Annotated in this window: 36 protein-coding genes (1 of these 36 cut by a window edge); 22 read left to right on the plus strand and 14 right to left on the minus strand. The window is 72.6% G+C overall.

The annotated features are described in order from the left end of the window. From FIP57_RS18935 to FIP57_RS18945, 3 genes are all read right to left on the minus strand, one after another. Positions 1 to 607, minus strand: the 5' portion of a protein-coding gene (locus FIP57_RS18935; protein ID WP_148575107.1) for an amino acid ABC transporter permease. 44 nt of this gene lie to the left of the window's left edge; 607 of the gene's 651 nt are visible here — the first part of the coding sequence; it begins with the start codon at positions 605 to 607; its stop codon lies off the left edge, out of view. Between the two features lie 65 nt (positions 608 to 672). After that, positions 673 to 1,557, minus strand: coding sequence for a glutamate ABC transporter substrate-binding protein (locus FIP57_RS18940; RefSeq protein WP_148575108.1), 885 nt, complete (start codon positions 1,555 to 1,557; stop codon positions 673 to 675). Positions 1,558 to 1,607: 50 nt separating this feature from the next. Then, a complete protein-coding gene (locus FIP57_RS18945; RefSeq protein ID WP_148575109.1) occupies positions 1,608 to 2,378 on the minus strand; it encodes an amino acid ABC transporter ATP-binding protein in 771 nt (256 codons plus the stop codon). Positions 2,379 to 2,496: 118 nt separating this feature from the next. On the opposite strand from FIP57_RS18945, the gene FIP57_RS18950 reads away from it, so the two are divergent. The 3 genes from FIP57_RS18950 (at position 2,497) to miaB (ending at position 5,677) form a co-directional block, all read left to right on the plus strand. After that, a complete protein-coding gene (locus FIP57_RS18950; RefSeq protein WP_148575110.1) occupies positions 2,497 to 3,273 on the plus strand; it encodes an SDR family NAD(P)-dependent oxidoreductase in 777 nt (258 codons plus the stop codon). Between the two features lie 67 nt (positions 3,274 to 3,340). Next, positions 3,341 to 4,132, plus strand: a complete 792-nt coding sequence (locus tag FIP57_RS23380) for a hypothetical protein (protein ID WP_162529862.1) — start codon at positions 3,341 to 3,343, stop codon at positions 4,130 to 4,132. Positions 4,133 to 4,204: 72 nt separating this feature from the next. Continuing rightward, complete coding sequence (gene miaB / locus FIP57_RS18960) at positions 4,205 to 5,677, plus strand: tRNA (N6-isopentenyl adenosine(37)-C2)-methylthiotransferase MiaB (protein WP_148575111.1); 1,473 nt, start codon at positions 4,205 to 4,207, stop codon at positions 5,675 to 5,677. A gap of 117 nt (positions 5,678 to 5,794) precedes the next feature. Here the strand turns inward: miaB and FIP57_RS18965 are convergent, their stop codons facing one another. Further along, positions 5,795 to 6,310: a hypothetical protein gene (locus FIP57_RS18965; protein WP_148575112.1), complete on the minus strand. Its 516-nt coding sequence runs from the start codon at positions 6,308 to 6,310 to the stop codon at positions 5,795 to 5,797. A 133-nt stretch (positions 6,311 to 6,443) separates the two neighbouring features. Continuing rightward, complete coding sequence (locus tag FIP57_RS18970; RefSeq protein ID WP_148575113.1) at positions 6,444 to 6,929, minus strand: NUDIX domain-containing protein; 486 nt, start codon at positions 6,927 to 6,929, stop codon at positions 6,444 to 6,446. A gap of 251 nt (positions 6,930 to 7,180) precedes the next feature. Here FIP57_RS18970 and miaA point away from each other — a divergent pair, with 251 nt between their 5' ends. Continuing rightward, the gene (miaA, locus tag FIP57_RS18975) at positions 7,181 to 8,101 is read left to right on the plus strand and encodes a tRNA (adenosine(37)-N6)-dimethylallyltransferase MiaA (RefSeq protein ID WP_148575114.1); all 921 of its coding nucleotides are present in this window, start codon (positions 7,181 to 7,183) and stop codon (positions 8,099 to 8,101) included. A 3-nt stretch (positions 8,102 to 8,104) separates the two neighbouring features. Here the strand turns inward: miaA and FIP57_RS23385 are convergent, their stop codons facing one another. Next, entirely contained in the window at positions 8,105 to 8,281 is a 177-nt protein-coding gene (locus FIP57_RS23385) for a hypothetical protein (RefSeq protein ID WP_162529870.1), read from the minus strand. Positions 8,282 to 8,421: 140 nt separating this feature from the next. On the opposite strand from FIP57_RS23385, the gene ggt reads away from it, so the two are divergent. Genes ggt through hflX form a run of 4 tightly spaced genes read left to right on the plus strand, consistent with a single transcriptional unit; the run spans position 8,422 to position 13,149 of the window. Then, positions 8,422 to 10,266, plus strand: a complete 1,845-nt coding sequence (gene ggt, locus FIP57_RS18980) for a gamma-glutamyltransferase (protein ID WP_148575115.1) — start codon at positions 8,422 to 8,424, stop codon at positions 10,264 to 10,266. A gap of 20 nt (positions 10,267 to 10,286) precedes the next feature. Next, the gene (locus FIP57_RS18985) at positions 10,287 to 10,754 is read left to right on the plus strand and encodes an SRPBCC family protein (protein ID WP_148575116.1); all 468 of its coding nucleotides are present in this window, start codon (positions 10,287 to 10,289) and stop codon (positions 10,752 to 10,754) included. Further along, on the plus strand, positions 10,751 to 11,581 hold the full coding sequence (gene dapF / locus FIP57_RS18990; RefSeq protein WP_148575117.1) for a diaminopimelate epimerase: 831 nt from the start codon (positions 10,751 to 10,753) through the stop codon (positions 11,579 to 11,581). The genes FIP57_RS18985 and dapF overlap by 4 nt, the downstream gene beginning before the upstream one ends. Positions 11,582 to 11,604: 23 nt before the next feature. Then, positions 11,605 to 13,149 (plus strand): GTPase HflX, encoded by a 1,545-nt coding sequence (hflX, locus tag FIP57_RS18995; protein ID WP_148575118.1) that lies wholly within the window; start codon positions 11,605 to 11,607, stop codon positions 13,147 to 13,149. Between the two features lie 3 nt (positions 13,150 to 13,152). On the opposite strand, the gene FIP57_RS19000 is transcribed toward hflX, so the two are convergent. Beyond that, on the minus strand, positions 13,153 to 13,830 hold the full coding sequence (locus FIP57_RS19000) for a hypothetical protein (RefSeq protein WP_148575119.1): 678 nt from the start codon (positions 13,828 to 13,830) through the stop codon (positions 13,153 to 13,155). Positions 13,831 to 13,965: 135 nt separating this feature from the next. Between FIP57_RS19000 and FIP57_RS19005 the strand changes: the two genes are divergently transcribed. After that, on the plus strand, positions 13,966 to 15,117 hold the full coding sequence (locus tag FIP57_RS19005) for a sensor histidine kinase (RefSeq protein ID WP_148575120.1): 1,152 nt from the start codon (positions 13,966 to 13,968) through the stop codon (positions 15,115 to 15,117). Next, entirely contained in the window at positions 15,114 to 15,809 is a 696-nt protein-coding gene (locus FIP57_RS19010) for a response regulator (RefSeq protein WP_148575121.1), read from the plus strand. The genes FIP57_RS19005 and FIP57_RS19010 overlap by 4 nt, the downstream gene beginning before the upstream one ends. Here FIP57_RS19010 and FIP57_RS19015 read toward each other — a convergent pair. After that, on the minus strand, positions 15,796 to 16,467 hold the full coding sequence (locus tag FIP57_RS19015) for a hypothetical protein (RefSeq protein ID WP_148575122.1): 672 nt from the start codon (positions 16,465 to 16,467) through the stop codon (positions 15,796 to 15,798). The two genes, FIP57_RS19010 and FIP57_RS19015, sit on opposite strands and share 14 nt — an antisense overlap. A 127-nt stretch (positions 16,468 to 16,594) precedes the next feature. On the opposite strand from FIP57_RS19015, the gene FIP57_RS19020 reads away from it, so the two are divergent. Both FIP57_RS19020 and FIP57_RS19025 read left to right on the plus strand, forming a co-directional pair. Next, a complete protein-coding gene (locus FIP57_RS19020) occupies positions 16,595 to 17,155 on the plus strand; it encodes a LemA family protein (protein WP_148575123.1) in 561 nt (186 codons plus the stop codon). 70 nt (positions 17,156 to 17,225) lie between these two features. Further along, on the plus strand, positions 17,226 to 19,277 hold the full coding sequence (locus FIP57_RS19025; RefSeq protein WP_275266178.1) for an ATP-dependent DNA helicase: 2,052 nt from the start codon (positions 17,226 to 17,228) through the stop codon (positions 19,275 to 19,277). Here FIP57_RS19025 and FIP57_RS19030 read toward each other — a convergent pair. Further along, complete coding sequence (locus tag FIP57_RS19030) at positions 19,255 to 20,808, minus strand: MXAN_6640 family putative metalloprotease (RefSeq protein ID WP_148575124.1); 1,554 nt, start codon at positions 20,806 to 20,808, stop codon at positions 19,255 to 19,257. The two genes, FIP57_RS19025 and FIP57_RS19030, sit on opposite strands and share 23 nt — an antisense overlap. Before the next feature lie 199 nt (positions 20,809 to 21,007). Then, positions 21,008 to 21,724 carry a transcriptional repressor LexA gene (gene lexA, locus FIP57_RS19035; RefSeq protein WP_148575125.1) on the minus strand — a complete coding sequence of 239 codons (717 nt, stop codon included), beginning with the start codon at positions 21,722 to 21,724 and terminating at the stop codon, positions 21,008 to 21,010. A 294-nt stretch (positions 21,725 to 22,018) separates the two neighbouring features. On the opposite strand from lexA, the gene FIP57_RS19040 reads away from it, so the two are divergent. Then, complete coding sequence (locus tag FIP57_RS19040; RefSeq protein WP_162529871.1) at positions 22,019 to 22,444, plus strand: LysM peptidoglycan-binding domain-containing protein; 426 nt, start codon at positions 22,019 to 22,021, stop codon at positions 22,442 to 22,444. On the opposite strand, the gene FIP57_RS19045 is transcribed toward FIP57_RS19040, so the two are convergent. The 3 genes from FIP57_RS19045 to FIP57_RS19055 all read right to left on the minus strand — a co-directional run bounded on the left by FIP57_RS19045 (position 22,417) and on the right by FIP57_RS19055 (position 27,427). Then, on the minus strand, positions 22,417 to 24,042 hold the full coding sequence (locus FIP57_RS19045; protein ID WP_148575127.1) for a phytoene desaturase family protein: 1,626 nt from the start codon (positions 24,040 to 24,042) through the stop codon (positions 22,417 to 22,419). The two genes, FIP57_RS19040 and FIP57_RS19045, sit on opposite strands and share 28 nt — an antisense overlap. Continuing rightward, positions 24,039 to 25,244, minus strand: a complete 1,206-nt coding sequence (locus FIP57_RS19050; RefSeq protein WP_162529872.1) for an aminomethyl transferase family protein — start codon at positions 25,242 to 25,244, stop codon at positions 24,039 to 24,041. Before FIP57_RS19050 ends, FIP57_RS19045 begins: the two co-directional genes overlap by 4 nt. Positions 25,245 to 25,315: 71 nt before the next feature. Beyond that, positions 25,316 to 27,427 carry a prolyl oligopeptidase family serine peptidase gene (locus FIP57_RS19055; RefSeq protein WP_238993595.1) on the minus strand — a complete coding sequence of 704 codons (2,112 nt, stop codon included), beginning with the start codon at positions 27,425 to 27,427 and terminating at the stop codon, positions 25,316 to 25,318. Between FIP57_RS19055 and FIP57_RS19060 the strand changes: the two genes are divergently transcribed. Genes FIP57_RS19060 through solA form a run of 7 tightly spaced genes read left to right on the plus strand, consistent with a single transcriptional unit; the run spans position 27,323 to position 35,698 of the window. Then, positions 27,323 to 29,356, plus strand: a complete 2,034-nt coding sequence (locus tag FIP57_RS19060; protein ID WP_238993596.1) for an ABC transporter substrate-binding protein — start codon at positions 27,323 to 27,325, stop codon at positions 29,354 to 29,356. The genes FIP57_RS19055 and FIP57_RS19060 overlap by 105 nt on opposite strands. 8 nt (positions 29,357 to 29,364) lie before the next feature. Continuing rightward, positions 29,365 to 30,396, plus strand: a complete 1,032-nt coding sequence (locus FIP57_RS19065; protein ID WP_203231345.1) for an ABC transporter permease — start codon at positions 29,365 to 29,367, stop codon at positions 30,394 to 30,396. Then, complete coding sequence (locus FIP57_RS19070) at positions 30,393 to 31,295, plus strand: ABC transporter permease (protein ID WP_148575131.1); 903 nt, start codon at positions 30,393 to 30,395, stop codon at positions 31,293 to 31,295. The genes FIP57_RS19065 and FIP57_RS19070 overlap by 4 nt, the downstream gene beginning before the upstream one ends. After that, positions 31,295 to 32,275, plus strand: a complete 981-nt coding sequence (locus tag FIP57_RS19075) for an ABC transporter ATP-binding protein (RefSeq protein WP_148575132.1) — start codon at positions 31,295 to 31,297, stop codon at positions 32,273 to 32,275. The genes FIP57_RS19070 and FIP57_RS19075 overlap by 1 nt, the downstream gene beginning before the upstream one ends. After that, positions 32,272 to 33,351: an ABC transporter ATP-binding protein gene (locus tag FIP57_RS19080; RefSeq protein WP_148575133.1), complete on the plus strand. Its 1,080-nt coding sequence runs from the start codon at positions 32,272 to 32,274 to the stop codon at positions 33,349 to 33,351. The genes FIP57_RS19075 and FIP57_RS19080 overlap by 4 nt, the downstream gene beginning before the upstream one ends. Before the next feature lie 35 nt (positions 33,352 to 33,386). Further along, positions 33,387 to 34,541: an aromatic ring-hydroxylating oxygenase subunit alpha gene (locus FIP57_RS19085; protein ID WP_203231346.1), complete on the plus strand. Its 1,155-nt coding sequence runs from the start codon at positions 33,387 to 33,389 to the stop codon at positions 34,539 to 34,541. Then, on the plus strand, positions 34,538 to 35,698 hold the full coding sequence (solA, locus tag FIP57_RS19090; protein ID WP_148575134.1) for an N-methyl-L-tryptophan oxidase: 1,161 nt from the start codon (positions 34,538 to 34,540) through the stop codon (positions 35,696 to 35,698). The genes FIP57_RS19085 and solA overlap by 4 nt, the downstream gene beginning before the upstream one ends. 7 nt (positions 35,699 to 35,705) lie before the next feature. On the opposite strand, the gene FIP57_RS19095 is transcribed toward solA, so the two are convergent. Continuing rightward, positions 35,706 to 36,311 (minus strand): TetR/AcrR family transcriptional regulator, encoded by a 606-nt coding sequence (locus FIP57_RS19095; protein WP_203231347.1) that lies wholly within the window; start codon positions 36,309 to 36,311, stop codon positions 35,706 to 35,708. A gap of 80 nt (positions 36,312 to 36,391) precedes the next feature. On the opposite strand from FIP57_RS19095, the gene FIP57_RS19100 reads away from it, so the two are divergent. Both FIP57_RS19100 and FIP57_RS19105 read left to right on the plus strand, forming a co-directional pair. Next, complete coding sequence (locus FIP57_RS19100) at positions 36,392 to 37,618, plus strand: aromatic ring-hydroxylating oxygenase subunit alpha (protein WP_148575135.1); 1,227 nt, start codon at positions 36,392 to 36,394, stop codon at positions 37,616 to 37,618. Between the two features lie 150 nt (positions 37,619 to 37,768). Beyond that, the coding region (locus FIP57_RS19105; RefSeq protein WP_148575136.1) for a fibrinogen-like YCDxxxxGGGW domain-containing protein at positions 37,769 to 41,877 on the plus strand (4,109 nt) is incomplete at its 3' end.

The raw sequence follows: 41,877 nt of genomic DNA on the forward strand, positions 1-41,877 counted from the left end.
CCCCGGCAGGCAGCGTGATCAGCAGGTAGAAGACGGCCACCCCGGTGAGCACCGGCAGCGCGTCGTATCCCTGGGCGTTGGCGAGCCCCTTGCCGACGCTGAACAGGTCCTGGCCGACACCGAACGCGCCGACCACGGCGGCGTTCTTGAACATCGCGATCAGCACGCTGCCCAGCGGCGGGATCGAGGTGCGGAACGCCTGCGGGAGCACCACCTGGCCCAGCGACTGGGTGAAGGTGAGCCCGATCGCCCGGGCCGCCTCCGCCTGGCCGGCGGACACGGCATTGATGCCGGAGCGGAGCGCCTCGCAGACGAACGGCGAGGTGTAGACGATCAGGGCGGAGACGCCGAAGACGTAGTAGCTGCGGTTGATGCCGAGCTCGGGGAAGCCGAAGGCGAAGAAGAACAGCACCACCGTGAGCGGGCAGTTGCGGATCACCGTCACCCACGCGGTGCCGAACCACCGCAGCGACGGGATCGGCGAGACCCGGAACGCCGCGATGAGCGTGCCGAGGGCGAGCGAGCCGACCAGCCCCCACAGGCAGATGCCGAGGGAGCGGAGGAACCCGGACCAGTACAGGTCCAGGTTGTCGAGCACCGGGTCCACGCCACTCCCTTCGTCAGGTGGTGCGGCCGGCCCGCCGTGGCTGCGGGCCGGCCGTCACGGAACGGTCAGGTGCAGGGGTCGGGCTCGGGGAGCTCCGGCCGCTCGGTGCCCTCGATCTGGCCCGCGGTGCTGTCCCACGCCTCGAGGTAGGCGTCCTCGTTCTCCTGCAGCGTCTGGTTGATGAACTCGCAGAACTCGACGTCACCCTTCTTGATGCCGATGCCGTAGGGCTCCTCAGTGAACTGCTCGCCCACGAGCTTGAACTCGCCGTCGGACTCGGAGACGAAGCCGGCCAGGATCACGTTGTCCGTCGTCACGACCTGCACCTGGTTGTCCTCCATCGCGTCCGCGCACTTGTCGTAGACGTCGAAGAGGACGAGCTGGTCGGCGTTGGCGAGGTACTGCTTGATGTTCTCCGCCGGCGTCGACCCGGTGACGGAGCAGACCTTCTGGTCAGGGTTGGCCTTGAGGTCGTCCGGCCCGGTGATGGTGTCGTTGTCGGACTGGACCATCAGCATCTGGCCGGCGTTGTAGTAGGGCCCGGCGAAGCTGATCCGCTGCTTCCGCTCGTCGTTGATCGTGTAGGTCGCGACGACGAAGTCGACGGTGCCGTCCTCGATCAGCTGCTCGCGGAGCTCGGAGGGGCTCTCCTCCCAGTCGATGTCGTCCTCGGCGATGCCGAGCGCGCCGGCGATGATCTTGGCGACCTCGACGTCGAACCCTTCCGGCTCGTCACCGAGCCCCAGCAGCCCGAAGCCGGGCTGGTCGAACTTCGTACCGATGGTCACGGTGCCGGCCTCGGCCAGCTCCGCCATCGTGGTGCCCGACTCGAACTCAGGGTTCTCCTCGACGGTGGCCGGAGAGTCACCGCCGTCGTCGTCGCCGCACGCTGCCAGCGAGAGCGCCAGCGTCGCCCCTGCGAGGGCGGCCATCGTTCTCTTCATCCGCATGACTTCTCCTTTGGTTCTCTCACCGTCCCGAGCGGGTCTCGAGAAGGGCGTCAGTGCTTGAGGATCTTGCCGAGGAAGTCCTTGGCCCGGTCCGACTGCGGCCGGGTGAAGAAGGTCTCGGGGTCGTTCTCCTCGACCACCTGGCCGTCGGCCATGAAGACCACCCGGTTGGCGGCCTCGCGCGCGAACCCCATCTCGTGGGTGACGACGATCATCGTCATGCCGCCCTCGGCGAGCTCGACCATCACGTCGAGCACCTCGGCGATCATCTCCGGGTCGAGCGCGGAGGTCGGCTCGTCGAAGAGCATCACCTTCGGCTCCATCGCCAGCGCCCTCGCGATCGCCACGCGCTGCTGCTGGCCGCCGGAGAGCTGGGCGGGGTACTTCGCCGCCTGGTGCGCGACGCCGACCCGGTCGAGGAGCTCCTTGGCGCGCCGCTCGGCGTCGGCCTGCTTCTGCTTGCGGACCTTGATCGGGCCGAGCGTGACGTTCTCGAGGATCGTCTTGTGGGCGAACAGGTTGAAGGACTGGAAGACCATCCCGACCTCGGCCCGCAGCCGCGCGAGCTCCTTGCCCTCCTGGGGGAGCGGCTGGCCGTCGAGGCTGATCGTGCCCTTGTCGATCGTCTCGAGCCGGTTGATCGCCCGGCACAGCGTCGACTTGCCCGAGCCGGAGGGGCCGATGACGACGACCACCTCTCCCCGGTTCACCGTGAGGTTGATGTCGCGGAGCACGTGGAGCTGACCGAACCACTTGTCGACGTGGTCGAGGACCACGAGGGGCTGGCCGATCGCGGCCCGGGTCTCACCGGCGCTGGTCATACCTTCGGAACCTAGTGGGCCAGGCAGGTCGTGCCTATGGTCCCGCAGGCGGTTCGGCGTGCCGTGTCCGAATCGTTGTGAGCGCGGCCTCGGGGCGACCGGCCGGTAACGTCTCGCCATGGACATCACGGGAGCGGCTGCGGTCGTCACGGGCGGGGCCTCGGGGATCGGCGCGGCGACGGTGCGCATGCTGGCCGCGCGGGGCGCGAAGGTGGTCGTCGCGGACCTCAACGAGGCCGCCGGGGTCGCGCTCGCGCGGGAGGTCGGCGGCTCCTTCGTGAAGGTGGACGTGACCAGCACCGAGGACCTCGTCGCGGCGGTCGACGAGGCGGAGTCGCTCGGTCCGGTCCGGGTGCTGGTCAACAGCGCCGGCATCGGGTGGGCGCAGCGCACGGTCGGCAGGGACGGCAGGTACGCCTCGGCCGCCGACCTCGACGCATTCAAGCGGGTGGTCGCGATCAACTTGGTCGGCACCTACGACGCCATCCGGCTCGCCGCCACGGCGATGTCGCGGACCGAGCCGCTCGACACGGGGGAGCGGGGTGCGATCGTCAACCTGTCCTCGGTCGCGGCGTTCGACGGCCAGATCGGCCAGGCGGCGTACTCAGCGTCGAAGGGTGGCGTGGTGGGGATGACCCTGCCGGTGGCGCGTGACCTCGCCGCGATCGGCGTACGGGTCAACACGGTCGCGCCCGGCCTCGTCGACACCCCGATCTACGGCGAGGGCGAGGCCAGCGAGGCGTTCAAGGCCAACCTCGCGCAGGGCGTGCTGTTCCCCAAGCGGCTCGGGGGGCCGAGCGAGATCGCCTCGATGATCGTCGAGGCGGTCACGAACAGCTATCTCAACGCCGAGACGATCCGCGTCGACGGAGGGATCCGGATGCAGCCGAAGTGATGTTCGCCCGGGTTTGCGTGCCGGAGGCGTCGGGCACCTGAGGACCAGTAGACGAAAAGGAGCACTTGTGTCCAGGAAGATCGTCGGAGGACTCTTCGGGAAGGCGGCCGGAGCCGCCAAGAACCCTGTCGGTACGGCGGGGCAGGCGCTCGGCCTCGCGAAGACCGCCGTCTCCACGGGGGTCACGGTGGCCGAGGGAGTGGCGCACGTCGCGGCCGACAAGCTGCGGGCGCGACAGGGCAAGGGCGCGGCGCCCGTGGAGGTGACCCCGGACACGACCGGCACTGCCCAGGAGCCGGTGCCACAGGAGCGCGCCGGTGGCGAGGAGGCCACCCCGGCCAAGAAGGCCCCCGCCGCGAAGAAGGCAGCGAAGAAGGCACCGGCCGCCAAGAAGGCAGGCAGCGGGCCGACGAAGAAGGGCGCCCCCGCCAAGAAGGCCGCGAAGAAGGCCGCTCCGCCGGAGCCCCAGGTCGTGCTCGCCGAGCCGGCTCCGCCGGAGGAGCCGCCGGTCGACATCGTCGAGCAGGTGCTGGCGGCCGAGGGCGACGAGGCTCCGGTGGGCGGCCACGCCACGGAGCCGAAGGCGGCCTCCCGCGACGAGTCGCACGGCGACGCGGCGATGCAGCGGGCGGAGTTCGACGAGATCGCCGAGGAGCAGGCCGAGGCGCTGCCGGGCGGCGACCTCGACGTCGAGACCCCGGTCGGCACGACCGGAGCCGACGTCGGCCAGAACCCCGACACCGCCGAGGCGGACCTGCAGCAGCCCGCGACCGAGCCGCTCGTTGACCCGTCGACGACCAAGGCGGTCAAGGCCGAGAGCGACACCGGCACCAAGGCAGCGCGCACCCGCAAGCGCTGACGCACGCCTCACGCCCGCGGCCCGGTCGTCCCACGACCGGGCCGCGGCGCGTCCACGTACCCTGGTGCGGTCATGAACAGCGCACGCACGTACGAGGTCCGCACCTACGGGTGCCAGATGAACGTCCACGACTCCGAGCGGCTCACCGGGCTCCTCGAGGACGCGGGCTACGTCGCGGCACCGGAGGGTGAGCAGGCCGACGTCGTCGTCCTCAACACCTGCGCGGTCCGCGAGAACGCCGACAACCGGCTCTACGGCAACCTCGGCCACCTCGCGCCGGTCAAGGCGAAGCGGCCCGGCATGCAGATCGCGGTCGGTGGCTGCCTGGCCCAGAAGGACCGCGGAGAGATCACGCGCAAGGCGCCCTGGGTCGACGTCGTGTTCGGCACCCACAACATCGGCTCGCTGCCGACGCTGCTCGAGCGGGCCCGCGTCCAGCAGGAGGCCCAGGTCGAGATCCTCGAGTCGCTCGAAGTCTTCCCGTCGACGCTGCCCACACGCCGGGAGTCGGCGTACGCCGCCTGGGTCTCGGTGTCGGTGGGGTGCAACAACACCTGCACGTTCTGCATCGTGCCGTCGCTGCGCGGCAAGGAGAAGGACCGCCGTCCGGGCGACGTGCTCGCCGAGATCCGGGCGCTCGTCGGCGAGGGGGTCAGCGAGGTCACGCTGCTGGGGCAGAACGTCAACGCGTACGGCGTGGAGTTCGGTGACCGTCAGGCGTTCAGCAAGCTGCTGCGGGCCTGCGGCGAGATCGAGGGGCTCGAACGAGTCCGGTTCACCAGCCCGCACCCGGCGGAGTTCACCGACGACGTGATCGCCGCGATGGCCGAGACGCCCAACGTGATGCCGCAGCTCCACATGCCGCTGCAGTCCGGCTCGGACCGGGTCCTGCGGGCGATGCGCCGCTCGTACCGGCAGTCGAAGTACCTCGGCATCATCGAGCGGGTGCGCGCCGCCATCCCGGACGCCGCGATCAGCACCGACATCATCGTCGGGTTCCCTGGCGAGACCGAGGAGGACTTCCTCGAGACGATGAAAGTCGTCGAGCGGGCGCGGTTCGCGGGGGCATACACGTTCCAGTACTCGAAGCGCCCCGGCACCCCGGCTGCCGTCCTCGCGGACCAGGTGCCCAAGGCGGTCGTGCAGGAGCGGTACGAGCGGCTCGTCGCGCTGGTCAACGACATCGCCTGGGAGGAGAACCAGGCGCTCGTCGGGCGGCGCGTGGAGCTGATGGTCGCCGAGGGCGAGGGACGCAAGGACGCCGCGACGCACCGGATGACCGGCCGCGCGCCCGACAACCGGCTCGTGCACTTCGACGGCACCACCGCCCCGGGGGTGCGCCCGGGCGACATGGTGGAGGTCGAGGTCACCTACGCCGCGCCGCATCACCTGGTCTCGGACGCGCCCGTGCTCTCCGTGCGCCGGACTCGGTCGGGTGACGCGTGGGAGGCCCGGAACACGTCCTCGAAGCCGTCGGGCGTGCTGCTCGGGCTGCCGACCGTCGGCGCGCCGGCCCCACTCGCCCCCGCCCCCGCCTGCGGCTGAAGGAACTTCCGGCGCGCGTAGTCGGTGTCGAACTGCCCCTCGTGGCGCGCGTCAGAGGTGTCGAGCCGCCCTTCGTGGCGCACGTGGCTGGTGTTGAGCCGCCCTTCGTGGCGCGCGTCAGGTCGTGGTCTTGCGTGCGCCCTCGGGGTCGCGGCGTAGCTTCTCGTCCTGGATCGGGTCGGGGAGCGGTTCGCCGACCGTACGGTCGATCCCCATGTGGTCCCCGTCGTGAGAGGTCCGGGACGGGTCGTCCTGCAGGGGAACCGTGTCCCGCTGGGAGACGTCGACGGCGTCCCACTCGGTGGGGCTGCTGTCGAACTCGCCGTCCGTGCGCTGCACCGCCGTACCTCGACTGCCCGTGCCCTCGATGCCACCGAGCCCCTCACCGACCGGACGACCTTCGTGGCTGGCCGGGCCGGTGCGCTCGCTGGACACGCCCATGTCGCCCGAGAGCCCGTGCGGGCCGGTGCTGTTGGGGTTCGAGGCGCGGTTCTCGTCGGCCTGCGCGCGGGTCGGCGCGTCGGGGCCGGGCTCGCCCTCGGGTGTCGTCGGAGCCGGGATGGTCTGCGGCCCTTCCGGGGTGCTGGAGGGCTGGACCTCGGGCTCGGGTACCTGCTGCGGATCGGTGCTCATGGCGCGTCCTTCCTCCGACAGTCGGTCTTCGATGACCGTGCCCGACGCTCCCGCGCCACAAACGCGCGCCACGAGGGGCGGTTCGACACCCTCGACGCGCGCCACGAAGGGCGGTTCGACGCCAAGAAGCGGGTCAGAAGCCGTAGGTGAGGATCGGGGGGAGCGGGCGGCCGGTGCGGAGGGAGTCGGCGAGCAGCCCGAGGAGGTACCCCTCGTGGGGCACCATCGGCTCCGGCGGGGCCGAGGGGCGGAACCACCCGAGCCCGACCGCCTTCCGCGGCTCCTGGACGGCGGGTTCGCCCTGCCAGCGTCGGGTGGTGAGGAAGAAGTCGACCCGCTGCTCGACCGGGTCGTTCACCCCGGGCAGTGTGCGCTGCATGGTGCACAGCGGCTCGACGTCGTCGGGTGCGACGGCGATCCCGAGCTCCTCGACGGCCTCCCGCGCCGCGGCGACCTGGACCGACTCGCCGAGCTCGACGTGGCCGGCGGCCGCGCTGGCCCAGTGGCCGGCCATGAACGTCGTCGCCGGCCCGCGCAGCTGCAGCAGCAGCTCGAGGTCGGCGCCCTCACCACGCAGCAGCAGCAGGTAGGCCGCGGGCACGACCTGGAACCGGTCCATGCGCCGAACGGTAGCCGGGCCCGGGGAGCGGGGCGTCGCGGCGGAAGCAGGTCACCGCCCGCGACGCCCTCCCCGGTGCCCCCGTGGGCGTCCCGAGGTCGTGTGGCCGGTTGCCGCGCACACGGCTTCGACCAGGACCTGAGGCCCGCACCGTTGTCCCGAGTCCGTGAACCGGAGCACCGTACTCCCGGCTCCGGCGGCTGCGCGAGCCCCTGTCTGCACCTGTCCCACACCCTGGGAAGATTCGCCCCATGGCCGCCCCCGACCCCGCCCTGCCGGTCGTCGCGGTGGTCGGCCCGACGGCGGTCGGGAAGTCCGAGCTCTCCCTCGACCTCGCCGAGCGGCTGGGCGGCGAGATCGTCAACACCGACTCGATGCAGCTCTACCGCGGGATGGACATCGGCACTGCGAAGCTCCCGCCCGAGGAGCGCCGGGGCATCCCGCACCACCTGCTCGACGTGCTCGACGTGACGCGGACGGCGACGGTGGCGGAGTTCCAGGCGTGGGCGCGCGCCGCGATCGCCGACTGCCGCGAGCGGGGCGTGGTGCCGGTCCTGGTCGGCGGGTCGGCGTTGTACGTCCGGGCGGTGCTCGACCGGTTCGAGTTCCCAGGCACGGACCCGGCCGTGCGGGCCCGGCTCGACGCCGAGCTCGCGGAGCGCGGCCCGCTCGTCCTGCACCGCCGGCTCGCCGAGCGCGACCCCGAGGCGGCCGCGAAGATCCTGCCGAGCAACGGCCGGCGGGTCGTCCGCGCCCTGGAGGTGATCGAGCTGACCGGGCGCCCGTTCAGCGCCACCCTCCCTCGCCAGGAGTACGCCGACCCCGCGACCGTGCAGGTCGGTCTGGACTGTCCGAGGCCGGTCCTCGACGAGCGGATCGAGGAGCGGGTCCGCCGGATGTGGGAAGCGGGGCTGGTCGACGAGGTGCGCGCGCTCGAGCAGCAGGGGCTGCGGGAGGGGCTGACCGCGAGCCGGGCGCTCGGCTACCAGCAGGTGCTCGAGCTGCTCGCGGGCACGTGCACCGAGGAGGAGGCATTCGACGCCACCGTGCGCGGGACGCGCAAGTTCGCCCGCCGGCAGGACTCCTGGTTCCGCAAGGACCCCCGGATCCACTGGGTCGCCTTCGACGCGCCGGACCGCGTCGAGCAGGCGGTCGCCGCCGTCACGGCCTGAGGGTCACCCGGCGCGGCGTACCTCCACCGGCGGGTCGCAGAGCTCGAGCAGCACCACCGCCGCGTCGCAGTCGGTGCAGCAGTAGGAGAAGGGGTCCTCGTCGACGGGCACGAGGACGCGTCGGTCACCGCAGTCGGGGCAGAAGCCGTCCACCCCTCGGAGCATGAGTACCTCGTCCATGCCAGAACGGTGACACGGGGCTCCGACAGAATCCGCGACGACGCGCCCGCCAGGGGTTGTGCGGAGGGCGACAAGGGGAGTAGGCCGGAACCCGCACCCCGTGGCGCTGCACCCTGCGCCCCCGCACCCCGGAGGTCCTGATGGCTCCTCGGTCCCGTCGTCCCCTCGTCGCCCTCGCCTCGACCGCAGCCCTGGTCACCGCCGTCCTCGCGGTCCCTGCCGCGCCGGCGGCCACCGTGGAGCGGGCGGCCGCACCACCGGGGCTCGGCAAAGCACCGGTCGCCCGCGGCACCGGCGGCGCGGTGGCCTCGGTCGATCTCGCCGCGAGCCGGGTCGGGCTCCAGGTGCTGAAGCGTGGCGGCAACGCGGTCGACGCCGCGGTCGCGACCGCTGCGGCCCTCGGCGTGACCGAGCCCTACAGCGCGGGCGTCGGCGGGGGCGGCTACCTCGTCCTCCACGACGCCCGCACCGGGAAGGTCCGCACCATCGACGGCCGCGAGACCGCCCCCCTCGCGATGCCCCGCGACGCGTTCGTCGACCCGGGGACCGGGGAGCCCTACCCGTTCACCCCCGACCTCGTCACCAGCGGCGTCTCCGTTGGTGTCCCCGGCACGGTCGCCACCTGGGACACCGCGCTGCGCAAGTGGGGCACCTGGAGCATGCGCAAGGCGCTCGCGCCCGCCGCCCGGCTGGCCGAGCGCGGGTTCCGCGTCGACCGGACCTTCGCGCTGCAGACCGCGGAGAACCAGGAGCGGTTCGAGGCCTACACCACGACCCCGCGGCTCTTCCTGCCCGGCGGTGCCCCGCCCGAGGTGGGCAACCGGTTCCGCAACCCCGACCTCGCTCGCACCTACCGCACGCTCGGCGAGCGCGGTGCGAAGTGGTTCTACGAGGGCCGGCTCGCCCGACGCATCGCCGCGCTCGTCCGGAAGCCACCGGTCAGCCCGACCACCGACCTTCCGGTCCCGGCCGGCTTCATGCGGCCGCGCGACCTCGCGAGGTACCGCACGGTGGTCGCACCGGCGACCCGCACCCGCTACCGCGGGCTGGACGTCTACGGGATGCCACCGTCCTCCTCCGGCGGCACCACCGTCGGCGAGGCGCTCAACATCGTGGAGGCGCTGGTCCGCCGCAAGCCGTCGATCACACAGGTGCTCCACCGCTACCTCGAGGCCAGCGCCCTCGCGTTCGCCGACCGCGCCGAGCACCTCGGCGACCCGGCGTTCACCGACGTCCCGGTCGGCCGGCTCCTCGACCAGCGGTTCGCCCGCGAGCGCGCCTGCCTGGTCTCGCGCGACGAGGCGCTCACCAAGCCCGTCGACCCCGGCAACGTCCGGCGCTACGACGGGAGGTGCGCGACCCGGACCTCCGGCGACGCGTCGACGGCCGAGGACACCGAGAACCGCGAGACCACCAACCTCACCGTCGTCGACCGCTGGGGCAACGTCGTCGAGTACACCCTCACCATCGAGCAGACCGGCGGCTCCGGGCTGCTCGTCCCGGGGCGCGGGTTCCTGCTCAACAACGAGCTCACCGACTTCAGCACCGAGTGGGAGCGCGGCGACCCGAACCGGATCCAGCCGGGTAAGCGGCCGCGGTCGTCGATGTCGCCGACGATCGTGGCGCGCGGCGGCAAGCCGTGGATCGCGCTGGGCAGCCCGGGCGGCTCGACGATCATCACGACCGTGCTCCAGGTGCTGCTCAACCGCGTGGAGCTCGGCATGCGGCTGCCGCAGGCGGTCGCCGCGCCGCGGGCCTCGCAGCGCAACACCGAGAACGTGACCGCCGAGCAGCGGTTCATCGACCGGTGGGGCACCGCGCTGGGCGCTCTCGGCCACACCTTCACCCCCGCCGGCGAGCCGGGCACGAGCGCGGCCGAGATCGGTGCGGCGACGGCCATCGAGCTGCGCGGGCGGAACCTGGTCGCGGTCGCGGAGCCGACGCGCCGCGGCGGTGGTTCGGCCCTGGTGGTGCGTCCACGCTGAGTGGGTGTACGAAAGGACCCATGGCTGCCACCTTCACGGTCGAACGCACGCGCACCATCCAGGCTCCGGTGGAGAAGGTCTATCCGCTGATCGCGGACTTCCGGCAGTGGCCGCGGTGGTCGCCGTGGGAGGACGTCGACCCCGACCTGCACCGTTCGTACGGCGGTGCCGAGTCCGGTCGCGGGGCGACGTACGCCTGGTCCGGGAACCGGAAGGCCGGAGCAGGCAACATGACGATCACCGATGCCGAGCAGGACCGGTTCGTCGACATCGACCTGGTCTTCGAGAAGCCGTTCAAGGCGCGCAACCGCACCACGTTCACCCTCACGCCGCAGGGCGGCGCGACCGTCGTCACGTGGCACATGGAGGGGCCCCGTCCGCTGCTGATGCGGATCATGGGGCCGCTGATGAACCCCGACAAGTTCATCGGCAACGACTTCGACAAGGGGCTCGACCGGATGGCGCTGACCGCGCCGGCCCCCGAGTGACGCGGTTCCTGAAGGGGCACGGCACGGAGAACGACTTCGTCCTGCTCCCCGACGCCGACGGCGCCGCCGGCGAGCCGGGTCCGGAGCTGGTCCGCGCCCTCTGCGACCGGCACGCCGGCCTCGGTGCAGACGGTGTCATCCGCGTCGTCCGCACCGACGCGACCGACGACCCGGCAGCGGTCGCGGCGCGGGGTGAGGCGCGCTGGTTCATGGACTACCGCAACTCCGACGGCTCGCTGAGCGAGATGTGCGGCAACGGCGTGCGGGTGCTAGGACGCTACCTCGTCGACCGCGAGGGGGAGGACCCCGCGACGCCGCTGCCCGTGGCGACCCGTGCCGGGGTCAAGTGGCTGGCGTTCGACGGCGACCTCATCACCGTCGACATGGGGCGCCCGCGCGTCGAGGGCACGACGACCGTGGCGGTGGGGGAGCGCCGCTGGGAGGCGCGCCACGTCGACATGGGCAACCCGCACGCGGTGGCGTTCGTCGACGACCTCGCGGACGCCGGACCGCTGCTCGACGAGCCCGCGTACGACGCGGCCGTCTACCCGCACGGCGTCAACATCGAGTTCGTCGTACGGCGCGGGGAGCACCACGTCGCGATGCGGGTCCACGAGCGCGGGTCGGGGGAGACCCGGTCCTGCGGCACGGGAGCCTGCGCCGTGATGGTGGCCGCGGCGCTCGCCGACGGGCTCGGTCGCGGGTCGGCGTACGACGTGGACGTGCCGGGCGGAAGGCTGCGGATCGCGTGGACCGAGGACGACCGGGTACTGATGACAGGACCCGCGGTCCTCGTCGCGGAAGGTAATTGGGTCGCCGGTCGTTGAGACCGGTGCGACCCTGGAGGCATATGACCACGAACAAGCACGACTACGACGCCGAGCTGCCCGGCACCACCGAGATCGAGCTCGACGACGACCTCTTCGACGACGAGGCCGACGACGAGGTCGACGACGAGGTCGACGACGACTGGGAGTCCGGCTACGAAGAGCCGGTCGCCTGGACCGAGGCCGACCCCGAGGACGACGGGACCACGGGCGAGTGGGACCTGGAGGAGCGCTACGCGCTCAAGCGGGTCGGCGCGCTGCGCACCGAGCTCGAGGACATCACCGAGGTCGAGTACCGCCAGCTCCGGCTCGAGCGGGTCGTCCTCGTCGGCGTCTGGACCGAGGGCACCACGGCGGACGCCGAGAACTCCCTGGCCGAGCTCGCGGCCCTCGCCGAGACCGCCGGCTCCGAGGTTCTCGAGGCGCTCTACCAGCGACGGCAGCGGCCCGACCCGGCCACCTTCATCGGCCGCGGCAAGGTCGACGCGCTGCGGGAGATCGTCGAGCACACCGGCGCGGACACCGTGATCTGCGACGGCGAGCTCGCGCCCAGCCAGCTGAGGAACCTCGAGGACCGGGTGAAGGTGAAGGTCGTCGACCGCACCGCGCTGATCCTCGACATCTTCGCCCAGCACGCGAAGTCGCGTGAGGGCCAGGCGCAGGTCGAGCTCGCCCAGCTGAACTACATGAAGCAGCGGCTCCGCGGCTGGGGTGGCAACCTCTCCCGCCAGGCCGGTGGCCGCGTCGGCTCGCAGGGCGGCGGCATCGGGGGCCGCGGTCCCGGCGAGACCAAGATCGAGACCGACCGGCGCCGGATCAACACCAAGATCGCCAAGCTCCGGCGCGAGCTGAAGCACATGGCGACCACCCGCGAGACCAAGCGCTCCGAGCGGCGGCGCAACGCGGTGCCCGCCGTGGCGATCGCCGGCTACACCAACGCCGGCAAGTCCTCGCTGCTCAACCGGCTCACCGGTGCCGGGGTGCTCGTCGAGGACGCCCTGTTCGCGACGCTCGACCCGACGACGCGGCGGACCACCACCTCCGACGGGCGGGTCTACACGCTGTCCGACACCGTGGGGTTCGTGCGCCACCTGCCGCACCAGCTGGTCGAGGCGTTCCGCTCCACGCTCGAGGAGGTGGCGGACTCCGACCTGGTCGTGCACGTGGTCGACGGCTCGCACCCCGACCCGGAGGGCCAGCTCGCCGCCGTGCGGGAGGTCTTCGGGGAGATCGGGGCCGACAAGGTGCCCGAGCTCGTGGTGATCAACAAGGCCGACGCCGCCGACCCGCTGGTGCTGGCCCGGCTGAAGGCCGCCGAGCCGCACTCCGTCGTGGCCTCCGCCCGCACGGGCGAGGGCATCGACGAGGTGCTCGCCGCGATCGAGGGCGAGCTGCCGAGGCCAGGGGTCGAGTTCGACGCGCTGCTGCCTTACGAGCGGGGAGACCTGCTCAACCGGATCCACACCAACGGCGAGGTCGAGGCCCTCGAGCACACCGGCGAGGGCACCCGCGTCCGTGGGCGCGTGAACGCCGACCTCGCGGGTGACCTCGCCCCCTACCTGGTGTAGCGGTCAGGCGGCCGCCGGGCTCGCGGCCGGTGCCGCCGGCACCGGCTGCGCCATCCGGCGGCCGAGCAACCCGAACGCGAAGGCGATCGGGAGCACGATGTTGCCCATCGACGTGACGCTCGTGACCACCAGCGCGAGCGGGAACGCCAGGGCGAGCAACCACGCCGAGGCGCGCGGCCGGACGCCTCGCCGGAGCAGAGTCACGCCCAGCACCGTCGAGCCCAGCATCGTCACGAGGACGACCGGGATCGACACCAGGAACACCGTGTCGAGCAGCGCGTTGGGGTCGCCGGACCACTGGGTCCAGTACTCGCCGACGACGCTGAGGCACGCGGCGCCGTACGCCACGAGGACGACGCGCCAGGCGCCCTTCTCGAAGCCGCGCGGCCGCCGCTGCCGGTGGACGAGCAGCGCGCAGAGGAAGAAGGCGACGAAGACCGGCAGCCAGAGCTTGCCGTAGGTGACGTAGACGAGGTCCGCGTCGGCCCAGCCGAGCAGCTGGTGCAGGGCGTCGTCGGCCGGCTCGGCCCAGGCGCGCACGAGCCCGGACTCGAGGTCGGAGCGCCCGTCGGCGGTCCGGAACCGGGCGAGGGCGTGCAGCTGGCCGAGGACGAGGCCGAACCACGCGGAGAACCAGGCGGCGCGGCCGACCAGGGCACGGTGGCGTTCGAGGAGTTCCATGGGTGTTCCTTCCGGGAGACGAGCTGGCCTCCGACGCTAGGAACGGCGGCCCCTCCCGGTCGTCCACCCGGCGATCGCACCGACGTCAACCCTGGGTTCGACGTGCACGGCCGTGCGTCGTCGTACCCTCGGCGGATGGAGCAGCCGACCGGGCCCACCTGGCGCGACGCGCTGGTCCCGCTCGGCCTCCTCACGGTGGGTGCCCTCGAGCTCGCGTCGCTCGGCACCGAGGGGTGGCTCGCCGGCATCGGGCTGGAGGCGCTCGCCTCGGCGCTCCTGGTGCTGCGCCGGTGGCGTCCGCTCGTCTTCGCCACGGCGGGCGCGGTGGTCCTCGGGGCGATGCCCTGGTTCGGACCGCAGCTGGACGACGCGGCCGCACCGATCCTCTACCTCGCGGTCGCGGTCTACGCGCTCGCGCGGTGGGTCGCCGACCTCCGCGGGCTGGTCGGCGTCGGCGTGGTCCTCGCGACGCTGTTCTTCGACCACGTCACCGTCGACGTGCGCGCGGAGGACTGGTCGGACGCGGTGTTCCTGCTGGCGCTCACCGTGCCGCCGTACGTCGTCGGCCGGATCACGCGCAAGCTCGCCGACCAGGCCGAGCTGCTCCGCCGGAATCAGGAGCTGGTACGCCGGGAGGCGGTGCGCGCCGAACGCGACCGCATCGCCCGTGAGCTGCACGACGTGATCGCCCATTCGGTCAGCGCGATGGTGGTGCAGACCGCGGCCGCGCAGGACCTCGTGCGCACCGCGCCGGAGCGGGCCGAGGCCGTGCTCGCGGACGTGGCGTCGACCGGCCGGCGTGCCCTCGTCGAGACCGGCCGGCTGCTGCACGTCCTCCGGGACGAGGCGGGGGAGCTGGGGCTCGACCCGGCGCCCGGCGTCGCCGACCTGCCCGCGCTGGTGGACGGGTTCCGGCGCAGCGGCCTGGCCGTCGCGCTGGAGGTCGACGAGCCCGTGCCCGCCTTGGCTCCCGGGCTCGACGTGTCGGCCTACCGGATCGTGCAGGAGGCCCTCACCAACGCGCTCAAGCACGGCTCGGGCCGCCGCGCCCGGGTGCGGCTGTCCGCCGATGCAGGAGAGCTGCGGATCGTGGCGACCAACCCGGTGGGGGAGGCGCGCGGCACCGGCAGCGGGTTGGGGCTGGTCGGCATCGGCGAGCGCGTGGCGCTCCTCGGCGGCCGCCTCGAGCACACGGCGGCGGAGGGGGAGTTCCGGCTCTCGGTCACGCTGCCGCTGGAAGCGGGCGCCGTTGCGCCCGCGCCGCTCCCGGCGGCGGAGCCGGCATGACGTCCGTCGTCGTGGTCGACGACCAGGAGCTCGTCAGGTCGGGGCTGCAGATGGTGCTCGAGGCACGCGGCTGCTCCGTGGTCGGTACGGCGGGCGACGGCCGCGCGGGCATCGAGCTGGTCCGGCGCACCGACCCCGACGTGGTGCTCATGGACATCCGGATGCCGGCGCTGGACGGGATCGCGGCCACCCGGGCACTCACCGAGGCGCAGGTGCGGTCCCGGGTGCTCGTGCTGACCACCTACGACCTCGACCACTACGTCTACGAGGCGTTGCGGGCCGGTGCCGCCGGGTTCCTGCTCAAGGCCACCCCTCCGGACCGGCTGGTCGACGGGGTGCGGACGGTGGCCGCCGGCGAGGCGCTGCTCGCGCCGTCGCTGACCCGACGGCTGATCGAGGAGCACGTCCGCCGGCCGGCACCTGTCGCCGGGGTGCCGACGGCGCTCCGCGACCTCACCGAGCGCGAGCTCGAGGTGCTGGCCCTGGTGGCCCGCGGGCTCAGCAACGACGGCATCGCGGAGCGGCTCGTGGTCAGCCAGGCGACGGTCAAGACCCACCTCAACCGGATCCTGGCCAAGCTCGCGCTGACCAGCCGCGTCCAGGCGGTGGTGCTGGCCTACGAGTGCGGGCTGGTCGTGCCCGGAGGGGCCGGGGTCCCCGACCCCGCCGGTGGCGCGTTCAGCGGAACGTGAGGTTGCAAGCCTCGGTCCACCGGTCCTCGACGAGCGGCTCGACGTCGTGGCCGAGCCAGATCTCGCAGCGGCGGATCGTGGTCTCGAGCAGGTCGACGAGGAGCGACTCCGGGTCCGGCACGCAAGCGACCGCGATGCCGGCGACCGACTTGTGCACGATCGCGGGGGCGCCGCGGTCGTGGAAGTGCTTGTTGGTCTGACCCTGGTCGAGGAAGCGCACGGCCCACTCCCGTGCCAGCGGCACGGCGTCGAGGGCCGCCCGCGTCTCCGGTGACGACGGGAGCCCCAGCGCTGCCAGCTGCCGCTCGCAGATCATCAACCCGACCGCCAGCACGTTCTGCCGCTCGGCGGCGACGACCGGGAGGGCGACCGTCGCGGCGTGCCGGGCGATCAGCGCGTCGACCTCGGGCGCATCACCGGTCAGCCCGATGACCCGGGGGATGAGGGGCGCCAGCCGGGGACGGCCGGCGTCGGAGACGTGGTCGTTGACCGCCCGGGCGAGGACCGCGAGCAGCGGGTGGGTGCAGCGAGGGTGGTCCGACCACGGCTCGCCGGCGAGGTAGGAGGCGAGCTCCATGAAGCAGGCACCCTTCCGGGGGCTGCGGTGCTTGCCCCGGGAGAGGACCGGCATGAGCTCCGGTACCTGGTTGATGGCCATGGCACCAGGTTCCCCCTCCCCGGTCCTCCATGCATCCCCCGAGCCGGGATCGCGGGCCGTTCGTCCCCCCGTTCGGACCTGCGGGCATGCAGAATGACGCGCGTCGTCCCCCTCGGAAAGGGTCTCCATGGTCTGGGTGCTCGTCGTCCTCGCGGTCCTCGTGCTGGTCGCGGTGGTGTTCGTCGTCGGGTTCAACCGGCTGCGCCGGCAGGACGTCGCCGTCGACGAGGCGCTGGCCGGCATCGACGTTCAGCTCACCCGCCGGGCCGACCTGGTCCCCAACCTGGTCAACACGGTGAAGGGGTACGCCGCCCACGAGCGCGGGGTGCTCGAGGAGGTCACGGCCGCGCGGGCCGCCGTACAGCAGGCCGCCGGAGGCGGGAGCGTGCCGGACAAGGCGGCCGCCGAGGCGCGGCTCGACCGGGCCCTCGTCAACGTCTTCGCGGTGGCCGAGGCCTACCCGGAGCTGAAAGCATCGTCGAACTTCCTGCAGCTGCAGGGCGAGCTGGCGGCCACCGAGAACCAGCTGGCCGGCGCCCGGAAGCAGTACAACGACGCGGCCGGCGACCTGAACACGACCGTCTCCACGGTGCCGTGGATGTTCTTCTCCGCGGCGGCACGGGTCTCCAAGCGGCCGTTCTACGAGGCCCCCGAGGCCCAGGCGGCACCGCCGACGGTCACCTTCTGACCACCTCTCCCCAGCCGCGGGGCTGAGCCCGTCCGGTGTCGGTGGCCGGGGTTAGGGTGCCCCGGTGACCGTGTCCGAGACCGCCGAGGGAGCGACGGCCGCGCCCCCGCAGGACGGGTCGGGCGGCTCGTCGTCGCGCCCGGGGGTCCGGGAGGTCCTCGCCGCGGCGGTGGCCTCGCTGGGCGGTCAGGAGCGGCCCGGCCAGGTGCGGATGGCCGAGGCGGTCGCCGACGCGATGGGCGACGGGGTGCACCTCCTCGTGCAGGCCGGGACCGGCACCGGCAAGTCGCTGGGCTACCTGGTCCCGGCGCTGCTCCACGACAAGCGGGTGGTGGTCGCGACCGCGACGCTGGCGCTGCAGCACCAGCTCGTCGAGCGCGACATCCCGGCGCTGCTGGAGGCCGGCAAGCACGTGCTGCGCGAGGTGCCGAGCTACGCAGTGCTCAAGGGGCGCTCCAACTACGCCTGCCTGCACCGGGTCCGCGAAGGGGTGCCGGACGACCAGGGCGCCCTCGTCGAGGTCCCGGAGGGGTCGATGGGCTCCCAGGTGCTCGAGCTGCGCAGCTGGGCCGAGGAGGAGGCGGAGCGCGGCGGCGCCGGTGACCGCGACTCCGCGCCCCGCCACACCGACCGGATCTGGCGGCAGGTCTCGGTGTCGGCCCGCGAGTGCCTCGGCGCGGCGAAGTGCCCGTTCGGCGGCGAGTGCTTCGCGGAGCGGGCCCGCGACCGCGCGGCGAAGGCGCAGGTCGTGGTCACCAACCACTCGCTGCTCGCGATCGACGCCATCGAGGGTGTCCCGATGATCCCCGAGTACGACGTGGTGGTGGTCGACGAGGCTCACGAGCTGTCCGCCCGGGTGACCCAGGCGGCGACCGACGAGCTCACCCCGGTCCAGGTCGAGCGAGCCGCGAAGCGCGCCGCCCGGCACGTCGCCGGCATGGAGGCCGACGACCTGGCCGACGCGGCCGACGAGCTGCGGGACGTGCTCGCCGATTGCGAGCCGGGGCGGCTCGACCCGGTGCCGACCGCGGTGGCCGACGCCCTCGCACTGGTGCGCGACTCTGCGCGCACGTTGGCCTCCGCGTTCGGCAAGGACTCCGGCGACGACGCCGGCGTGACCCAGGCGAAGGGGTGGGTGCAGGAGGTCTTCTCCACCGCCGAACGGATGGCCGCGCAGTCGGACGGCGACGTCATGTGGATGACGCTGCGCGAGACCGGCCGCGGGGGAGTGATGCTCAGCGTGGCGCCGCTCCAGGTGTGGGGGCCGCTGCGCGACAAGCTGCTGGCCGAGAAGACCGTCGTGTTCACCAGCGCCACGCTCAAGCTCGGCGGCGACTTCACCGCACTCGCGACCACGATCGGGCTGAAGCCGGCCGAGCGGATCGGCGAGGACGACGCGCCCGAGGGGCGGTCCGGGTCGTCCGAGCGGGGTGACGACGTGCAGCCGTGGCGCGGCATCGACGTCGGGTCGCCGTTCGACTACGGCAAGCAAGGGATCCTCTACGTCGCCGCGCACCTGCCCCGACCGGGGCGGGACGGGCTGGCCGCCCGAACCCTCGACGAGATCGTCGACCTGGTGGACGCCGCGGACGGTCGCGCCCTCGGGCTCTTCTCGAGCCGGCGGGCTGCGGAGGCCGCGGCGGAGGCGTTGCGCCAACGGCTGCCGCACCTGACCGTGCTCGCCCAGGGCGACGCACAGCTTCCCGAGCTGACCAAGCAGTTCGTCGCCGACCCACACACCTGCCTGTTCGGCACGCTCAGCCTCTGGCAGGGGCTCGACCTGCCCGGCGAGACCTGCCAGCTGGTGGTCATCGACCGGATCCCGTTCCCCCGCCCCGACGACCCGCTGATGTCGGCACGGCAGCGGGCGGCCGACCGGGCCGGTCGCAACGGGTTCATGACCGTCTCGGCGACCCACGCCGCGCTGCTGATGGCGCAGGGCGCCGGACGGCTGATCCGGACCGGCACCGACAAGGGGGTCGTGGCGGTGCTCGACCCGCGGCTGGAGGGCACCAGCTACGGCGGGTTCCTCCAGGCGTCGCTGCCGCCGATGTGGCGGACCACCGACCGGGCCGTGGTGCTGGGAGCCCTGCGCCGGCTCAGCGGTACGTCTTCGCGGTGAAGGAGCTCTTGAGCCGGTCGTCGAGCGGGGAGCCCTGGCAGGAGTAGCGGGTGCTGCCGTCGCAGCGGTAGCGACGGCTCGCGTTGACGAGGGTCAGCTCCACACGGCGCACCTTGCCGGTGGCGAAGGGCACCACCACCCGCCCGGCGCCCGAGGTGTCGAGGGTGATCCGTCGGTGCTGCAGCCCGCGGGCGCGGACCACGGTGATCAGCGCGGCGGGTGCCCGGCCGGCGGCCGGCATGTCGACGGTGAGCCGGAGCTTCCAGCCGCGCATCCCCTTCGCCGGGCGGAACTGCCAGGAGCGGCTCGACATGTGGTCGAGGCGGAACGCGACCTTGCGAAGCTTCGGCTTCCGCTTGGTGAGGACGTAGCTGTCGGTGAGGGGAGAGGGCAGGTAGGCGGCCCCCTCGTCGTAGTGGCGCGCCGGGTGGCGGTTCGCCTCGGCGAAGCCGGCGTAGACGGTGGTCAGCGAGCTCCCGCGCGCCGTGAGCTCCTGGTCGAGCGCCCGCATCGAGTAGGTGTGGCCGTCCTGCGCGGTCTCCCCGGCACGCTCCCACACCGACCGGACGATCGTGGGCAGTTGCCCCGTCTCGCCCGGGTGGCGCAGCGAGAGGTAGCGCCAGAAGATCCAGCTGCCGTAGACCGCGAGGTCGGTGGGGTCGTCCAGCGAGCGCTGCGGGACCGCCATCTGGCTCACCGCAAGGTACTGCCGGTTGTCGTTGACCTCGGTGAACAGCTCGTCCTCGACCCATGCCGCCGTCCCCTCGAGGAGCCAGTCGTCCTCGAGCACGTCGTAGGCGTACTGCACGGCGTGGAAGAACTCGTGGGCGGCGGTGGCCCGGAGGTTCCCGAGCGGGTCGCCGGGGAACTCGCGGAAGTCGTTGTCGAGCACGCACGAGACCGGCGCGGTGCGCCCGACGAAGCCGCCGTCGGTGCGGCACATGCCGTACTGGAAGTTCCGGCCGACGTTCGCGAGGTAGACGTCCAGCCGCTTGTCGGGCCCCTGGGTGCCCTGCCCCCGGTCGGGCAGCGGCGCGCGGTAGCCGGCCGCCGTGAAGGCATTCCACACCCGCTCCATGACCGCGGACGTGCCGTCGACCTGGTCGGGGATGCCGTTGCCGTCGGCGTCCTTGGCGGGCGGGGCGTCGCTGGTGCCCACCTCGTAGTGGACGCAGACGTGGGCTGAGCACACCGGTGTCGGGACCGCCTTGCTGAGCGCGGCGACGGTGGCGGCGGGGTCGGTCGGGCGGGCGAGGTAGCCACGAGCCCGTGCGCGCTCCGCGGGGGCCAGCTCGTCGAGGCGGACGGCGAGGTCGCGGAGGAGGAGCGTCGCCTCGCGGCCGTGGCGGGCGGTGCCGCTCGCGCGGCGCGACCGGCTGGTGTCGAACAGCGACTCCACCGCGGAGAGCGCGTCCCGTGCCGCCGGCGAGGACGAGGCTGGCTGGGCCGAGGTCGCGGCCGCGGGGAGGAGGCCGAGCCCCGCGATCAGGGCGGACGCAGCGGCGAGGACGAGGGGGCGGAGCACAGGCACCGCGTCATCCTCTCCTACGGGCGGGGAACGGGCACCGGTTATCGGCCGGGCTGTGAGCAACCCGGCAGCGGGTGGCTTCTGCAGTGGACGGACGACCGGCCGCCCAGCCGGTCCTGACCCGAGGGCGAGACGGGAAGGACGGCGGGCGGCCGGACGGGTGTGGGGCGGGAGAGGACCGCTCGGTCAGACGCGGCGTCGGTCAGACGCGGCGGAGGACCGTGGTGACCTTGCCGAGGATCGTGGCGTTGCGGCCGTCGATCGGCTCGTAGGCGTCGTTGTGGGGGAGCAGCCAGACCTCGCCGCCGCGCCGCTGCAGCGTCTTGACGGTGGCCTCGCCGTCGATCAGCGCGGCCACGATCTCGCCGTTCTCCGCGGTGGGCTGCTGGCGGACGACGACGTAGTCGCCGCTGCAGATCGCGGCGTCGATCATCGAGTCGCCGACCACCTCGAGGAGGAACAGGGTGCCTTCGCCGACCAGCTCCTTGGGCAGCGGGAAGACGTCCTCGACGCGCTCCTCGGCGAGGATCGGGCCACCGGCGGCGATGCGGCCGACCATCGGGACGTACGCCGGCGTGGGGCGGGCGTCGTTCACGCCGGTCTCGTCGACCTGCTCCTCCGGCGCGGAGACGGTCAGCGCCCGGGGACGGTTGGGGTCGCGGCGGATGTACCCCTTCTCCTCCAGGGTGCGCAGCTGGTGGGCCACGGAGGAAGAACTGGTCAGCCCCACCTTCTGGCCGATCTCGCGCATGCTCGGCGGGTAGCCCCGCGCGGCGAGCGACTCGCGGATGACGGTGAGCACCCGCTGCTGCCGGGGGGTCAGCCCGCTGGCGTCCGCCGGGCCGTCGGGGAGCTCGCGGACCGCCGCGCCGCCTCCTGTCTCGGGGTTCTCCGTCGGGGTGCCGCGCTTGCCTGCCATGGGTGCCTCTCTTCCGCTGGTCGTGCGGCTCACGTTAGACCGTGCCGCGGTCGCGCTCAAACATGTGTTCGAACGGGCGTGTCGTGTCACGGAAGGGTCACGAGGGACTCCTGGGGGTTGTGTGGTTCGAACAGGCGTTCTAACGTCGTACGTGTGTTCGATCGAACGTGAGTTCGGAACCGGGGTCTGCGGCGCGATCGCAGAAATGTCGGAGCCCCCGCGTAGACCTGCTCCATGACGACAGAGCACCACGACCGAGCGAGGACCGTCCTCGCCTTCCCCAGGAGGTCGACCATGAGCACGAGCACCCTGACCAGCACCACCGACGCCCGCGTCCGGGGCTCCGTCCCGGCCCAGCGCGTCCCCGCACAGCGGGGCACGCCCGATGCCCGGATCCGTGACCGCCGCCCGGCGCCGGCACCGCAGGGGCGGGTGCGGCTCACCCGCCGCGGCCGCGTGGTCGTGACGCTGTTCCTGCTCGCGCTGGTCCTCGCGGCCGCGGTCCTCCTCGGTGGCACCTCCGTGGCGACCGGCGACGCCGGTGCCGACGTCCCGACCCGCACGATCGTGGTCGGTGAGGGCGACACGCTGTGGGAGATCGCCGGCGAGGTCAGCGAGACCGGTGACGTGAGGGAGATGGTCCACCGGATCGAGAAGCTCAACGCGCTCCCCGGCCCGGCCCTCGAGGTCGGTCAGGAGCTGGCGGTCCCCGTCGAGTGAGCCCCGACCCGTCCCGCGGCGACGTCGTTCAGCACCCGCCGGCTGGCCAGCCGGCCGGGCGAGCCGATGACGCAGCCGCCGGGGTGGGTCCCCGACCCGCACTGGTAGTAGCCCTGGATCGGGGTGGCGTAGCGGCTCCAGCCGGGGGCCGGGCGGAAGAAGTACATCTGCGGCGCGAGGAACTCGCCGGCGAAGATGTTGCCCTCCGTGAGCCCGGTGTGCTGCTCGATGTCGACCGGCGTCACGACCTCCCGGTGGAGGACGAGCTCGCCGAAGCCCGGGAAGTGCTCCTCGAGCACTGCCTGCGCCCGGTCGCCGAACCGCTCCCGCTCGCTCTCCCAGTCGCTCCCGCGCAGCTCGTAGGGGGCGTACTGCACGAAGCACGACATGACGTGCTTCCCCGGCGGGGCCATGTCGGGGTCGACGACGGACTGGATCGCGGCGTCGATGTAGGGACGGTCGCTGTACCACCCGTACTTCGCCGCGTCGAAGGCCCGCTCGACGTACTCGATCGTCGGCCCGATGTTGAGGAAGCCGCCGTAGTGCTCGACGGTGTCGGGCAGGGCCGGGAACACCGGCAGCCCGTCGAGGGCGAAGTTCACCTTCGCCGAGACGCCGCGGAACTTCATCCGCTCGACGCTGTCGACGAGCTCGCCGGGGAGGCCGCGCGGGTCGACCAGCTCGAGGAAGGTGCGGCGCGGGTCGAGCGCCGAGACCACGATCGGCGCGCGGAGCTCGGTTCCGTCCTCCAGCGCCACACCGACGGCGCGCTCGCCCTCGGTCAGCACCGCGGTGACCGGCGCCTCGAGCCGGATCTCGGCGCCGAACGCCTCCGCGGCCCGGGCGAGCACCTGGGTGAAGCCGCCGTTGCCACCCTTGTGGAACGCCCACGACCCCAGGTGTCCGTCGTGCTCGCCCATCTTGTGGAAGAGGAGGACCAGCCCGGAGCCGGGTGACATCGGGCCGACCTTGGACCCGATGACGCTCGAGGAGGCGTGGTACCCCTTGACCCCCTCGTGGACGAAGTAGTCCTCGAGCCAGTCCGCCGCGCTGCCGGTGAGGAGCCGCACGACGTCGTGCATCACCCGCCGCTCGACACCGCTGAGGTGCTTGACTAGCCAGTCGACGTCGACACGGTCCTCGGGATCGGTGCTGAAGACGTCCGGCGGGGCGTTGTCGAGAAGCGGTCGCACCGCCTGCACCACCCGGTCGAGGTCGTGGTGGTAGCGGTCGTAGGCGTCGGCGTCGCGAGGGGAGTGGCGTCGTACCTCCTGGACGTTCTGCGCGTGGTCGTCGCCCATCAGCAGGTAGTCGCCGTCGCCGGTCGGGTGGAACGACGAGGGCATCATCAACGGCAGGAAGCCGTGGCGCACTAGGTCGAGCTCCTGGATGATCTCCGGGCGCAGCAGGCTCAGCGCGTAGGAGAACGTCGTGAACGAGAAGCCGGGGAGGAGCTCCTCGGTGATCGCCGCGCCGCCGACCAGGTGGCGCCGCTCGAGGACCAGCGTGCGGAGCCCCGCCTTGGCGAGGTACGCCGCGTTGGTCAGCCCGTTGTGGCCGCCGCCGACCACAATGGCGTCGTACTGGGGTGCGCTCATGGTTTGGCCGTCTTCCGTGCGGGGTTGAAGAAGGGCAGGGGGGCGGTCCGGACGTCGACCGTGGTGTTGCGGTGGTTGACGACGACTTCCATCCGGAGCTCCGTGCCGGTCTCCGCGAGCGCCGGCGTGACCCGGGCGAGTCCGACGTGGCGCTGCAGCACCGGGGAGTACAGGAAGCTGGTCACGAAGCCGGCCGGCGCACCTTCGGCGTCGTACAGCATCTGCTCGTACGGCGGCGGGTGCTCGCTCTTCGACGGCAGCAGCCCGGCGTCCCGGTGGAGCCGGTCCCAGTGCTGCCAGTCGACGACGATGCCGACCGTGGCCCACCGCGACGAACCCTCGGCGAGCTCGCGGCGGATCGCCTGCCGTCCGAGGAAGGGGCGGGTGTCGTCGTCGATGCCGCGGAGCATCCATCCCATCCCGAGCTCGGTCGGGGTCACGCGCTGCGCATCGGTCCAGGCGGTCCGGCTGTTGGTCCAGTCGACGTCGATGAGGGGGAGGCCGGCCTCGATGCGGAGCATCATCAGCGCCTCCTCCCCGAAGGGGCGGATCCCGTGGTCGCGTCCCGCCTCCAGCACCGCGTCGAGGACGGCGACCGCCTCGTCGGCGGGGACGGTGAGCTCGTAGCCGAGGTCGCCGGTGTAGCCGGTCCGCGACAGCGTCACGGCGGTCGAGCCGACCTTCGCCTGCGTGTGCTGGAAGTAGCCGAGCCCGTCGGTCTCCGGCGAGAGCGCCGAGAGGACGGTGCGGGAACGCGGCCCCTGGATCGCGACGATCCCGTAGTCGTCGGAGACGTCCTCGAGCTCCACGCGCAGCCGTCCGCGGTGCGAGTCGAGCCACCCCAGGTTGGGCCGCGCGGCGGTCAGCAGGAAGTCGTTCGCCGAGTGGCGGAAGACGACCCCGTCCTCCATCACGAAGCCGCGGTCGTCGCACCACAAGGTGTACAGCGCCCGCCCCGGCCGGCAGCTCCGGATGTCGCGGACCAGGAGCCCGGCGAGCAGCTGCTCGGCATCGGGGCCGCTGATGCGGTACTTGAACAGCGGCGAGGTGTCGAAGACGCCGACGCTGTTGCGGACCGCGAAGTACTCGTGCTTCGGCGCGGTGGTGTAGCGCAGCGGGGAGAGGAACCCCTGCCAGTGCGTGTAGAGCCCCTGTGAGTTCAGCTCGCTGAGCCGCGGGTGGAACGGTGTCGTGCGGATCAAGGGCCCACCTCTTCCTGACTCGCGAGTCAGGATAGCCACACCGCGACCCTCACCGGCAACAACCTTCCGGCTCAACGGGGGAGGAGCTTGTCGAGGAGCCAGGCCTGGACCTCGGCCTCGTAGGCGAGGTGGGCGTACCGCCCGGACGGCCCGGTGTGCGCACCTGCTCCGGTCTCGACGCGGAACAGGCAGCGCGGCGACCACGCCGGGTCGGTGTGGCGCAGCTCCGCGACCCACTTCGCCGGCTCGGCCACCATCACCCGCGGGTCGTGCACGGCACCGGTCACCAGGAGGTCGGGGCGTGAGCCGGCAGGCGGCGGGTTGTCGTACGGCGAGTAGGCGAGCATCCAGCGGAACTCCTCCTCCCGTCGCGGGTCGCCCCACTCGCCCCACTCCTGCGGGGTGAGCGGCACCGAGGCGTCGAACATCGTCGTCACCACGTCGACGAACGGCACCTCGGCGACGACCGCACGCCACCGGTCGGGGCGCTGGCTGAAGACCGCGCCCTGAAGCAGCCCGCCCGCGCTAAGCCCGCGGGTCGCGATCCGGGCGCCGTCGACGAGCCCGTCCGCCGCCAGCCCGTCGGCCACCGCGACGTGGTCGGTGAAGGTGTTCTGCTTCCGGCTCAGCCGCCCGTCGAGGTACCAGCCACGACCGCCCTCGCCGCCGCCTCGGACGTGCGCGTGCACGAAGACCACGCCACGGTCGAGCAGCGAGGGCAGCCCGGCGTCCCACTCGGCCTCGAACGTGTACTCGTACGCGCCGTACCCGTAGAGCAGGGCGGGCGCGGTCCCGTCCAGCGCCGTCTCCCGATGTCGTACGACGGTCGCCGGCACCTGCACCCCGTCGGCGGACGGGAAGAAGTGCCGCTCGCAGACGTACCTCGACGGGTCGTGTCCCGGAGCCTCCTGCCGGTGGGCCTCTCTCCGCTCACCGGTGGTCAGGTCGAGCGCTGACCAGCTCCATGGGTGGACGTAGGACCCGTCGGCGACGAGCACCTCGTCCACGTCGTACTGCGGGTTGGGTGCCAGCCGCACCGTGCCGGTCTGGAAGAGTGGCCGCACCACGAGGGGCGGTTCAACACCGTTCCCGCGCACCACGAGGGGCGGCTCAACACCAGAGAGGAGGGTCGGCAGCGGATACACGTGCAGGCGGCGCTCGAACCCGGTCCGGACGGTGAGGACGGCGTGGCCGGCGAAGGCGTCGACGCGCTCGATCCGCACGGCCGGGTCCTCGGGCAGCACCTCCCGCCAGGTCGACGCGTCCTGGTGGCCGTCGCGGGGGACCGGGGCGCACATCAGCCGGAACTCCTGGGCGCCGTCGTCGGTGACGACCAGCAGCGTGTCCGTGCCGTCGGGGAGGAGCGCGTGCTCGGCGTGGTAGCTCACCCCCGAGCGGCGGCCACCGACCGACCACGGCCGGGCGTCCGGAGCAGCGGTGTCGAGCACCCAGACCTCGTTGGTGTCGGGGGAGCGCGCCCAGACCACCGCGAGCCGCCCGGTCCGGCAGGCGCGGAGCTGCAGCTCGAACCGCGCGTCGTCCTCCTGGAGCACCAGCTCGTCCTCGTCGGCCGGGGTGCCGAGCCGGTGGCGCCAGACCTGGAAGGGGCGGTAGCTGTCGTCGGTGCGGGTGTAGAGGAAGGTCCCGGCGTTCCACGCGCCGCCGTAGTAGGTGCGCGGCACGTCGTCGGGGAGGTCCCTCCCGGCGGCCAGGTCGCGGAACCGGAGCCGGTAGACCTCGTCGCCGCGCACGTCGTACGAGTAGGCCAGCAGCCGCTCGTCGGGGCTGACCGCGGTCAGCCCGAGCTCGACGTACTCCGACCCGCCGGCGAGTACGGAGACGTCGAGGAGCAAATCCGACTCACGTGCGGATCCCCCCGAAATTGCCCCGTCATGCTGCGGATCCGTGGCCAGTGAGCCCCCTGACGTGTTGAGATCACGCAACAACTGGGGGTGTTCGCTTCCCGCCGGCGTCCGGGTGTAGTAGGAAAAGCGGTCACGGCGGATGCTGACCGACGAGTCAGTTGCCGGGGTCCGCTGCACCATCTCGGACCGAAGCTCCTCGACCAGGGAGGCCACATGGCCGGTGGCAATGTCGTAGAAGGACCGCTCGGTGGCGAGGTGAGCCAGGACATCGGGGGCGCCGACGTCGCGCAGCCACTGGTAGGGGTCCGGGCGCACCACTCCGTGCTCGGTGTGCTCGAACGGACGGCGGGGCGCTTCCGGAGGCTCGGGCGGCATGGGCGGCACCGTAGTGCGATCGGGGTCGTCGCTGCAGCGACCTTGTTCCTGGGGCTGCCGGCGATGGCGCCGGCGGCTGCCGAGGAGGCGGACGGCGGGACGGTCACGTTCACGGTCGCGATGGACAACGAGGTGGACTCGTTCAACCCGTTCCTCGGCATCGAGGCGGAGTCCTACGAGATGTGGGCGCTGATGTACGACTACCTCATCGGGTACTCGATGCAGGACATGTCGCCGGAGCCGACCGGGCTGGCCGAGGACTGGGACAGCTCCGACGACGGGCTCACCTGGACCTTCGACATCCGCGACGGGATCACCTGGTCCGACGGCGAGCCGCTCACCGCACGTGACATCGCCTACACGTTCAACCGGGTCCTCGACGGCGGCCCGGAGGCGCAGACCTGGGGGTCGTACCTCACCTCGGTCACCAAGATCACCGCGCCCGACGACGAGACGGTCGTCCTCGAGCTCTCCAAGCCCAACGCCGTGCTGCCGCTGCTGCCGATCCCGATCATCCCCGAGCACGTCTGGAGCGACGTCAGCGAGGACCAGGTCAAGAGCTACGCCAACGAGCCCGAGGGCGGCACCCCGGTCGTCGGGTCCGGCCCGTTCCGGCTCGTCGAGGGCACCGCCGGCGGGTCCACCGCGCGCTTCGAGGCGCGCGACGACTACTGGAAGGGCAGCCCGCACGTCGACGAGGTCGTCTACCGGGTCTTCAAGAGCAAGGACTCCGCGGTCCAGGCCCTCATCAAGGGCGAGGTCGACTACGTCGAGGACGTTCCCGCGCTCCAGGTGAAGGCGTTGGAGAACCAGGAGGGGATCACCGCGCACTTCGGCGACTCGCCCGGGTTCGACGAGATCGCCTTCAACGTCGGCGCCGTGGACACCGAGACCGGCAAGCCGATGGGCGACGGCCACGAGGCCCTCAAGGACCCGGCGTTCCGGTTCGCCCTCGGCTTCGCGATCGACCGCGAGCGGATCATCGAGACGGCGTACCAGGGGGCCGGCGAGCCCGGCGACAGCATCATCCCGCCGTCGTACGGCGACGTGCGCTGGGAGCCGCCGGAGGACGACCGGTTCACCTACGACCCCGAGCGCGCCGACGAGCTGCTGACCGAGGCCGGCTACGGGACCGACGCGTCCGGCAACCGGCTGATGCCGGACGGCAGCGACTTCGGGACCCTGCGGCTCTTCGCCCGCGGCGAGAGCGACACCTCGGTCACGGTGATGGACCTGTTCAAGGAGTGGCTCGCCGACCTCGGCATCAAGGCCGAGATCACCGCGATGGAGAGCAACAAGCTGACCAACGTGATCCTCGAGGGCGAGTTCGACGCCTTCGAGTGGGGCTGGTACGTCGAGCCCGACCTCGACTCGATGCTCAGCTACCTGACCTGCGACCAGCTCGGCGGGTGGAACGACGCGTGGTACTGCAACGAGGAGTACGACCGGCTCTACGAGGAGCAGAACCAGGCGGTCGATCCCGAGGAACGCGTCGAGCTCATGAAGGAGATGCAGGAGATCTTCTACTACGACGCGGCGTACCTCGTCACGGCGTACGGCGCCACGGGCGAGGCGCTGCGGACCGACCGGTTCGCCTGCTTCCAGCCGCAGCCGGACCCCGGCGGCATCTGGCTCTTCCAGTACGGCGTCGCCAACTACCTCAACATGCGGCCGGCCGACGAGGCCGGGGACTGCGACGGGATCCAGAACGCGGTGGGGGTGGCCGGGACGTCGACCTCCTCGTCCTCCGGCGGTGACGAGGGGTCCAGCCCCTGGGTGCCGGTCGCCGGCGGGGTGGTCGTCCTCGCGCTGCTCGCCGGTGGCGGGATCTGGGCCTTCCGGCGGCGCGCGACGGCCGCCGAACGGGAGTGACCTGACAGGTGAGCGCCACCCTGGTCGCCGCGGGCGGCTCCACGCCGACCCTCCGGAGACCCAGCTACGCCAAGTACGTCGGGGGTCGGGTGCTCGGTGCCCTCGGGAGCCTGGCCTTCGTGCTGGTCGTGAACTTCTTCCTGTTCCGCGTGCTCCCCGGTGACCCGGCCCGCACGCTGGGTCGGGGGAGGTTCCGCACCGAGGAGCAGCTGGAGGCGTTCCGGGCGACGTACGGGCTCGACCAGCCGCTGCCCCAGCAGTTCCTCACCTTCCTGAAGAACACGCTGACCGGCGACCTCGGCGTGTCGCTGCGCTACCGCGTGCCGGTCTCGGAGCTGATCCTCGACCGGCTGTGGCCGACGCTGCTGCTGGTCGGCACCTCGACGCTGCTCGCCACGATCATCGGCATCTACCTCGGCATGGTCAGCGCCTGGAACCGCGGCAAGACCGTCGACCGGGTGTGGACCGGCAGCACGCTCACCCTCTACTCCATGCCGGAGTGGTGGCTGGGGCTGCTGCTGATCGCCACCCTGGCGGTCGGGTTCGGGCCGGTCCCCGGGATGTTCCCGACCGGTGGGCTGCACTCGGTGGACGCCGATCCCGGCACGTTCGGCTACGTCCTCGACACCGCCTGGCACCTCGCGCTGCCGGTCACCACGCTGACGCTGGCCTACCTCGCCGACTACGCGCTGATCATGCGCTCGTCGCTGCTCGACGAGATCGGCGAGGACTACCTGGTGACGGCCCGGGCGAAGGGGTTGCGCGACCTCCAGGTCCGGCGCCGCCACGCGGTGCCCAACGCGCTGCTGCCGACGACGACGCTGGTCGCGATCAACCTCGGGTTCGTGGTCTCGGGGGCGATCACGATCGAGACGATCTTCTCGATCCCGGGGCTGGGGCTGCTGGCCACCGAGGCGCTGAGCATCCCCGACTACTGGGTGCTCCAGGGCGTCTTCCTGGTCGCCTCCGCGGCGGTGATCCTCGCGAACCTCCTGGCCAACCTGCTCTACGGCCTCCTCGACCCGCGGGTGCGCACATGACGACGACCCCGCTCTCCGCCCGGCAGATCGGCCGGCGCCGCCGGAACGAGGCGCTGCGCCGCACCTGGGCCGAGTTCCGGAGCCACCGCTCGGGGCTGGTCGGTCTGGTGGTCCTCGGTGGCTTCATCCTCGTGGCGCTGCTCGCCCCGGTGCTCGCCGACTCCGACGGGCTCTCGGTGACGCGCGCGACCGGCGGGGTGCTCGAGGGGCCGTCGGCGGAGTTCCCGCTCGGCACCGACGACAACGGCCGCTCGGTGCTGACCCTGCTGATCTGGGGCGCCCGGATCTCGCTGTTCGTCGGGCTGCTGGCCACCGCGATCTCGATGGTGATCGGCACCCTCGTCGGGCTGACGTCCGGCTTCTTCGAGGGGTGGCCGGGCCGGATCCTCTTCCGGCTCACCGAGTGGTTCCTGGTGATCCCCTTCCTGCCGCTCGCGCTGGTGCTCGCCAGCGTGCTCGGCCGGTCGCTGCTCAACATCGCCCTGGTGATCGGGGTCGCGAGCTGGCCCGGGACCGCGCTGCTGATCCGTAGCCAGACGCTGTCGATCAAGGAGCGGCCCTACCTCGACCGGGCCCGCGTCCTCGGCGCCGGCCGGTGGCACCTGATGTCGCGCCACGTGCTGCCGAACGTCATGCCGATGGTCTTCGCCAACACGACGTTGACGGTGGCGATCGCGATCCTCACCGAGACCACGCTGAGCTTCCTCGGGCTCGGCGATCCCACACGCGTCTCCTGGGGCTCGATGCTCGACGACGCGTTCACGGTCGGTGCGATGACCACCGGTGCGTGGTGGTTCATCGTCCCGCCCGGCGTCTGCGTGGTGCTGGTGGTCCTCTCGTTCACCCTCGTCGGGCAGGCGCTCGAAGAGGTCGTCAACCCGCGGCTGAGGAGACGGTGATGGGCGCGTTGCTCGAGGTCCGCGACCTCACCGTCAGCTACCGCACCAACGAGGGGCCGGTCCCCGCGCTCCGCGGCGTCGACCTCACCGTCGAGGCCGGCGAGGTGCTCGGGGTCGCCGGCGAGTCCGGGTGCGGCAAGTCGACCCTTGCGAGCACCGTCCTGCGACTGCAGCCCAAGGACGCCACGGTGGGCGGCGAGGTGCTGGTCAACGGCTCCGACGTCCTCACCCTGGGGTGGGGCGACCTCCGCGCACTCCGCTGGGCGGAGGCGTCCATCGTCTTCCAGGGCGCGCTGCACTCGCTCAACCCGGTCCGGCGGATCCGCGACCAGATCGCCGAGCCGATCCTCGTGCACGACCCCGGCACGTCGGACGACGAGGTGGAGAGGCGGGTCGGGGAGCTCCTCGAGCAGGTGGGGCTCCCGCGTGCCCGGAGCCGCGCGTACCCCCACCAGCTGTCGGGCGGGCAGCGGCAGCGCGTGATGATCGCGATGGCGCTCGCCTGCCGCCCCAAGCTGGTCGTCGCCGACGAGCCGACGACCGCGCTCGACGTGATGGTGCAGGCGCAGATCCTCGACCTCCTCGGCGGGCTGGTGCGCGACCTCGACCTCGGGATGGTGCTGATCAGCCACGACCTGTCGGTGCTCTCCGAGGTCTGCGACCGGGTGGTCGTGATGTACGCCGGACGCGTGGTCGAGCTCGGCGCCGCCGCCGAGGTCTTCGACGACCCGCTGCACCCCTACGCGCAGGCGCTCACCGGGGCGTTCCCGCGGATCGGCGACCCGCGGGCCCGCTACGCCCCGGCCGGGCTCGCCGGGGACCCGCCGGACCTCCGCACGCTGCCGGACGGCTGCTCGTTCGCGCCCCGGTGCCCGAAGGCCGTCGACGCGTGCCGGACCGCCGAGCCGCCCCTCGTGACGCCGCCGGGCGCGGCGCCGGGCCGCCGGGCGGCCTGCATCCGGGCGGGGGAGCCGGCATGACCGGGGTCGAGGAGAGCACGGCCTCGCTGGAGGCGCGCGGGGTCGTCGTCGAGTTCGCGACCCGCGGCGGCACGATCGCCCGCGCGCTGGACGGCGTCGACCTCACCGTCGGCCGCGGCGAGATCGTCGCGGTGGTGGGGGAGTCGGGGTCCGGGAAGACCACGCTGGCCCGCACGCTGCTGGCGCTCGAACGGCCCGTGGCCGGGTCGGTCCTCGTCGGCGGCACGCCGCTGCCGCACGGCACCGCGGCGCTGCGCGCGTTCCGGCGCACGGTGCAGATGGTGCTCCAGGACGCGTCCGGTTCGCTCAACCCCCGGCAGACCGTCTACGAGTCGGTCGCGGAGGGGATCCGGCTGCACCGGCTGGCCGGCGACGAGCCGGGCACCACCGAGGCCGACCTGGTGGCGGGCGCGCTGTCGGACGCCGGGCTGCGGCCGCCGGAGCAGTTCTACCTGCGCTACCCGCACGAGCTGTCGGGCGGCCAGCGCCAGCGGGTGCTGATCTCCGGCGCCCTCGCGCTCCGCCCCCAGCTGCTGGTCGCCGACGAGCCGGTGTCGTCGCTCGACGCCTCGATCCGCGGGGAGATCCTCGCGCTGCTGCTGAGGCTCCGTGACGAGCTGGGGCTGGGCGTCCTGGTGATCACCCACGACCTCGGGCTGGCGTGGAACATCGCCGACCGGATCGCGGTGATGTACCTGGGCCGCGTCGTCGAGGCCGGCACCACCGAGGAGGTGCTCCAGGCCCCGCAGCACCCCTACACGCAGGCGTTGCTCTCCGTGGTCCCGGAGACCCGCCGGCTCGAGCCGGTCGTGCTCACCGGCGAGGTCCCCGACCCGACGAACATCCCGTCCGGCTGCCGGTTCCGCCCGCGCTGCCCGGCGTACGCCGACGGGGCACCGGACGGGGAGGCCGCCCGTGCGGGCGTGGCCGAGGCCTGCCGGACCGTCCCGCTCGAGGTGCTCCCCGCCCACTCGAGCGACGCCGGCCGCGACCACCTCGTCGCCTGCCACCTGCGACGCCCCGGCGCCAGGCTCGACACGACCCCGAGCGCGGTGGGAGGATCGTCTCCTAACTGACTGGCGAGTCAGTAGCGGCTGCGAGAGGAGGCGCCGTGGTCGAGTCCCTGCAGGCCGCGCTCCCCAAGGAGCTGTACGTCGATCGCGACGCCTGGGCCCACGAGCGGGAGGTCGTCCTCCTCGGCGAGTGGTTCTGCGTGGGCCGGCGCGACGACCTCGGCCTCGACGACCCCGGCCGGCTCGCCGTGGTCGACGTCGTGGGGGAGTCGGTGATCGTCACCAGCGACGAGGAGCGTCGGCTGCACGCGGCGTACAACGTCTGTCGCCACCGGGGCTCCCAGCTCGTGGAGCCCAGCGGCGACGAGCCGGTGCTGTGCGCGGCGTCGGCGATCCGCTGCCCCTACCACTCGTGGACCTACGCCCTCGATGGCTCGCTGCTCCGCGCCCCGCACGCGGAGATCGACGACCCGGAGGCGTTCCGGCTCAACGCGGTCGGGGTGGAGTCGTGGGGCGGCTTCGTCTTCGTGCACCTGACGCCGGGCTCGGCCGTGCCGCTCGACGACACCGTCGGCAATGCGTCGCGGACGCTGGCCAACTACGGGCTCGACGACCTCGTGACCGGGAGCGTGCTGACCTACGAGGTGGCCGCCAACTACAAGGTGGTGCTCGAGAACTACAACGAGTGCTACCACTGCGGCCCGGTGCACCCCGAGCTGACGCGGCTGGTGCCGTCGTTCGGCGGAGGTGGTCGCGACATCGACTGGGACGGCGGGGTCCCGCACCGCGACGGGGCCTGGACGTTCACGTTGACCGGCACCACCGACCGCCGTCCGTTGCCCGGGCTGAGCGAGACGGAGCGGGTGCGCCACAAGGGCGACCTCGTCTACCCGAACCTCATGCTCTCGGCGTCCGCGGACCACGTGGCGGCGTTCGTGCTGCTGCCGACCGCGGTCGACCGCACGACGATCGTCTGCTCGCTGCTCTTCGACGCCGACGAGGTCGCCTCGCCGTCGTTCGACCCGTCGGACGCCCGCGACCTCTGGGACCTGGTGAACCGGCAGGACTGGGCGGTCTGCGAGTCGGTGCAGCGCGGGATGTCGTCGCGCGGCTACACGCAGGGGTGGTTCGCACCGATGGAGGACTGGAGCCTCGACATCCGCCGCTGGCTGCTGCCCCGGCTGGGAAGACGCGACGGCTCGGCACCTCTCGAGCGTGAAGATGCGACGGCTCGGCGGGAGGGGGCACGGTGAGCGAGAGGTTCGACCACGCGGTCGTGGGGCTCGGTGCGCTGGGCAGCGCGGCCGCGATGGAGCTGGCCCGGCGGGGACGGTCGGTCGTCGGGCTCGACCGGTTCGCCCTCGGCCACGACCGGGGCGCCAGCCACGACACGAGCCGGATCCTGCGGCACAGCTACCACACCCCGGCGTACGTGCGGCTGACCCAGGAGGCGTACGCCGACTGGGCGCGGCTCGAGCGCGACAGCGCGACGTCCCTGGTGACCACCGTCGGCGGGCTCGACCTCTTCCCGCCCGACGCGGCGATCGCGCCGAAGGAGTACGTGGAGTCGCTGGAGGCGGTCGGCATCGACTTCGAGCAGCTCGACGCGCGCGAGGCCGCCGCCCGGTGGCCGGAGTTCCGGCTCCCCGAGGGGACGCTCGTGCTGCACCAGCGCGACGCGGCGATCGTGCCGGCGGCCGTCGGGACGGCGACGATGCAGCAGCGGGCCGCCTGGCACGGGGCGGTGCTCCGTCCCGAGTGCCCGGTGACGGAGCTGGCTGACACCGGCGGGGGAGTCCGGCTGAGGACACCAGCCGGAGACGTCGAGGCCGGCTCGGTCGTGGTCTGCGCCGACGCCTGGGTCAACGACGTGCTCGCGGGGGTCGGGGTGGAGCTGCCGCTGGAGACGACGCTGGAGCAGGTGACCTACTTCCGGCCCGAGGACGCGTCGCGCTTCGCGCCGGAGCGCCACCCGCTGTGGATCTGGATGGATGACCCGAGCTACTACGGCTTCCCCTGCTACGGCGAGCCGACGGTCAAGGCGGCGCAGGACTGCGGCGGTCCGACGGTCGACCCCGACGCCCGGACCTCCGAGCGGGACGAGGCGATGGAGGAGCGGCTCGCCGACCACGTGCGCCGCGTGCTGCCGGGATCGGGGGACCCGGTGCGGTCGCTCCGTTGCCAGTACACCCTGACCCCCGACCGCGACTTCGTGCTCGCCCCGGTCCCCGGCCACGACTCGGTGGTGGTCGGGCTGGGTGCCGCGCACGGCTTCAAGTTCGCCCCGACGTTCGGCCGGCTCCTCGCCGACCTCGCGGTCGAGGGCGACACCACGGTGGACGTGACGCCCTTCCGGCTGGACCGTCCGGCCCTGACCGACCCCGACTACGCCGCCCACTGGTTGGTGTGACGTGACCTCAGCGCAACAGCTCCCGGTCGAGGTCGAGCTCGTCGGCCAGCGCGTCGCCGACCCAGCGACGCAGCTCGGCACGGCTGCCCTTGCCGTGCACGACGTTGCCGACGGCCAGCCCGTCGGCGAGCCCCACCACGCGCGTCACCGTGCCGCGGGGGTCGTCGCAGCGGAAGCTGCCGGCCGCCACGCCTTCCTCGATCAGCTGGCGGAGCACGGTCTTCCAGCGCCGGTCGAGAGTGCGGAGCACCGTGCGGATGCCGGGGTCGCGCAGGGCCACCGCCCACGCGTCGATCCACAACCTCCAACCTGGTGCGCTGCCGGTCGGGCCGTACTCCTTCATCGCCCGGCGCAGCCGGTCCACCGGGTCCGTCCCGCGGGCGACCGCGGCGTCGAGCCGGTCGAGGTCGCGCTGCACCGCGTAGGCGAACGCCTCGGCGAGCAGGGCGTCCTTCGTGCCGAAGTGGTAGAAGACCAGCGCCGGGCTGACACCGAGCGCCTGCGCCACGTCGGCGACCCGGGTCGCGGCCAGGCCCAGCCGCTCCACCTGCTCGAGCGTCGCCGTCAGCAGCTCCTCGCGCCGCACCTCGACCTTGCGCCGCCGCCCCGTCACCGCCGCCCTCCCATGGGCACCCACCCTAGGGGTCCGGGACGCCACCGCCCGGGTCCCGCGCGCCGTCCGAGAGGAGTGTCATGACCAGCACCAGCGAGACCCGCACGAGCACTGGTCCCACCACCGGCCTGAGCCCGCTCGACGTCGTCCGCGCCGCGGTGGCTGTCGAGGCGGCCGCCGAGGGGGAGCCGCAGCAGATGCTGCCCGCCGAGGCCTACACCTCGCCCGAGGTGCTCGCCTGGGAGCGCCGCCACCTGTACGCCGGGTCGTGGACCTGTCTCGGCCGGGTCGACGAGCTGCTGCCGACCGAGGGGAAGCCGACGACGCAGCGCGCGGTCATGGTCGGCGACGTGGCCGGGCTGCTGGTGCGCGACGGCGCGGCGGAGCAGGGGACCGTCCGGCTCTTCGCCAACACCTGCCGGCACCGCGGCCACGAGCTGTTCGGCGGCGAGGAGTCGTCGCAGCGGCGGAGCATCACCTGCCCCTACCACGCCTGGAGCTACGCCCTGGACGGGTCGCTGATCGCGGCGCCCGGGTTCCGCGCGGTCGACGGGTTCGTCGCCGAGGACCACGGCCTCGTCGAGCTGCCGGTCCACCTCTGGGGCGGGTGGGTGTTCGGCCACGCGCTGCACCCGCTCGGGTCGCCCGAGGTCCCTTCGTTCACCGAGCACCTCGGCGAGCTCGACCGGCTGCTGTCGCCGTACGGACTGGGCTCGCTCGTGGTCGCCGAGCGGCACACCTACGAGATCGCGGCGAACTGGAAGGTGGTCGCGGAGAACTACCACGAGTGCTACCACTGCCCGCTGATCCACCCCGAGCTCTGCCAGGTCTCGCCGCCTGACTCGGGCGACAACTACGACCTGCCCGGCGCCTGGGTCGGGGGGTCGATGGTGCTGCGCGACGGGATGGCGACGATGTCGCTCACCGGCGAGCTCGTCGCGACGCCGTTGCCCGGCGTCGACCCGAGGAAGGTGGAGTACCTCCACCTGCTGCCGAACCTGCTGGTCTCGGCGCACCCCGACTACGTGATGGCGCACCGGCTGGTCCCGCTCGCACCCGGCCGCACCTGGATCGAGTGCTCGTGGATGGTGCTGCCCGGCCCTGACGGCGAGGTGCCCTCGGCGGCGGGCGCCGCGGAGTTCTGGGACATCACCAACCGGCAGGACTGGGGCGCCTGCGAGTCGGTGCAGCGCGGGCTGGCGAGCCCGCACTTCCACCCCGGGCCGTTCGCCCCCAACGAGGACGCGGTGGCGCACCTGGTGCGCACGCTGGGGCGGGCCTACCGCACCGGGCGGCTCGTCCCGTAACGCCCGGGTCGAACGTCCCCAATGCTTGCTAATGCGCCTTTCACTATGTCGCTTTGGGGATGAACGCGGCTACTGTGCACAGGACCGGTGGGGACCGGGACCTGGGGATGTCGACCGGCGCCGTCGAGGGCGCCTTGGGGGTAATGACGCATGCGTCGTGCAGCGATCTGGGGGATGACCGCGCTCGTGGGCGGGCTCGTCGTCGTGCCGGCGGGAGCCGGCCAGGCGGACGTGCTGCCTGCGGAAGCGGGGCTGAGCGCCGCGACCGCGGCCGGCTCCTGCTGGGAGATCAAGCAGCTGCGACCGACGGCCGCCGACGGGGCCTACTGGCTGCTGACACCGTCGATGAGCGAGCCGCAGCAGTTCTACTGCGACATGACCACCGACGGTGGCGGCTGGGTGCTCGTCGGCAAGGGGCGCAGCGACTGGACCACCGACTACGAGGGCAAGGGGAACCCGAGCGCGCTGCTCACCCCGGACACCTCGCCGATGGGTCACACCACCCACCAGCTCTCCTCCGAGGCGATCGACGAGCTGCTCGACGGCGGCCGCGTCGACGCGCTGTCGGAGGGCGTGCGGATCCGCCGGGCCCGGAACACCACCGGCACGCAGTGGCAGGAGGTCAGGCTGCGGTTCCAGCAGAAGGACGGCTGGAGCTGGACCTTCGGCGCCGAGCACCGGCTGGCCGGCTGGTCGTTCGACGGGTCGAACGGCACCGGCGGCACCGCCACCTCCTTCGGATCCAACCAGAGCTACAACCGCGTCGTGAACACCACTGACGAGGCGAAGGGCTACAAGCTCGGGTTCGCCTACGGCAGCAGCGTCACGGGCTCGTCCGCCACCTCGTCGTACCTCTGGACGGCGAGCGAGGGCGGTCGCGGCGCGTTGCCCTACGCGCAGGTCTTCCTGCGGCCCCGGATCACCTCGGGTGACAGCGACTTCCGGGCGATCCCCGACGCGGGCACCGCCGCCGACGAGCGGCCGCAGAGCCTCCGCTCGGCCGCGATGGTCTCGCCGTGGGGCGTCACCGGCCTCGCCGGCAATTCCAGCGTCGAGGGCAACGTCGAGGTCCAGGCGTTCACCGAGTCCGGCGGCAAGATGTACGTCGGCGGCAACTTCCGCTACGTCCAGCGCGACGCCAACGGCACCGGCCGCGTCGAGCAGCCGTTCCTGGCCGCGTTCGACGTCGCCACCGGTGAGTGGGTCTCGTCCTTCCGGCCCGAGCTCGACGAGCAGGTCGACGCGCTCGCCACGCTGCCCGACGGCACGGTCGTCGCGGGCGGCACCTTCACGCGCGCCAACGGCGCCACCGTCGGTGCCCTGGTCGCGCTCGACCCGGTGACCGGCGCGACGCGCACCGACTGGAACGCCGGCGCGGAGAACCGCAACAGCGCCGGGGTCCGGGTGCGCGACCTCGAGGTCCGCGACGGGTGGGTCTACGTCGGCGGCAACTTCACGCACCTGTACGGCGGCCCGAACGGTGTCGCCCGCTACGCCCGCATGCTCGGCCGCGTCGCGGTCTCCAACGGCAGCGCGGCCGCCGGCTGGAACCCCAACCTCAACGGCACGGTCGTCGACACCGACGTCTCCGACGACGGGACCCGGATCTACGCGGCCGGCCACTTCAGCGCCTCCAACGGCTCGCCGGCCCGCAACGTGGTCTCGGTCGACGTGGCCACGGGCACGCAGTCGAGCCCGGCCTGGACGCCGACCTGGAGCACCAACTGGGCGACCTACCAGCAGGCGGTGGCCGACGTCGGAGACCGCGTGTACGTGGGCGGCTCCGAGCACAGCCTCTTCGGCTTCTCGACGAGCACCTTCCAGCGGCTGACCGGCTCGATCACCAAGGACCACGGCGACTTCCAGGCCGCCACGGTCGACGACCGGGGGCTGCTCTACGCGGGATGCCACTGCGCTGACTTCAGCTACGACAACGCCTACGGCTGGCCGACGCTGACCTCGGGCTGGACCGAGGCGCACTCGATCGGCTGGTTCGGCATCTGGGACGGAGCGACCGGGGCGCGCCTGCCGCACTTCCGGCCGACCCTGAACATGCGCTCGGGCTCCGGCATCTGGGCCCTGCAGGTCGACTCGCTCGGCAACGTCTGGGCCGGCGGCGACATGACGACCGCGCAGACCACGCAGGGCAACCGGTGGTCCGGAGGCTTCGCCCGGTTCACCCGCAGCGACTCCACCGCGCCGGGCCGGCCGACCTCGTTCCGGGTCACCGCGCAGACCGACTCGACCGTGTCACTGGCCTGGAACACCGTGTCCGACGCCGGGGGCGGCGTCCGCTACCAGGTGCTCCGCGACGACCGGCCGATCGGGTCGACCACCGGCAACACCGGCTCGATCACGGTGCCGCGCGGCGGCGAGGACCGGTTCTTCGTCCGCGCGATCGACGGCAACGGCAACATCGGCGCGAGCACCTCGGTGCTCTCGCTCGACGCCCCGCCGGCGAACACGCCGCCGACCGCCGCGTTCACCGCGACGATGGACGGGCTCGACGGCTCCTTCGACGGCCGCGGCTCGACCGACGCCGAGGGCCCGATCGCGCAGTACGCCTGGGACTTCGGCGACGACTCGACCGGCTCGGGCGCGGTCGTGACGCACAGCTACGCCGAGGGCGGCACCTACACGGTGACGCTCACCGTGACCGACGCGGAGGGTGCCACGCACAGCACCACCCGGCAGGTCGTCGCGGAGGCGCCGCCGACCGGTGAGCCCGGCGACCGGACCGTCGTGCCGGAGGGCTCCTCGTGGCGCTACCGCTACGCGCCGGGCGCGCCGCCGGCCGGCTGGAACACCCCCGGGTTCGACGCCTCCGCGTGGGACCAGGGCAACGCGGTCCTCGGCTGGGGTGCGGCGTCGGTGCAGACCGACATCGACGACTTCGCGACCACGTCCGACCGGCCCCTGGCGTCGTACTTCGTCCGCTCGTTCGAGCTGGCCGACGCCTCGCGGGTCACCAGGATGGTGGTCGACACGGTGGCCAACGACGGCGTCGTCGTCTACGTCAACGGCACCGAGGTGGCCCGGTCGAACATGCCGGCCGGCACCATCACCGAGCGGAGCTACGCGTCCTCGGCCCGGCGTGAGAACGTCGCGCTGGCGAACCCGGTCGTCGTCGAGGTGCCCGTCGGGCTGCTCCGCAACGGCACCAACGTGATCGCGGCCGAGACCCACGTGAACTACCGCGGCACCCCCGACGTCACCTTCGACCTCTCGGCGGTCGTCACGGAAGGCGAGGGCCCGGGTGAGGACCCGGGTGAGCCCGGTGGCGAGGAGACCTCGGTGGTCGTCCCGTCCGACGCGCAGTGGTCGTACCGCTACGAGGCGGGGGCGCCGGATGCCGGGTGGAACACCCGGACGTTCGACGCCTCGGGCTGGGACTCCGGCAACGCGGTGCTCGGGTTCGGTTCGACCGACGTGGACACCGACATCGACGAGTTCGCGACGAACGCCGAGCGGCCGTTGGCGGCGTACTTCACCCGGTCCTTCCAGGTCGACGACGCCTCGGCGGTGACGGAGCTGGTGATCGACGCGGTCGGTGACGACGGAGTGGTCGTCTACGTCAACGGTGTCGAGGTGGGCCGGGAGAACATGCGTGACGGTGAGGTGACGTTCCGCAGCTACGCGGCCTCGTCGCGGCGCCGCACCGTGGCCCAGCAGTCGCGGCTGGTGGTCGAGGTGCCGACGAACCTGCTGGTGGACGGCCGCAACGTCGTCGCCGCGGAGACGCACCTCAACTACCGGGGCACGCCGGACATGTCCTTCGACCTCGAGGCGACCATGACGACCGGCGGCGACGGCGGCGACGGCGGCGACGGCGGTGGCGGCACCGAGGAGAGCTCGGTGGTCGTCCCGTCCGACGCGCAGTGGTCGTACCGCTACGAGGCGGGGGCGCCGGACGCCGGGTGGAACACCCGGACGTTCGACGCCTCGGGCTGGGACTCCGGCAACGCGGTGCTCGGGTTCGGTTCGACCGACGTGGACACCGACATCGACGAGTTCGCGACGAACGCCGAGCGGCCGTTGGCGGCGTACTTCACCCGGTCCTTCCAGGTCGACGACGCCTCGGCGGTGACGGAGCTGGTGATCGACGCGGTCGGTGACGACGGGGTGGTCGTCTACGTCAACGGTGTCGAGGTCGGCCGGGAGAACATGCGTGACGGTGAGGTGACGTTCCGCAGCTACGCGGCCTCGTCGCGGCGCCGCACCGTGGCCCAGCAGTCGCGGCTGGTGGTCGAGGTGCCGAC

Source organism: Nocardioides caldifontis, from assembly GCF_008087345.1.
In the GTDB taxonomy this organism is placed as follows: Bacteria; Actinomycetota; Actinomycetes; order Propionibacteriales; family Nocardioidaceae; genus Marmoricola_A; species Marmoricola_A caldifontis.

Excerpts from the sequence above, each read along its gene's own strand:
- FIP57_RS18940 (WP_148575108.1), bottom strand. The coding sequence starts at position 1,557 with ATGCGGATGAAGAGAACGATGGCCGCCCTCGCAGGGGCGACGCTGGCG.
- FIP57_RS18945 (WP_148575109.1), bottom strand. The coding sequence starts at position 2,378 with ATGACCAGCGCCGGTGAGACCCGGGCCGCGATCGGCCAGCCCCTCGTG.
- FIP57_RS18950 (WP_148575110.1), top strand. The coding sequence starts at position 2,497 with ATGGACATCACGGGAGCGGCTGCGGTCGTCACGGGCGGGGCCTCGGGG.
- miaB (WP_148575111.1), top strand. The coding sequence starts at position 4,205 with ATGAACAGCGCACGCACGTACGAGGTCCGCACCTACGGGTGCCAGATG.
- FIP57_RS18965 (WP_148575112.1), bottom strand. The coding sequence starts at position 6,310 with ATGAGCACCGATCCGCAGCAGGTACCCGAGCCCGAGGTCCAGCCCTCC.
- FIP57_RS18970 (WP_148575113.1), bottom strand. The coding sequence starts at position 6,929 with ATGGACCGGTTCCAGGTCGTGCCCGCGGCCTACCTGCTGCTGCTGCGT.
- miaA (WP_148575114.1), top strand. The coding sequence starts at position 7,181 with ATGGCCGCCCCCGACCCCGCCCTGCCGGTCGTCGCGGTGGTCGGCCCG.
- FIP57_RS23385 (WP_162529870.1), bottom strand. The coding sequence starts at position 8,281 with ATGGACGAGGTACTCATGCTCCGAGGGGTGGACGGCTTCTGCCCCGAC.
- ggt (WP_148575115.1), top strand. The coding sequence starts at position 8,422 with ATGGCTCCTCGGTCCCGTCGTCCCCTCGTCGCCCTCGCCTCGACCGCA.
- FIP57_RS18985 (WP_148575116.1), top strand. The coding sequence starts at position 10,287 with ATGGCTGCCACCTTCACGGTCGAACGCACGCGCACCATCCAGGCTCCG.
- hflX (WP_148575118.1), top strand. The coding sequence starts at position 11,605 with ATGACCACGAACAAGCACGACTACGACGCCGAGCTGCCCGGCACCACC.
- FIP57_RS19000 (WP_148575119.1), bottom strand. The coding sequence starts at position 13,830 with ATGGAACTCCTCGAACGCCACCGTGCCCTGGTCGGCCGCGCCGCCTGG.
- FIP57_RS19005 (WP_148575120.1), top strand. The coding sequence starts at position 13,966 with ATGGAGCAGCCGACCGGGCCCACCTGGCGCGACGCGCTGGTCCCGCTC.
- FIP57_RS19010 (WP_148575121.1), top strand. The coding sequence starts at position 15,114 with ATGACGTCCGTCGTCGTGGTCGACGACCAGGAGCTCGTCAGGTCGGGG.
- FIP57_RS19015 (WP_148575122.1), bottom strand. The coding sequence starts at position 16,467 with ATGGCCATCAACCAGGTACCGGAGCTCATGCCGGTCCTCTCCCGGGGC.
- FIP57_RS19020 (WP_148575123.1), top strand. The coding sequence starts at position 16,595 with ATGGTCTGGGTGCTCGTCGTCCTCGCGGTCCTCGTGCTGGTCGCGGTG.
- lexA (WP_148575125.1), bottom strand. The coding sequence starts at position 21,724 with ATGGCAGGCAAGCGCGGCACCCCGACGGAGAACCCCGAGACAGGAGGC.
- FIP57_RS19040 (WP_162529871.1), top strand. The coding sequence starts at position 22,019 with ATGAGCACGAGCACCCTGACCAGCACCACCGACGCCCGCGTCCGGGGC.
- FIP57_RS19045 (WP_148575127.1), bottom strand. The coding sequence starts at position 24,042 with ATGAGCGCACCCCAGTACGACGCCATTGTGGTCGGCGGCGGCCACAAC.
- FIP57_RS19060 (WP_238993596.1), top strand. The coding sequence starts at position 27,323 with ATGGCCGGTGGCAATGTCGTAGAAGGACCGCTCGGTGGCGAGGTGAGC.
- FIP57_RS19070 (WP_148575131.1), top strand. The coding sequence starts at position 30,393 with ATGACGACGACCCCGCTCTCCGCCCGGCAGATCGGCCGGCGCCGCCGG.
- FIP57_RS19075 (WP_148575132.1), top strand. The coding sequence starts at position 31,295 with ATGGGCGCGTTGCTCGAGGTCCGCGACCTCACCGTCAGCTACCGCACC.
- FIP57_RS19080 (WP_148575133.1), top strand. The coding sequence starts at position 32,272 with ATGACCGGGGTCGAGGAGAGCACGGCCTCGCTGGAGGCGCGCGGGGTC.
- FIP57_RS19100 (WP_148575135.1), top strand. The coding sequence starts at position 36,392 with ATGACCAGCACCAGCGAGACCCGCACGAGCACTGGTCCCACCACCGGC.